The 57671-nt window shown below is 43.7% G+C and carries 53 protein-coding genes and 1 pseudogene (1 of these 54 running past the window's edge); 29 read left to right on the plus strand and 25 right to left on the minus strand.

The window, feature by feature from the left end; all coding sequences use genetic code 11:
• Positions 1-101: 101 nt before the first annotated feature.
• Both ACED59_RS17875 and ACED59_RS17880 read right to left on the minus strand, forming a co-directional pair.
• Positions 102-2147, minus strand: a complete 2046-nt coding sequence (locus tag ACED59_RS17875) for an alkaline phosphatase D family protein (protein ID WP_017096753.1) — start codon at positions 2145-2147, stop codon at positions 102-104.
• A gap of 24 nt (positions 2148-2171) precedes the next feature.
• Positions 2172-2642, minus strand: a complete 471-nt coding sequence (locus ACED59_RS17880) for a hypothetical protein (protein ID WP_017096754.1) — start codon at positions 2640-2642, stop codon at positions 2172-2174.
• 81 nt (positions 2643-2723) lie between these two features.
• Between ACED59_RS17880 and ACED59_RS17885 the strand changes: the two genes are divergently transcribed.
• The 3 genes from ACED59_RS17885 to ACED59_RS17895 all read left to right on the plus strand — a co-directional run bounded on the left by ACED59_RS17885 (position 2724) and on the right by ACED59_RS17895 (position 8985).
• Positions 2724-4037, plus strand: a complete 1314-nt coding sequence (locus ACED59_RS17885; protein ID WP_017096755.1) for a MipA/OmpV family protein — start codon at positions 2724-2726, stop codon at positions 4035-4037.
• 227 nt (positions 4038-4264) lie between these two features.
• Positions 4265-8347 (plus strand): ATP-dependent RNA helicase HrpA, encoded by a 4083-nt coding sequence (hrpA, locus tag ACED59_RS17890; RefSeq protein ID WP_017096756.1) that lies wholly within the window; start codon positions 4265-4267, stop codon positions 8345-8347.
• A gap of 143 nt (positions 8348-8490) precedes the next feature.
• Entirely contained in the window at positions 8491-8985 is a 495-nt protein-coding gene (locus tag ACED59_RS17895; RefSeq protein ID WP_009847008.1) for an outer membrane beta-barrel protein, read from the plus strand.
• Positions 8986-9298: 313 nt separating this feature from the next.
• Here the strand turns inward: ACED59_RS17895 and ACED59_RS17900 are convergent, their stop codons facing one another.
• Both ACED59_RS17900 and ACED59_RS17905 read right to left on the minus strand, forming a co-directional pair.
• A complete protein-coding gene (locus ACED59_RS17900; protein WP_009847007.1) occupies positions 9299-10075 on the minus strand; it encodes a hypothetical protein in 777 nt (258 codons plus the stop codon).
• Positions 9996-10799 carry a hypothetical protein gene (locus ACED59_RS17905; RefSeq protein ID WP_371704782.1) on the minus strand — a complete coding sequence of 268 codons (804 nt, stop codon included), beginning with the start codon at positions 10797-10799 and terminating at the stop codon, positions 9996-9998. Before ACED59_RS17905 ends, ACED59_RS17900 begins: the two co-directional genes overlap by 80 nt.
• Positions 10800-11006: 207 nt before the next feature.
• Between ACED59_RS17905 and ACED59_RS17910 the strand changes: the two genes are divergently transcribed.
• The 7 genes from ACED59_RS17910 to pheT all read left to right on the plus strand — a co-directional run bounded on the left by ACED59_RS17910 (position 11007) and on the right by pheT (position 20755).
• Positions 11007-11189 carry a hypothetical protein gene (locus ACED59_RS17910; protein ID WP_069591697.1) on the plus strand — a complete coding sequence of 61 codons (183 nt, stop codon included), beginning with the start codon at positions 11007-11009 and terminating at the stop codon, positions 11187-11189.
• 223 nt (positions 11190-11412) lie between these two features.
• Complete coding sequence (locus ACED59_RS17915; RefSeq protein WP_009847004.1) at positions 11413-12198, plus strand: TetR/AcrR family transcriptional regulator; 786 nt, start codon at positions 11413-11415, stop codon at positions 12196-12198.
• Between the two features lie 120 nt (positions 12199-12318).
• Positions 12319-14835: an RND family transporter gene (locus ACED59_RS17920; RefSeq protein ID WP_029223792.1), complete on the plus strand. Its 2517-nt coding sequence runs from the start codon at positions 12319-12321 to the stop codon at positions 14833-14835.
• Positions 14836-14879: 44 nt separating this feature from the next.
• Entirely contained in the window at positions 14880-15701 is an 822-nt protein-coding gene (locus ACED59_RS17925; protein ID WP_371704783.1) for an outer membrane lipoprotein-sorting protein, read from the plus strand.
• Between the two features lie 9 nt (positions 15702-15710).
• Complete coding sequence (locus ACED59_RS17930; protein WP_017096761.1) at positions 15711-16943, plus strand: hypothetical protein; 1233 nt, start codon at positions 15711-15713, stop codon at positions 16941-16943.
• 389 nt (positions 16944-17332) lie between these two features.
• A complete protein-coding gene (gene pheS, locus ACED59_RS17935; protein WP_004734764.1) occupies positions 17333-18316 on the plus strand; it encodes a phenylalanine--tRNA ligase subunit alpha in 984 nt (327 codons plus the stop codon).
• 18 nt (positions 18317-18334) lie between these two features.
• Entirely contained in the window at positions 18335-20755 is a 2421-nt protein-coding gene (pheT, locus tag ACED59_RS17940; protein WP_017096762.1) for a phenylalanine--tRNA ligase subunit beta, read from the plus strand.
• Between the two features lie 81 nt (positions 20756-20836).
• On the opposite strand, the gene ACED59_RS17945 is transcribed toward pheT, so the two are convergent.
• From ACED59_RS17945 to ACED59_RS17955, 3 genes are read right to left on the minus strand one after another with little or no spacing between them, the layout of a single operon-like run.
• Positions 20837-21484 carry a retron system putative HNH endonuclease gene (locus ACED59_RS17945; RefSeq protein WP_102503410.1) on the minus strand — a complete coding sequence of 216 codons (648 nt, stop codon included), beginning with the start codon at positions 21482-21484 and terminating at the stop codon, positions 20837-20839.
• Between the two features lie 5 nt (positions 21485-21489).
• Positions 21490-23118, minus strand: a complete 1629-nt coding sequence (locus ACED59_RS17950; RefSeq protein ID WP_102503411.1) for an AAA family ATPase — start codon at positions 23116-23118, stop codon at positions 21490-21492.
• On the minus strand, positions 23108-24067 hold the full coding sequence (locus ACED59_RS17955) for a retron St85 family RNA-directed DNA polymerase (protein WP_102503412.1): 960 nt from the start codon (positions 24065-24067) through the stop codon (positions 23108-23110). The genes ACED59_RS17950 and ACED59_RS17955 overlap by 11 nt, the downstream gene beginning before the upstream one ends.
• A gap of 505 nt (positions 24068-24572) precedes the next feature.
• On the opposite strand from ACED59_RS17955, the pseudogene ACED59_RS17960 reads away from it, so the two are divergent.
• Both ACED59_RS17960 and ACED59_RS17965 read left to right on the plus strand, forming a co-directional pair.
• Positions 24573-24770: pseudogene (locus tag ACED59_RS17960) on the plus strand (alpha/beta hydrolase); the annotation flags it as partial.
• A 635-nt stretch (positions 24771-25405) separates the two neighbouring features.
• Complete coding sequence (locus ACED59_RS17965) at positions 25406-26332, plus strand: hypothetical protein (RefSeq protein ID WP_371704784.1); 927 nt, start codon at positions 25406-25408, stop codon at positions 26330-26332.
• Between the two features lie 114 nt (positions 26333-26446).
• On the opposite strand, the gene ACED59_RS17970 is transcribed toward ACED59_RS17965, so the two are convergent.
• On the minus strand, positions 26447-27955 hold the full coding sequence (locus ACED59_RS17970) for a DUF3360 domain-containing protein (RefSeq protein WP_012604176.1): 1509 nt from the start codon (positions 27953-27955) through the stop codon (positions 26447-26449).
• 410 nt (positions 27956-28365) lie between these two features.
• Between ACED59_RS17970 and ACED59_RS17975 the strand changes: the two genes are divergently transcribed.
• The 3 genes from ACED59_RS17975 to ACED59_RS17985 all read left to right on the plus strand — a co-directional run bounded on the left by ACED59_RS17975 (position 28366) and on the right by ACED59_RS17985 (position 30511).
• Entirely contained in the window at positions 28366-28920 is a 555-nt protein-coding gene (locus ACED59_RS17975; protein ID WP_009846993.1) for a hypothetical protein, read from the plus strand.
• A gap of 334 nt (positions 28921-29254) precedes the next feature.
• Positions 29255-30127: a patatin-like phospholipase family protein gene (locus tag ACED59_RS17980; RefSeq protein ID WP_029223741.1), complete on the plus strand. Its 873-nt coding sequence runs from the start codon at positions 29255-29257 to the stop codon at positions 30125-30127.
• Between the two features lie 15 nt (positions 30128-30142).
• Positions 30143-30511 carry a hypothetical protein gene (locus ACED59_RS17985; RefSeq protein WP_017096431.1) on the plus strand — a complete coding sequence of 123 codons (369 nt, stop codon included), beginning with the start codon at positions 30143-30145 and terminating at the stop codon, positions 30509-30511.
• Between the two features lie 88 nt (positions 30512-30599).
• Here ACED59_RS17985 and folM read toward each other — a convergent pair whose 3' ends face one another.
• From folM to folK, 4 genes are all read right to left on the minus strand, one after another.
• Entirely contained in the window at positions 30600-31316 is a 717-nt protein-coding gene (gene folM, locus ACED59_RS17990) for a dihydromonapterin reductase (RefSeq protein ID WP_017096430.1), read from the minus strand.
• Complete coding sequence (gene folE / locus ACED59_RS17995; RefSeq protein WP_009846989.1) at positions 31313-31951, minus strand: GTP cyclohydrolase I FolE; 639 nt, start codon at positions 31949-31951, stop codon at positions 31313-31315. The genes folM and folE overlap by 4 nt, the downstream gene beginning before the upstream one ends.
• A 10-nt stretch (positions 31952-31961) precedes the next feature.
• Positions 31962-32339, minus strand: coding sequence for a dihydroneopterin triphosphate 2'-epimerase (folX, locus tag ACED59_RS18000; protein WP_017096429.1), 378 nt, complete (start codon positions 32337-32339; stop codon positions 31962-31964).
• Between the two features lie 157 nt (positions 32340-32496).
• Positions 32497-32994: a 2-amino-4-hydroxy-6-hydroxymethyldihydropteridine diphosphokinase gene (gene folK / locus ACED59_RS18005; protein ID WP_371704785.1), complete on the minus strand. Its 498-nt coding sequence runs from the start codon at positions 32992-32994 to the stop codon at positions 32497-32499.
• 169 nt (positions 32995-33163) lie between these two features.
• Here folK and ACED59_RS18010 point away from each other — a divergent pair, with 169 nt between their 5' ends.
• The 4 genes from ACED59_RS18010 (at position 33164) to ACED59_RS18025 (ending at position 36759) form a co-directional block, all read left to right on the plus strand.
• Positions 33164-33502: a hypothetical protein gene (locus ACED59_RS18010; protein ID WP_017096428.1), complete on the plus strand. Its 339-nt coding sequence runs from the start codon at positions 33164-33166 to the stop codon at positions 33500-33502.
• A 350-nt stretch (positions 33503-33852) separates the two neighbouring features.
• Positions 33853-34452 (plus strand): chromosome partitioning protein ParA, encoded by a 600-nt coding sequence (locus tag ACED59_RS18015; RefSeq protein WP_371704786.1) that lies wholly within the window; start codon positions 33853-33855, stop codon positions 34450-34452.
• Between the two features lie 191 nt (positions 34453-34643).
• Positions 34644-35243 (plus strand): chromosome partitioning protein ParA, encoded by a 600-nt coding sequence (locus tag ACED59_RS18020; protein WP_069595593.1) that lies wholly within the window; start codon positions 34644-34646, stop codon positions 35241-35243.
• Positions 35236-36759, plus strand: coding sequence for a hypothetical protein (locus ACED59_RS18025; protein WP_017096983.1), 1524 nt, complete (start codon positions 35236-35238; stop codon positions 36757-36759). Before ACED59_RS18020 ends, ACED59_RS18025 begins: the two co-directional genes overlap by 8 nt.
• A gap of 237 nt (positions 36760-36996) precedes the next feature.
• Here ACED59_RS18025 and ACED59_RS18030 read toward each other — a convergent pair whose 3' ends face one another.
• The gene (locus ACED59_RS18030) at positions 36997-38004 is read right to left on the minus strand and encodes a tetratricopeptide repeat protein (RefSeq protein WP_012604167.1); all 1008 of its coding nucleotides are present in this window, start codon (positions 38002-38004) and stop codon (positions 36997-36999) included.
• Between the two features lie 286 nt (positions 38005-38290).
• A complete protein-coding gene (locus tag ACED59_RS18035; RefSeq protein ID WP_017096982.1) occupies positions 38291-38746 on the minus strand; it encodes an Lrp/AsnC family transcriptional regulator in 456 nt (151 codons plus the stop codon).
• 142 nt (positions 38747-38888) lie between these two features.
• On the opposite strand from ACED59_RS18035, the gene ACED59_RS18040 reads away from it, so the two are divergent.
• Positions 38889-40700: a PLP-dependent transferase gene (locus ACED59_RS18040; protein ID WP_017096981.1), complete on the plus strand. Its 1812-nt coding sequence runs from the start codon at positions 38889-38891 to the stop codon at positions 40698-40700.
• Between the two features lie 140 nt (positions 40701-40840).
• Here ACED59_RS18040 and ACED59_RS18045 read toward each other — a convergent pair whose 3' ends face one another.
• Positions 40841-41344 (minus strand): YcxB family protein, encoded by a 504-nt coding sequence (locus tag ACED59_RS18045; protein WP_371704787.1) that lies wholly within the window; start codon positions 41342-41344, stop codon positions 40841-40843.
• A gap of 279 nt (positions 41345-41623) precedes the next feature.
• Between ACED59_RS18045 and ACED59_RS18050 the strand changes: the two genes are divergently transcribed.
• Both ACED59_RS18050 and nqrM read left to right on the plus strand, forming a co-directional pair.
• Complete coding sequence (locus ACED59_RS18050; RefSeq protein WP_017096980.1) at positions 41624-42115, plus strand: NifB/NifX family molybdenum-iron cluster-binding protein; 492 nt, start codon at positions 41624-41626, stop codon at positions 42113-42115.
• On the plus strand, positions 42112-42309 hold the full coding sequence (gene nqrM, locus ACED59_RS18055) for a (Na+)-NQR maturation NqrM (protein ID WP_017096979.1): 198 nt from the start codon (positions 42112-42114) through the stop codon (positions 42307-42309). Before ACED59_RS18050 ends, nqrM begins: the two co-directional genes overlap by 4 nt.
• A 64-nt stretch (positions 42310-42373) precedes the next feature.
• On the opposite strand, the gene ACED59_RS18060 is transcribed toward nqrM, so the two are convergent.
• Positions 42374-42652: a DUF134 domain-containing protein gene (locus ACED59_RS18060; RefSeq protein WP_017096978.1), complete on the minus strand. Its 279-nt coding sequence runs from the start codon at positions 42650-42652 to the stop codon at positions 42374-42376.
• A 44-nt stretch (positions 42653-42696) separates the two neighbouring features.
• On the opposite strand from ACED59_RS18060, the gene ACED59_RS18065 reads away from it, so the two are divergent.
• On the plus strand, positions 42697-43188 hold the full coding sequence (locus ACED59_RS18065) for a PaaI family thioesterase (protein WP_012604161.1): 492 nt from the start codon (positions 42697-42699) through the stop codon (positions 43186-43188).
• Here ACED59_RS18065 and ACED59_RS18070 read toward each other — a convergent pair.
• The 4 genes from ACED59_RS18070 to ACED59_RS18085 all read right to left on the minus strand — a co-directional run bounded on the left by ACED59_RS18070 (position 43169) and on the right by ACED59_RS18085 (position 45223).
• Positions 43169-43372, minus strand: coding sequence for a hypothetical protein (locus ACED59_RS18070; RefSeq protein WP_012604160.1), 204 nt, complete (start codon positions 43370-43372; stop codon positions 43169-43171). The two genes, ACED59_RS18065 and ACED59_RS18070, sit on opposite strands and share 20 nt — an antisense overlap.
• 317 nt (positions 43373-43689) lie before the next feature.
• Positions 43690-43833 carry a hypothetical protein gene (locus tag ACED59_RS18075; protein WP_009846967.1) on the minus strand — a complete coding sequence of 48 codons (144 nt, stop codon included), beginning with the start codon at positions 43831-43833 and terminating at the stop codon, positions 43690-43692.
• A 26-nt stretch (positions 43834-43859) separates the two neighbouring features.
• Complete coding sequence (locus tag ACED59_RS18080; RefSeq protein ID WP_009846966.1) at positions 43860-44135, minus strand: HU family DNA-binding protein; 276 nt, start codon at positions 44133-44135, stop codon at positions 43860-43862.
• Between the two features lie 392 nt (positions 44136-44527).
• Positions 44528-45223 carry a VC0807 family protein gene (locus tag ACED59_RS18085; protein WP_017096977.1) on the minus strand — a complete coding sequence of 232 codons (696 nt, stop codon included), beginning with the start codon at positions 45221-45223 and terminating at the stop codon, positions 44528-44530.
• A 435-nt stretch (positions 45224-45658) separates the two neighbouring features.
• Between ACED59_RS18085 and ACED59_RS18090 the strand changes: the two genes are divergently transcribed.
• The gene (locus ACED59_RS18090) at positions 45659-46375 is read left to right on the plus strand and encodes a DUF1826 domain-containing protein (protein ID WP_029223813.1); all 717 of its coding nucleotides are present in this window, start codon (positions 45659-45661) and stop codon (positions 46373-46375) included.
• An 86-nt stretch (positions 46376-46461) separates the two neighbouring features.
• Here the strand turns inward: ACED59_RS18090 and ACED59_RS18095 are convergent, their stop codons facing one another.
• On the minus strand, positions 46462-47085 hold the full coding sequence (locus ACED59_RS18095) for a cytochrome b/b6 domain-containing protein (RefSeq protein WP_371704788.1): 624 nt from the start codon (positions 47083-47085) through the stop codon (positions 46462-46464).
• Between the two features lie 168 nt (positions 47086-47253).
• Here ACED59_RS18095 and ACED59_RS18100 point away from each other — a divergent pair, with 168 nt between their 5' ends.
• The 3 genes from ACED59_RS18100 to ACED59_RS18110 all read left to right on the plus strand — a co-directional run bounded on the left by ACED59_RS18100 (position 47254) and on the right by ACED59_RS18110 (position 50354).
• On the plus strand, positions 47254-47769 hold the full coding sequence (locus tag ACED59_RS18100) for a cytochrome c (RefSeq protein WP_017096975.1): 516 nt from the start codon (positions 47254-47256) through the stop codon (positions 47767-47769).
• 76 nt (positions 47770-47845) lie between these two features.
• Positions 47846-47989 carry a hypothetical protein gene (locus tag ACED59_RS18105; protein ID WP_017096974.1) on the plus strand — a complete coding sequence of 48 codons (144 nt, stop codon included), beginning with the start codon at positions 47846-47848 and terminating at the stop codon, positions 47987-47989.
• A gap of 478 nt (positions 47990-48467) precedes the next feature.
• Entirely contained in the window at positions 48468-50354 is a 1887-nt protein-coding gene (locus ACED59_RS18110; RefSeq protein WP_029223812.1) for a methyl-accepting chemotaxis protein, read from the plus strand.
• 106 nt (positions 50355-50460) lie between these two features.
• On the opposite strand, the gene ACED59_RS18115 is transcribed toward ACED59_RS18110, so the two are convergent.
• Positions 50461-50862: an ACT domain-containing protein gene (locus tag ACED59_RS18115; protein ID WP_017096972.1), complete on the minus strand. Its 402-nt coding sequence runs from the start codon at positions 50860-50862 to the stop codon at positions 50461-50463.
• 509 nt (positions 50863-51371) lie between these two features.
• Here ACED59_RS18115 and ACED59_RS18120 point away from each other — a divergent pair.
• Positions 51372-52187: a TauD/TfdA family dioxygenase gene (locus ACED59_RS18120; RefSeq protein ID WP_017096971.1), complete on the plus strand. Its 816-nt coding sequence runs from the start codon at positions 51372-51374 to the stop codon at positions 52185-52187.
• Between the two features lie 271 nt (positions 52188-52458).
• Positions 52459-54507, plus strand: a complete 2049-nt coding sequence (locus ACED59_RS18125; RefSeq protein WP_017096970.1) for a response regulator — start codon at positions 52459-52461, stop codon at positions 54505-54507.
• A 153-nt stretch (positions 54508-54660) separates the two neighbouring features.
• Here the strand turns inward: ACED59_RS18125 and cqsA are convergent, their stop codons facing one another.
• The 3 genes from cqsA to ACED59_RS18140 all read right to left on the minus strand — a co-directional run.
• On the minus strand, positions 54661-55842 hold the full coding sequence (gene cqsA, locus ACED59_RS18130) for an alpha-hydroxyketone-type quorum-sensing autoinducer synthase (RefSeq protein WP_012604149.1): 1182 nt from the start codon (positions 55840-55842) through the stop codon (positions 54661-54663).
• Between the two features lie 391 nt (positions 55843-56233).
• Entirely contained in the window at positions 56234-56923 is a 690-nt protein-coding gene (locus tag ACED59_RS18135) for a DUF4376 domain-containing protein (RefSeq protein ID WP_017099315.1), read from the minus strand.
• A gap of 10 nt (positions 56924-56933) precedes the next feature.
• Positions 56934-57671, minus strand: partial view of a hypothetical protein gene (locus ACED59_RS18140; RefSeq protein ID WP_371704789.1) — the 3' portion only. The gene runs 54 nt beyond the window's last position; only the last 738 of its 792 coding nucleotides appear in the window; its start codon lies off the right edge, out of view; it ends in the stop codon at positions 56934-56936.

A 57671-nucleotide genomic window follows, 5' to 3' on the forward strand; every position in this document is an offset into this window, starting at 1 on the left:
GTTATCGGCTTCTCATGTAGGCTAGCTACACATCGAAGCCTCTGCCTTGTATAAATACCCAGCAACTCGCTGCAAAAATTAGCTCGAAAGGTCAACACGCCCTAGTAAGGTTCAGGAAAGCGGGTGGTTTTACCGTCACCACTAAGTGTTGTGATCGACTGTGGTTTACCATCCTCATCTAGCCTTAATTCACCAATCGCACTTCGGTTTGAAAGGCGATAGAAGGTTTGATTGTCTGGGCTTCGCTTCTCGATCTTTAAGCGCTTTCGCTTGGTGAAATAGTTCAAAACTGAGCGAGGACTGTATAACAGGCGGTCCCACACATCACAGAATTTAAGCAGCGGCGCTGGGAATTGATTTTTAATGCCACTACAGGTGATTTGATAAATGTTCGGGCTATTTCGGCGGTATCTAAGCTTGATATCGTAAGCAAAGGAGTAGTGAACATCGCCCGAAAGCACCACGAAATTGGTCGGTGTTTTGGTATGGGTAAAGATACTGATCAGCGTATTGGCACTGCCCGGATGTGCCATCCAGTTTTCAGCGTCAATCACCAATGGCTTACCAATTGTTGTCGCCATTTTTTGTAGTGTTTCAATGAACTTAACGCCGAACATTGGCGCAGCAGAAACAATCACGACTTTATCTTGATGCATCAATTGATGTTGAAATTCAATCAAGGCCTCCCAGTCCATCAAACCTGAAGGTTTATTCATACGAGATTCCGAACGCCAGCGACGGGTTCGGGTATCCAACACAATGACTTTGGGTGAAGTATCTATTGTGTAATGCCACTCCTCAAAGCGACTCAACATCTCAATGAAGGCTCGATGCTTGTTTGGCTCGATGTCGCTAACAGAGTGAGTAGTCGCGGCATCGCCGGTTTCACTGTTCGTTTGTTTAAGGTTGTCCGTTTGTTCAACGTCATGCGTTTGTTTAAGAACGCGCGGTTGATCGACAAAAAGCTGTTTTGCTTGCTCGATGAATGTCTCGTCGAAGCTCTCCGGTTTATTACCCCAGCCCTGACACATCCAGTAAGCCGCAAGGCCGTTACCAATGACTTGAGTTGCGAACTGGTTTTGGTCTACGGCATGTTCCCAACCCACGGTAAGGTTCCAATCATCGGTCACATCGTGATCATCAAAGATCATGTACGTAGGGATATGTGCGAACAGACGTTGTACTTGCGGTAAGCCAGCAATGAAATCATCCATGATGACGCTTTCATCACGCCACTGTTGTTGCTCAGTCGGTGTTAATTGGCGTCCACCTTGAGTGAAGTTATTCTCAATTAAGCGCTCTCGATTGACACACTGCCACAGTGTCGGCGACCAAACTAACAGGTACATCGCGATAAACTCAGACAGCGTGACCAAGTGGTTTTCACAATCGGTAGAGCTAAAAATCGGTACGCCACGATTCGGGAAGAACTTATCGAGCATGGATTCTGAAGTGGTGTGGTGTGGCAAGTACTGATCACGTTGATATAAGTGATATTCGCTCTCAAATAAGGCGTCACTGCTGTTGATTCGGTTAACTTGCGAGTCAGTCGGTAAGCTCTCTCCCACTAGGCCAAGCAATTGAATCACTTGCTGAATAGCATCAAGTGTTGGTCCTGCCACATGGTCAGCGTAGATCTGATCGCCGCTCATCATCAGCATATCGGGTCTTTCAGCGACGGTTTGATCGGCAATCTTGTTATCTGCTGCGACTAGGCTGTCTTTGCTTGGATGATGTGGATTACGGCAAGAGCCATGAAGAATGTAATCAGCCGAGGTAGATATCTTAAACTCAACGCGAGATTTACCGTTGTAAACAAGGTGAGGTGCGAGCTCTTTTAATGAGCCTGACTCTGTGTGAACGTCATACTCTAGAGGTGTATTCGTCGGGAACTCGCCTTGTAAGCGGATGAGCGTTACCCACGCATGTGTACCGATTTGAATCGAATCATGATCTTCAAGCGATGAGGTATAAAACGGCTGGTCTTGTGCTGCTTCAGAATCGTCTATTTCTTGAGTATGAAGTTCGGCTCTGCCTGTCAGAGGCGAGCTGGTGGCTAACCAAAGTACGACTTCAGTTGCAGTCGTTTTTCTTAAAATGGGTCCGGCGAGTAACAGGGGAAGAGATGATGTCGTAGAGGGTTTCAATACGGTACCTAAAATCGTTGGTGGCTAGTCGTCGTGGTGTTGTTTTGTTTCGAGCTTGTTCGTTTCAGGCTCTGTTATGTCAGACTCAGGTGTTTCAGAACCATCTGCTTCAAGGAGTTCGATAACTTCCGAGCTAGAAAGTTCATGACCCATTAGAAATATTGCCAATAGGGCATCGGCTTTGGTCTTGGTATCGGATGTGTCGTCTAACACTTGCTCCAGTTTTTCACGAATCATAGCAATTTCGTGTTCAACAAAACCACGGCCTTCTTCATCCCCTTGATTGTCTTCAGGGGCATTATCGAACTCAAGAAATAGCATGTCGCCGTCTAGGTTGGTATTCACCAAACGCTCGGGCAACCATGCCTCACCAATAACAATATCCGGATCGGAATCTTTGGGTAAGTGATCTATAATGTTTTGTAATTCGGAGACTTTCACAATGCTTTCATTTAACCGAGAATATTCTACATTGTAACGGTCAATGCCGCTCAAACCTAAAATTAGTTAGCCGTTATGGCTAATAAATGTCTATTCAGTAACACAAAATTTATTACAAAGAGTAATTACATAAGAATGAAGCTCAAATATTTACCGACTCTCGCTTCGTCGGGCGTTGTTTTCGTCAGTAGCGTTTTCCTAAGTGCGAATGCGTGGGCCGCTGAAGAGCAAGAGTGGGGCATCGCTGCAATGTTTCGTACGGCAAGTATTCCTTACGACACGTCAGGTGGCGACCAAACGGTTAGCTCTTTTGTTCCAATGCTATTTTTCAAGAACGACTATGTGTTCATTGATGGAACTGAGATGGGTGCTTACCTTTATCAACCCGATGACGAGAAATGGTCTCTTAATGCTATCTCTCGCATGCGCTTTATTGATATCCCTGCTTCTGAGCAGAATGAAATTGAAGGTGATACGGCGGACTTTGGTGCTCAACTGACTTACCAACTTGATGGGCCTTGGTCTGTCGAAACGGAGTTAATGAGCGACAGTGAATTCAATTTTCACGGTAACTTACGTGCGAAAGCTAAGTATGAAACCGGAGACTGGGAGTTCACTCCGCGTGCGACACTGCGCTACAAAAGTGCGGATTTCAACAGCGAGTATTACTCAGCAGCAAATGAAACCATCGGCGCAGGTGTGGACCTGAATGTCGGTGTAGAAGCGCGTTACCATGTGGTTTCGAACTTATACTTATTGGGTTCAACCAGTGTGACTCGACTGGATGACAACGCTTACGATTCGTCGATTGTTGAAGACCGTTATCAAGGCGAACTTTACCTTGGTTTTGGCTTTTTCAATGATAAAACCAAAGCGCCAAAACCTAAGCTGAGCAATGCGCCGTATTTACGTGTTGCACACGGCTGGGCGACGCCATCGAATATTGGCGACATCATGAAATTCAACAGGGAGAAAGACGAATACAACAACCAGTTGACCTCCTTCTTCTATGGCCACCCGTTAACCGATGAGATCTTCGGTTTCCCATTGGACATCTACTTAACACCGGGTATCGCGCATCACTGGAATTCAGAGGTTCAGTCAAGCAGCACTGAATACATTGTCGCTATCAAAGCGTATTACACTTTCGACTGGCCGACACAATGGCGTGTTGGTGTGGCAGAAGGTATGTCTTACATCGATTCGCTGACTTACATCGAAGCGAAAGAGATGAAAGAGAAGGGTTATAACGGGAGCCACTTGCTTAATTATCTCGACTTTTCGGTCGATGTAAACGTAGGCGATTTGGTGGGTAAGAATGACCTGAACAACTTATGGTTCGGCTATTCGTTGCATCACCGTTCTGCTATTTTTGAAAACGCCTCTCAGTTTGGTCGAATCAAAGGCGGCAGTAACTACAACACGGTTTATCTACAGTACGAGTTTTAAGCGCGTTTTTTAGCAGGCAGTTTATAACAGGCGTTTTTAGCGTTTAGTTTTTAACTGTGATTTTTGAAACATTCGGTTTGCGTTCGTCACGCTTCCATCGCTTTTACTAACGTGAGAGTGACTAATCAGCCTGATAGCAAAAGGTTTTCCCTTTGTTGTCAGGCTTTTTTGTTTGAGACTTGTGATATAATCGCGCGAGTTTAATAAGTACAAGAATAGGACACGCTTTGACTTCGTCTCCGGAAAAAGCAGATAACAACAAGAATGCAGCACAGCCAAGTTCTTCACAGAGCAAAGCGAAATCAAATAAGCCTGCATCGAACCGACCTGCTAAACAATTAAATGCTGAACAATCAAATACCAAAAAAGCTGAACAATCAGCGACAAAGACAAAATCATCTCAGAATAGCCCAGTATCTCTTCGTAAAGCGCTCCACGAATGTATGATGCGCGATCGCTTCCGCTTGAGTAAGCGAATTACTGGCGCGAGTAAAATCAAGAACGAACAATCTAAGCACGCTGTCTTCGATGAGATTGCGTTAGATATTGCCAAGTCAATGATGACGGCAACTCAGCGTGCTGCGCAGAAACCAACCATCGAATACCCAGAGATTCTCCCAGTAAGCCAAAAGCGCGATGATATTGCGAAAGCCATTGCTGAAAACCAAGTAGTTATCGTGGCGGGTGAAACGGGGTCGGGTAAAACTACTCAGTTACCCAAGATCTGTTCTGAGCTTGGCCGAGGTCGTTTTGGCCTAATTGGTCATACTCAGCCTCGTCGTCTTGCGGCGCGTTCGGTTGCAAACCGTATTGCGGAAGAGATGGAAACGCAGTTGGGTGAATTCGTTGGTTACAAGGTTCGATTCAACGACCAAATTTCTGAAAACACCCAAATCAAATTGATGACCGACGGTATTCTACTGGCGGAAATTCAACACGACCGTTTCTTAAGCCAGTACGACACCATCATTATCGATGAAGCGCACGAACGTAGCCTGAACATCGACTTCATCATGGGTTACTTGAGAGAGCTTCTACCAAAGCGTCCTGACTTGAAAGTGATTATCACGTCGGCGACTATCGATCCTGAGCGTTTCTCGAAGCACTTTAACAACGCACCGATCATTGAAGTGTCAGGCCGTACTTACCCAGTAGATACGCGTTACCGCCCATTAGGTGGTGATGACAGTGATTCAGACCGCGATCAAATCGAAGGTATCTTTGAAGCCGTTGATGAGCTGTGTGATGAAGGCCAAGGCGATATCTTGATCTTCATGAACGGTGAGCGTGAGATTCGTGATACCGCGGACTCTTTAAGTAAACGTAACTTGCGTGATACCGAAATTGTTCCGCTTTACGCACGCCTTTCTGCGGGTGAACAGAACCGTATCTTCCAGTCTCATACTGGTCGACGCATTGTTCTGGCGACCAACGTGGCAGAAACCTCGTTAACCGTTCCGGGTATTAAGTATGTCATCGACCCGGGTACGGCGCGTATTAGCCGTTACAGCTACCGTACTAAAGTACAACGCCTACCGATTGAGCCAGTGTCTCAAGCGAGTGCTAACCAGCGTAAAGGTCGTTGTGGTCGTGTTGCTGAAGGTATCTGTATTCGCCTGTACTCTGAGGAAGATTTTGAATCACGCCCAGAGTTTACTGACCCTGAGATTCTTCGTACTAACCTAGCATCGGTTATCCTTCAGATGACAGCGTTAGGCCTAGGCGACATTCAAGCATTCCCATTTGTTGAAGCGCCCGATAAGCGCAATATTCAAGATGGTGTAAGGCTACTTGAAGAGTTGGGTGCGATTGCGACAGTTGAACCGTCAGCGAACAAAAACAAGAACCATGGCGACGATAAGAAGAAGCTAACGGCAATTGGTCGTAAGCTCGCTAAGCTGCCGATTGATCCACGTTTAGCGCGTATGGTGATTGAAGCGCCAAGCAACCGCTGTTTGCACGAAGTAATGGTGATTGCCTCTGCATTGTCGATTCAAGACCCGCGTGAGCGTCCATCAGACAAGCAACAATCATCTGACGATAAGCACAAGCGCTTCTTCGATAAAGAGTCAGATTTCATCACGTTTGTGAACCTTTGGGATTACGTTAAGCAGCAACAAAAAGCGCTGTCGAGTAACCAGTTCCGCAAACAGTGTAAGCAAGATTACCTGAACTATTTACGTATCCGTGAATGGCAAGATGTGTACTTCCAAATTCACCAAGCGATGCGTGAATTAGATACCAAGCTGAATACAGAGCCGGGCAGCTACGATGGCATTCACATGTCACTGCTATCAGGTTTGCTTTCGCACATCGGTATGAAAGACCAAGAGAAGAATGAATATCAAGGTGCTCGTAACGCACGCTTCCATATCTTCCCTGCGTCTGGCTTATTTAAGAAACAGCCTAAGTGGATCATGTCTGCTGAGCTTGTGGAGACCTCAAAACTTTGGGGCCGTGTTATCGCCAAAATTCAGCCTGAATGGATTGAGCCATTAGCGAAACACTTGATTAAGCGTAGCTACAGCGAACCACATTGGTCGAAGAAACAAGCGGCGGTAATGGCTCACGAAAAAGTGATGCTTTACGGAATCCCAATCATTCCGAAACGTTTGGTTAATTACGGTGCCATTGATGCCACTGTCAGCCGTGAGTTGTTTGTACGCAGCGCATTGGTAGAGGGAGAGTGGGAAACCAAACATGCCTTCTTCAAACAGAACCGCAAGCTACTGCAAGAAGTAGAAGAGCTAGAACATAAGTCTCGCCGTCGTGACATCTTGATCGACGATGATGAACTGTTCGACTTTTATGACCAGCGTGTGGGTGAAGAGGCAGTTTCAGGCCGTCACTTCGATACATGGTGGAAGAAGACCAGCCAGAAAACACCGGAGCTGCTTAACTTTGAAAAGTCGATGCTGTTCAGAGGTGATGCTAGCCACGTTACTGATTTGGATTATCCGAACTTCTGGCACCAAAACGGTATCAAGCTGAAGCTGAGCTACCAATTTGAGCCGGGCGATGACAACGATGGTGTAACGGTCCACATTCCGCTGCCTATCTTGAACCAAATCGACCAGAACGGTTTTGATTGGCAGATCCCAGGCCTACGTCAGGAACTGGTGATTAGCCTAATTAAGTCGTTACCAAAAACGCTACGCCGTAACTTTGTGCCTGCACCAAACTACGCTGATGCGTTCTTGGCTCGTGTTACGCCGCTTGAAGCTCCATTATTGGATTCGCTTGAGAAAGAGCTGCGCCGCATGACCGGTGTGGAAGTGGTACGTGATGACTGGAAGTTAGACCAGATTCCAGAGCACTTAAAGGTAACATTCCGTGCTGTGGATCATCGCAAGCGCAAACTGAAAGAGCAGAAAGACCTGCATGAGTTGAAAGAGAGCCTGAAAGACAAGGTTCAAGAAACACTTTCTAAAGTGGCAGACGATGACATCGAGCAGCAAAACCTGCATACGTGGAGCTTTGGTGAGTTACCAAAAGTCTACCAACAGAAACGTGGTGGCTATGATGTTAAAGCCTTCCCAGCACTGGTGGACACCAAAGACAGCGTAGAGATCAAATTGTTCGAAACCGAGCAAGAGCAGATCACTGCAATGAAATCGGGTCAGCGTCGTTTAATTCTGTTGAACGTACCATCGCCGATCAAATACTTGCACTCGAATTTACCGAACAAATCTAAGCTCGGTTTGTACTTCAACCCATACGGACAGGTGCTCGATCTTATCGATGACTGTATCGCTTGTGGTATTGATAAGCTGATTGAGCAGAAGGGCGGCATAGTTTGGGAGCCAGAGCAGTTTGAAGCTCTAAAAGAACACGTACGTGCAGAGTTGGATGACACAGTTGTTGAGATTGCTCAACAGGTTGAAACCATCTTAACCACGGCATTCGCCATCAGTAAGAAGCTGAAAGGGCGTGTCGATCTTTCAATGGCATTTGCGCTTTCAGACATTAAAGCTCAAATAGAAGGTTTGATTTTTAAGGGGTTTGCCACAGAATGCGGCTGGAAACGCTTGCCGGATATTCTACGCTATATGAAAGCGATAGAGCGCCGAATGGAAAAACTGCCGATTGATCCGAATAAAGATCGCCTTCATATGATCAAAGTGGACTCTGTAATGAATGATTACAAAGAGCTGCTGAATAAAATTCCAAAAGGGATCGCGGTTCCAGAAAATGTAAAAGAGGTGCGTTGGATGATAGAAGAGCTTCGTGTAAGCTTCTTCGCACAGCAACTCGGTACACCTTACCCAGTATCAGATAAGCGTGTTAAAAACGCGATTGATGCTTGCTAAACGAATAAAGCTAGACGCAGTGGCAAGGTTTGGGTATAAATCTTGCTTATTGCATTACTAATTGAATAGTTATTACATACAGGGCGACTTGGTGGCAATTCATTACCACGCAAGGCCTGCCAACAGGACGAAAAAGGTCGAATATGAAAAAAACGTTATTGGCTCTAGCACTGCTAGGTGCATCTTCAACAGCGATGGCTGATTCTTGGTTGTACGGCGGCGCAATGGGTGGTCAAAACTCATTAGGTAATCAAGAAGAGACAGCGATGGGTATCCACGTGGGTACGGGCATCCTTCCATTTATTGGTGTTGAAGCGGGTTACTGGGATCTAGGTTCTTTCGACAGTGTTAAATACGGCAACCAAACACTGACTAAACTAGACGCAAGCACAACTTACCTAGCAATCAAACCAAGCATCGACTTTGGTCCTCTTCACGTATACGCGAAGGGTGGTCTTCACTCTTACGAGCTTAAAGCGAACGGCTTCAAGCAAGACGAAGTTGATATCATGTACGGTGTAGGCGCAGAATACTTCATCTTTGGCCCACTATCTGTAGGCGCTAGCTACCAAAACTTCAACATGAAAGATGACGACTCAGGCGTTTTCTCTCTAAACGCAACTATCCACCTACTGTAATTAATCAGTAAGGCGATCGTAAATAGCGGTCGGATAATTGTTTGATGGGTTTATAATACCAATCGTAGTAAATAACTGTTCATCCTAGCTAGTTAAAACGCTCGATAACTTCGTTAGAAATTTTGATTGTAGAATAACTACTTATCAAAAATTGCTGCCTTGTTCTCAAGCCTTTTTCCGGCGCTATTTATGATCATTTACTTACTGTGATTGGTATAAAAACTCATAAAAAATGCCAGCTTGATAGCTGGCATTTTTGTATCTATTGACTGGGTAATCTTGACGGTATTTTCTGACCGTAGACCGTAGAAGGCTACTTTTTACTGTTTAGAATTTTCTGAATTCTTGGGTTAATCGCTTTGCCGTGTTGGCTTTCGTACTCTTCACGTTTTAAATCGTTTAGGTTCTTTACGGAGTTAGCAGCAAGGAGGAACTGCGGTAATTCAGTTTCTAGCATGCCTTTCTCATCTAAACGTTTTGCTTCCAAATAGTACTTCTTAAACAGGCCATCAAGCTTGTTTTCAGCGGTGCGTTTCAAGTCGTACAGCTTGTTTTGGATAAGCCACTTTTCAATGTTGTTAACAGCTGTGCGTGACAACACACGAATGCGGCTATCAAGCAGCTCTTCTTCTGTTAATGAATCCTTTAGAATCCAAAGCTCACCCATTTGCGGCGGCCAACTGTTGCCAAGTTGAATACGTTCATGACAGTGCATTAGCACGCGGTTAAGGCCGTCTGAGTCAACAGAGTGGGCAAACTCAAGAAACTTACCGCTTGGTTCACTACCGTATTGGTATTCCCACTGAGTTTCGTACACGCTCAAGAAAGAACCGAACACATGGATACACCAATCGGTCAGCTCCAACTCTGCGGGATCTTGGTCAACAACAGGCACTTGTTGAGACGAACCCGTGCTAGCAGCATTGGGTGTCGCTACTTCAGTGCTCTGTGCTTCAATAACCTCAGGTACTACAGAGCCTGTAGAGTCAGGAACAACAGGTGAAGCTGGCTCAGAAGGTTGGCTTTTTGCCTTTTTGAATGAGCTGCTGCCTGAAGCGTTCAGATGGGCTAAGCTTTTGTCTATACCCATTTCCTTGAGCTTGTCCTGCATTTCCTGAATATTGAGAGGTCTTCTGCTGTTGTTGTCTTTCATTTTGCTTCTCGTTAACTAGCCAGTACTGCAGCTTGGATTCAATCCGAGATAGTGGCATTAATTCATTGGCTTTGGCTTTATACCAGAGGACAAATTTCTTCCATACTAAACTATGGTCACCGGTCAAACCGGAGAATTTAAACGCACGTTCTGCCCATGATGGTATCTCTTCTTCGTTGAGATCATGAGTAGATACGGTGTTGCTGTTCATTGAGCCTCGGCCTTGTGGGCGAGGGGCATGCTGCATGTGTTGCATCGGTGCCGGAGCAGGCTGAAACTTAGGTGCCGGAGCAGGCTGAAACTTAGGTGCAGGTGCAGGTGCAGGTGCAGGTGCCGTAGAGTAGACAGGAATACTGTTGGTCGGTTGAACCTCAACGTGCGCCGTAGCTTGCTCTTGCTCAATGAGCATTTTGAAAACGTGAATCTCTTTTTGATCTCGATAATCTACTTTTACCTTATCGAGAAAACCTTGGTCGACTAAACACTTAAGGCAGTCGGCTAAACCAAACGTAGAGAGAGCACAAAGTTGACCTGCTGTTTGTAAGCACACATTGGTGTAGCCGAATTCGTCAGCACCGTCTGCAAGCATCAATAAAACAAGCTTTTCTGCTGGGCTAGAAGTATTCACTTGCCAAGCTAAATAAGAATATTTGGCGCTCAATATCGTGTTCTCAAAAAAGGTAAGTCGTTGTCACTATTGTAAGTCACCCCTTACCTAATTTATAGCAACTTAGTAGAAAACGGCATTAGTAAGCCAAATATTAACCATAAGGAGAGGTCTGCACCAAAAAGTGAACCTGAACTCACTCATTCTCGTGGTTTACGTACCCCTCCATTCGGCTCGAATAGCTGACTGTCCTAAACCATCATGCTCTATTTAGATGAAGACAGCGTAATGGGCTTGTATTGGTTTCGCCAAACTAAGGCGCTTCTTCCTGTGTTGGTTAGTGATGCCGCGTTGGTTAGTGATGCTGTGTCGGTTATTGATCTTATGTTGGTTACTGATGCTATGCCAGTTAATGACGGCAGGCTGGTGAGTAACGCGATGTGATTATTGATGGTTTTCACATCTATTCATAACGTGAATTTAATTTTATGAAACACCTTGATATGATCAATATTTGCGCTATTATGACGATAAGTCATAAATGACGAAGCGTCACAAAATGGTTAACTACATGAATTTACTATTCGTGTTAATATATTGGATAGGAGCGTTTTAAATACTGGCGAAGCTTAGATGATAGCTAAGCTCAAATACGGACTGAGAAATTATGTTTGGCTTTGGTTGTAAAGGCGATAAACAAGGTATCTTTGGTTGCAAAGGCGTGTTGTCTAAAAAGCAGCAGTCTATAGCAGACCGAGAAGTAGAATTGATGTTGTTAGCAAAAGATCTGGTTCGAGAACAAGGGTTCGGAAACCTCACGATGGATAGGCTAACGGCAGCAAGTTCTTATTCTAAAGGTACGATATACAATCACTTTTGCAGCAAAGAAGACGTGGTTTTAGCCTTGTGTATTCACTCTTTAAAGACCGAGGCATTGATGTTTGCTCGTTCTGGAGAGTTTGAAGGCAACACACGTGAAAAGATTGTCGCACTGCACGTTGCTTACCGAATCTATGCTCGCATGGAACCGGTACTATCAACCTGTGCGATCATGGCGAAAAGCCCGTGGGTACTAGAGAAAGCGTCTAGTGCACGTGTAACCGAGATGAATGAACTGGAAGAGTTGGTGATTGAACAAGCCGATTCAATGGTAAACCGAGCAGTAGAAGCCGGTGACCTTAAGTTCTCTTCTGGTGTGGGTTCAGATGCCATCGTGTTTGCTAACTGGTCAATCGCATTTGGTTCAAATGCCTTGTCACAGAACGCATCAAACAGTCATTGTATTAAGCGGTTACAAGACCCGTATTCAGTATTACACAACGCGAACATGCTACTAGACGGCCTAAATTGGCAGCCCCTTTCTAGCGATTGGGATTACCGCAAAACCTGGCGCCGTGTAGAACAAGAACTGTTCAGTGAAGAAGTCGCTTACCTAGAGTCAGTAGGTCGATAATCTTCCATTAAGCCCACTCGTGTGGGTTTATTAATAACCATTAGTGACGATTCGTCATAAACTTAAGTTTGCCTAGTGTGGTTTTGGTTTTCTTGAGTGTATGACTAAGAATTGTGTCTTTTGTCAGCTCCGGCTGGCTTTTTAAGACACAACTACGACGAATCGTCACAAATGGAGACTGTGATGGAACATGACAGCCAGAAGCCCGCTTTCGATCACCAAAATCGAGATAACCGTAATGTCGATAGCGTAAACGGGGATCTAAATAACAGTTGGCACTCAATACCGACCAAGCGTTCGTTTATCGTTTTGCTGGTGGTGTTTTCAATCATCATGCTTTCTGCATTAGGGGCGAAGAACCTCTACTTTAGAGGGGATTACAACATCTTCTTCGAAGGCACCAACAAACAGTTGATGGCGTTCGACGAAATCCAAACCACCTTTGCAAAAACCGACAACCTTGCGATTGTTGTCGCACCTGAAGATGGCAATGTCTTCACCCCAGAAACTCTTACCCTAATTCAAAACCTCACGGTCGATGCGTGGCAAATCCCGTACTCAAGCCGTGTCGATTCGCTGGCCAATTATCAGCATACCGAAGCGGTTGAAGATGACCTGTTAGTTGAAGACTTGCTGTACGAAGAATATGCGCACACACCAGAGCGAATCGCCAAAGTAAAACAGATCGCGCTCAACGAACCTCTGCTTAAAAACGCATTGGTGTCAGCCTCTGGTGACGTGACCATTGTTAATGTCACCGTGCAATTGCCTGAAGTGGATAAAACCGCCGAAGTGCAAGAAGTGATCGCGGCTATCAATACTATGATCGCCAAGTACCAAGCCGATTACCCGAGCGTCGAGTTCCACAAAGCGGGCATCATTGCCATGAACAACGCCTTTATGATGTCGGCTCAAGAAGACAGCTCAACGCTCGTGCCGTTAATGCTGTTGGTGGTATTGGTGTTCCTGACCTTTATGTTGCGCTCGTTCTTTAGCGTGGTGGCTACCTTAGTTGTGATTATCTCTTCGATTGTTGCGACCATGGGTTTGTCTGGCTGGGCAGGGATGTTCCTCAGCACCGCAACGGTCAACGTTCCAACCTTAGTACTAACCCTTGCCGTTGCTGATTGTGTTCACGTGATTGTGACCATGAGACAAGCCATGCAACGCGGGATGGAGAAAGCACAAGCCATTCAATACAGCATTAAGCTTAATGCGATGCCGATTCTGATCACCTCAGTGACTACTGCGATTGGTTTCTTGATGATGAACATGTCGGACTCTCCAGTACTGCGTGATTTCGGTAACTTGTCGGCATTGGGCGTGATCATCGCGTGTTTCCTCTCTGTGACTATGCTTCCTGCGCTATTAAAACTCTTGCCAGTGAAAACTCTGCCAACAAATGAAGCCGCGGAAAGCAAAGTAACCTTTATGGATAAACTGGGCGATTTTGTGGTGGCTAACCGCAAAGCACTGCTGCCTATTTCTACCTTAGTGATTGTTGGCGCTGCCGCGTTAATTCCACTCAACAAAGTGAATGACGAATCGGTGAAGTATTTCGATACCTCAAGCGAATTCAGACAAGCTGCAGACTTCATGGAACAGACCGTAAGTGGCATGACGACCATTAGTATTGCGGTCAAAACCAATGAGTCTCAAGCGATTGCTGATCCTGTGTTTTTGCAAGCGATTGGTGACTTTACCGAGTGGCTACGTGTTCAACCTGAAACCGACCATGTGGCCACGCTTTCCGATGTCTACATGCGTTTGAACAAGAACATGCACGGTGACGACGATAGCTACTACCAACTGCCACTTAACCGTGAACTTGCCGCGCAATACCTACTGCTTTACGAGATGTCTCTGCCGTACGGCTTGGACTTGAACAACCAAATCAATGTCGATAAGTCATCGATCAAAATGGTGCTCACGGTCGACAACCTAGGCAGCGTGGAATTGGTTGAACTCGAAGAACGTATCTACTCATGGTTTGCAGCCAACGCGCCTCAGTATGAAGTGGTCGCATCGAGTCCGTCACTGATGTTTGCTCACATAGGCGAAACCAACATGGCGAGCATGCTATCAACTCTGCCTATCACCTTAGTGCTTATCTCTGGCCTGATGATCTTCGCATTGCGCTCGGTTCGCTTAGGCATAATCAGCCTAGTGCCAAACATTGCCCCGGCTATTATTGGTTTCGGTTTGTGGGCGCTTATCTCCGGTGAAATCAACTTGGGTTTGTCCGTCGTAGTCACGCTCACACTGGGTATCGTGGTTGATGATGCGGTGCACTTCTTAAGTAAATACCAACGCGCCAGAATGGAAGGAAAATCAGCAGAAGAAGCGGTGCGTTACGCTTTCCACACCGTTGGACGCGCATTGTGGATCACCACTGTCGTGCTTGTGGCAGGTTTCTCTGTACTGGCGATGTCGAGTTTCAGACTCAACTCCGATATGGGCTTGCTCAGCGCGATTGTGATTTTCATTGCGCTAGTAGTCGACTTCATCTTGCTACCTAGCTTGCTGATGATCTTCGACAAACAGACTCACTATGCAGTTAAAACTCAGCACGGATCAAAGCCAGACATCAAGTCGCAGCCTAGCCCAACAGCTGAACTGTCTGCTTCAACCAAATAAGGAATCGTCAGCCTGCTGCGGTGGGCTGACTCAAGGAGAAATTTATGAAAAGCGTTAAACAATCATTCGTTACCACATTATTTACCGTCAGCTCATTAACCGTTGGCTCGTTAACAATCGGCGCGTTTACGGCTTTCCCTGCGTTAGCCGACCCTGCGAAAGGCTTAGAAATCGCCGAGCAACGCAAAGCCGTTGATATGGGGTGGGGCGATTCTGTCGCGACCATGGAAATGCTACTTCGCAACAAACAAGGCGAAAGCAGCTCGCGCCTAATGCGATTGAAGTCGTTAGAAGTGGATGACGATGGTGATAAAGGGCTGACTATTTTTGATGAGCCACGCGACGTAAAAGGCACGGCTTTCTTGAACCATTCACACATCACTAAATCGGATGACCAATGGTTGTATCTGCCTGCATTGAAACGTGTAAAACGCATCTCTTCACGCAACAAATCGGGCCCGTTTATGGGCAGTGAATTTGCTTACGAAGATTTGAGCTCGTTCGAGTTAGGAAAGTACACCTTCAACTACATTGAAGACGCCAAAATGGACGGCGTGGATACCTTTGTATTAGAGCAAGTACCGACCGATAAAAACTCTGGCTACACCATGCAAAAGGTATGGCTAGACCAACAATATTACCGCCCAGTTCAAGTGGAGTTTTACGACCGTAAAGGCGCATTGCTCAAAACCCTGTCGTTCCAAGACTACAAACAATACCTAAACCAATACTGGCGCGCACACACCATGTCGATGCAAAACCACCAAACAGGCAAAAGTACGGTATTAACCACGACAGATTTAGCGTTCCAGACCGGTCTTAAGGACAAAGATTTCCAGAAAAACACACTCAAACGTGCAAAGTAAGGCAAGAATATGAAAAGGATTGTGTTAACAGGAACGCAGTTATCTTTAACCTTGGCAGCGACAGTCGGGCTCATGCAAGTGTCGTTGCCATGTGTGGCGGCTGGATTTAGCTCTGAGTTCGTAGAACAGGTCACCCCGGAGCTAGCAGGGCAGGTTAACCTTGAACACAGGCAGTTCTTTAGCGACGGCTTGCAAGGGCAAGATAAAGGGCAAAGCTCGCTGGTGTTACAACCAGAGTTTTATTGGGAACAACAAGAGGGCAATGGTAGCTTTACCTTCACGCCGTTTTACCGCCTAGACAGCGAAGACGATGAACGAACCCATGGCGACGTTCGTGAAGCTCTGTATCTCACGTATTGGGATGACTACGAACTGCGAGCGGGTGTTGGCAAAGTGTTCTGGGGTGTGACTGAATCGGCGCATTTGGTGGATGTGGTAAACCAAACCGATGCCATAGAGTCGGTCGATGGTGAATCGAAACTGGGTCAGCCAATGGTGCACTTCACCTCGATAAAAGACTGGGGAACCATAGACGCCATGCTACTGCCGTATTTTCGTGAGCGTACCTTCGCTGGGGAAGACGGCAGATTAAGGCCAACGGTACCTGTTTCGGATGATGCGCTTTACGAATCTTCGAGAGAAGAAAAGCACGTCGATGTGGCATTGCGTTATAGCCAAATGTACGGCGATTGGGACGTCGGTTTAAGTTACTTAGGTGGTACAAACCGCGACCCTTATTACCGTGTGCAAGGCAATCAACTCAAGCCATACTACGCACAAATGCAGCACTTCGGGCTCGATGTGCAAGGCATTATCGGTGACTGGTTATGGAAGCTGGAAAGCATTTATCGCGACAGCTACGACAACCACACAGGCGTAGCAACAGGCTTCGAATATACTTGGGTTGGAGCGCTTGAATCCTATTGGGACATCGGCTTTATCGCTGAATACTTGTATGACAGCCGAGGAAACAACGCCCAAACCATTGGCCAAAACGATGTGTTCCTCGGGGCGCGTTTCGCCTTGAATGATGAAGACGGCACCGAAGTGCTTACAGGCATTACTCAAGACTTAGATAACAGCGATGTCTACAGCGCGAAGCTAGAAGCATCAAGCCGCATCAACAATAATCTCAAGTGGCGATTGAACGCTTGGTTGTTTGAGAACGAAACCCCAGAGGATTTGCTGTTCTTCGCTCGCAAGGATGATTTTGTTGAGGTAGCGTTGGAGTATTACTTCTAAAGGCTTGATGTTTTAGCTTCAATTTTTAAGTTTAAATTCAGATTTTCTACGAATAAACCAAAGAGCGGTGGTCTTAAACCTCGCTCCTTGGTTTAAATTCTCAATCTCACTCTTCTACTGATCGTTTCCTAACATCACGCCTCAAACAAGGTTCTGTGAATGTAATCAAACTGTCTCACTTGGTGACGTTTTTGTATCGGTTTCTCTTTGATTTCACCGATTTCAATGAAATTCTGTTTTCTAACGTTAAATTTGCCGTGTTTTTAGTCAATAACTTGTTCTTTTAGCGATTCAATTTGGCATTGGATGCGTGTTTGATTACTATGTGTAGCTATCTAAAAAAACTAATCATCCGATACGGACACTACCAACTGGTAGATGAGGAAATGATGCAACATCTAGAAGAGATCATTGCTAATGCAACGACTGCTATTGATACAGCAGATTCGTTAGTCGCACTTGATGAAGTGCGAGTTCAGTATTTAGGTAAGAAGGGTGAACTAACTCTTCAACTACAAAGCCTAGGTAAACTTCCACCTGAAGAGCGTCGCACTGCTGGTCAAGAGATCAACAAAGCGAAAGGTGCTGTTCAACAAGCGATCGCAGCTCGCAAAGACGCACTACAACGTGCAGAGCTTGAAGCGAAACTAGCTGAAGAAACTATCGATGTGAGCCTACCAGGTCGTCGCATTGAGAACGGTGGTCTTCACCCAGTTACTCGTACAGTTGAGCGTATCGAACAGTTCTTTGGTGAGCTTGGCTTTAGCACTGAGTCTGGCCCTGAGATCGAAGATGCATTCCACAACTTTGATGCACTAAACATCGCAGACGATCACCCAGCTCGTACTGATCACGATACTTTCTTCTTCAACCCTGATCTAATGCTACGTACGCACACTTCTGGTGTTCAAATCCGTACGATGGAAAACGGCAAACCGCCTTTCCGCTTCATTGCTCCGGGTCGTGTTTACCGTAACGACTACGATCAAACTCACACGCCAATGTTCCACCAAGTGGAAGGTATGTTAGTTGATGAGAACGTAAACTTCGCACAACTTAAAGGCATTCTTAACGATTTCCTTTGTAACTTCTTTGAAGAAGAAGTTGAAGTGCGTTTCCGTCCTTCATTCTTCCCGTTCACAGAGCCTTCAGCTGAAGTTGACGTGAAACGTAAAGATGGCAAATGGCTAGAAGTTCTAGGCTGTGGCATGGTTCACCCTAACGTACTTCGCTCTGTTGGCATCGACCCTGAGAAATACTCTGGTTTTGCATTCGGTATGGGTGTAGAGCGTCTAACGATGCTTCGTTACGGCGTAAATGACCTTCGTGCGTTCTTCGAGAACGACCTTCGTTTCCTTAAACAATTCAAGTAATCCGGGGCAGTCAAAACTATGAAATTCAGTGAATCTTGGCTACGCGAGTGGGTTAAACCTGCAATTAACAGCGAAGAGCTAGCTCACCAAATCACTATGGCTGGTTTGGAAGTTGACGATGTAGAACCTGTTGCGGGTGTTTTCACCGGCGTTAAAGTAGGTAAAGTGGTTGAGTGCGGTCAGCACCCAGACGCAGACAAACTACAAGTTACAAAAATTGATATCGGCGCTGTTGATGCAGACGGTAATAAAGAGCTGCTAGATATCGTTTGTGGTGCATCTAACTGTCGTCTTGGCCTAACTGTAGCAGTAGCAACAGTTGGCGCAGTACTTCCTGGTGACTTCAAAATCAAGAAAGCAAAACTACGTGGCGTTCCATCGCACGGCATGCTTTGTTCTTTCTCTGAGCTAGGTATCGACGTAGAGTCAGACGGCATCCTTGAGCTGCCAGAAGGCACAACGCTAGGTATGGACGTACGTGAGCTTCTAGAGCTTAACGACGTAACTATCGACGTAGACCTAACAGCAAACCGCGCAGACTGCTTCAGCATCCGTGGCCTTGCTCGTGAAGTTGGCGTACTAAACCGCGCAGACGTTACAGAGCCAACAGTTGACGCTGTTGCAACAAGCATTGAAGACACAGTATCTGTTGAAATCAAAGCAACTGATGCTTGTCCACGTTACCTTGGCCGTGTGGTTAAGAACGTAAACGTGAAAGCGGAATCACCAATCTGGATGCAAGAAAAACTGCGCCGTTGTGGTATCCGTTCAATCGACCCAGTTGTAGACATCACAAACTACGTGATGCTAGAGCAAGGCCAACCAATGCACGCATTTGATCTAGCTAAGATCGAAGGCGGTATCGTGGTTCGTCTAGCAGAGCAGGGCGAAAAGCTAACACTTCTAGATGGCAACGAAGCTGAACTAAACAGCAACACACTTGTTATCGCTGACCAAAACAAAGCACTAGCAATCGCTGGTATCTTTGGCGGTCAAGATTCAGGTGTTACTACTGAAACGACAGACGTACTTCTTGAAGCGGCATTCTTCGCACCGGATCACATCCGTGGTCGCGCACGTGCTTACGGTCTTCACACTGATTCTTCTCTACGTTTCGAACGTGGTGTTGATTCAACACTTCAAGCAGCAGCAATGGAGCGTGCAACACAGCTTCTAGTTGAAATCTGTGGTGGCGAAGTTGCGCCAGTAAACGGCAGCGAATCTGAAGCTGATCTTCCTAAAGCAAACGTAGTTGCTCTACGTCGCGCTAAGCTAGACAGCCTACTAGGTCACGAAATCCCATCTACAGACGTAGTGGAAATTCTTACTCGCCTAGGTTGTGAAGTTGAAAGCACTGATGCTGGCTGGACGGCAACGTCTCCATCTTGGCGCTTTGATATCGCAATCGAGCAAGACCTAATTGAAGAAGTAGGTCGTATCTACGGTTACGATAACATTCCAAACCAAGCGCCTAAAGCGGCACTTAAAATGAATGACCACAAAGAAGCTAACCAACCGCTTAAGCGCGTTCGTGACCTTCTTGTAGACCGTGGCTACCACGAAGCAATCACATACAGCTTCGTAGAACCAGAACAGCAAAAACTTGTTGTACCTGGTGTTGAGCCGCTAATTCTGCCATTCCCAATCTCTGCGGACATGTCAGCAATGCGTCTTGGCCTAATCCAAGGTCTACTAAACACAGTTGTTCACAACCAGAAGCGTCAACAGTCTCGCGTTCGTCTATTCGAATCAGGCCTACGTTTCATCCCTGAAGCAACAGCTGAAAACGGCATGCGCCAAGAAATGATGCTTGCGGGCGTTATCTCTGGTACTCGTGGCGAAGAGCACTGGGACATTGCAACTAACACTGTAGATTTCTTCGATCTTAAAGGTGACCTAGAAGCCGTTCTTGAGCTTTCTGCAAACGAAATCGCATACAGCTTCAAAGCAGCGAAGCACCCAGCACTTCACCCAGGTCAAACTGCGGCTATCGTAGTAGACGCTGGTTTAGAAACAGAAAGGGAAGTGGGTATCATTGGTACTGTTCACCCAGAACTAGAGCGTAAGTTTGGTCTTAACGGCCGCACTATCGTATTCGAAATCGAATGGGCAGCTATCAACACTCGCGTGCTTCCAGAAGCAGTAGCTGTATCTAAGTTCCCTGCAAACCGTCGTGATATCGCAGTAGTTGTTGACGAAGCAGTTGCTTCTGGCGACATCGTAGACGCGTGTATCGCAGCGGGTGGCGAATTCCTAACAGGCGCTAAACTGTTCGACGTATACGTTGGTCAAGGCGTTGAAGAAGGTAAGAAGAGCCTAGCAATCGCACTTAGCCTACAGTCTGTAGAGCGCACACTTGAAGATGCAGACATCGCTGGTTCAGTAGATGCTATCGTAGCTTCAATCTCAGAGAAATTCGGCGCAGCACTTCGCGACTAATCTCTTCTGAAAGATAGAAAAACTAAAGGCCTCGCATTGCGAGGCCTTTTTGTTTTCGAGTTCTTAATATATCTGGATTTTTTATCTTAATTTCTTTGTTAAATAATCAATAGCGGCACCATAAAAGGGGATATAACTATTTCTTCTATTTTTACTCGATATCTTGGCAAGAAGAAGCTCTATTTTAGCTTTAGATCTTCTATCTCCAGATAAACTGGCTAGCTGTTTTTTAATGTTATCTAATGCAGCACTTCTATTATCTACCATTGTACTTAAATTTAGGTTTAAATTTTTATTAATATGCTCATTAAAATCTAAATCGGTTGAAGATATTTTTCCTGATCTTGAATAAATGATTTTATCATTAATCTTGTGTGACGGATTAGAAGGAGAAAATTTTATTATCTTGTTGGCTTTTTTGGTATCACAAGTATGAACATCTTCTTTATTACCTGGCTTTGTATTTCCTTCACAACATCCGAGTAGGTTTTTATAATTTAATGTCGATGTTTTGTTATCATCTGCCGATTGGGGATACCAGTGTTCAACCTTCATAGAATCAAACTTAATTCTCTGCATACAATATGCACAAGTATTGCCTTGTTCATCTAACAACTGATTTTTTATATCTTCTTTAGCTTTAGATGGTAAGTTAGCATAACTAGCATCATCACCTGAACGGTGCTCAGCCAGAGAATCAGGCTCTCTATCTTTTTTAATAAAGTACATCTTACCTAGTCCCAACCATTAAGATCAATATCAATTTTAGCCGATACTAACTCTGGAAGTGTTCCGTTCACTTCTTTTTCAAGAGCTTCAATTTCATCACTTGCATCATCAAACTTTTCATCATCAATTAATTTATTTATATAATTGATTTTTTCTTCAACATCCTTATTTCTTGTTATATTGGTTTCATCTCCAATTGGCGTCATTATGTACTTTAAAATTTGATTACTTGTTAAACCATAAGATTGAGTAGGATTACTATAAGAGATGTTATTATCATCATCGCTTTCTAAAATAATCACTTGAGCAGGTTTAACCTCCCCAAGCATCTGAGGGGAATGAGTAGTAATGATAAACTGACAGTTCTTAAATGCTTTCGGTAAACCTGAAATTAAAGTTCTCTGCCATGCCGGGTGAATATGCATATCGTATTCGTCAATCAAAATAATACCACTTCCGTCAAGAGGGTTATCTAATGAAGGATTTAATATTATTAATCTTCTTGCTATATCCACAACTAAAGCTAGCAATGACTTTTCACCTTGAGATAACTGAAGAACGTTCAACTTTTCAGAATTTTTTTCAACTGTAATACCTAAATATGGTTCCACTTGTATTTCGAGGTTACCGTAACCTTCCATAAAGTAACCAATTACTTCATTAATTAATTTCTTAATTCTTTCCACATCAAGTAGGATCGCTTCATCAGTATCATTGTTGTCTGCTTTGTCTGCTTTGTCTGCTTTTTCTTTGTTAATCAAACTTTCCAGAAGCGCCCTAGCAGTCTCATCGTGTTCTGCTATCAATTCCAATTTTGCTTTAAAATCAGCGTCTTTATTTAATTCTGATTTTTTATTTTTTCTACGACTAGAAATATCATCTAATCTTTTATACCAACGGAAAAATGATTGAAAATCAGCCTTGCCGTTTAATGAATTATGATAACCCTCAAATTTATCTAATTCAGATATATCTGATGTTTCATCATATGCACCCACATCTTTGCGAGATACTGCATTCGAACGGTCTACGGTGTAATAAGCCAAAAGAGGAAAGTTAAACTTATTATAAATTTCATTAGATTTTTTATAGAAACTACCTATTTTTGTTACATCTGCAATGATGTTATTTTTTTTAGCCCCAGAACCTTTAACTGGTATTGCTAGTTCCATATCAAATGACACAGATTTATTTAACTTAAACTTAGAGACAATTGATGAATATGCTGCATTAACACCTAATTTAACATCAAGATTATCGATTAGATCTCCATTGCCACCATTTTTAGTAATTCGATTATGCAACCAGCTCATACTCATAGCAATGGAGTCTAAAATTGTCGTTTTACCAGCGCCATTATTACCAATAATAACGGTCAGGTTTTCATTTGGTAGATTTAACTTAAAGTCACCAAAGGCTCTGAAGTTATCAAGAGTAACTTCGTTTATTCTGATATTTTGGTCGATAAATAAGTTAAATGCAATTTTCTCATACCGTTGGTATTCTTTTTCATTAGCTTCAATAAACTTACCATCAGAATAGTAATTAATGAGTTTAAGAGCTGAATCAAAGTCCCCAGATTTTGCACTTCGTATGTCTCTTTGCAATTCTGATTTTTTCTTACTACTTGTCATTTTCAACCCTTAATTTCAATATTGTATTAATTACTTCAAACCCATACTTGTTGCTCATTTTTACCCTAAAATCGGGTTCAACATGTATAGCAAATGAAAGTAAACCTTGTAAATATACGGTATCATCTATATCTATACTTCCAATGGTGTACTTATGAATTAGTGTCGAGATCAGTCTTTTTCTTTCCCTACCAACAGATAATTTATTATTATTTGTAATTGTTATTCCAGTCACATGTCGATTATGTGCTTTTGAAGAAAATACAGTTTTAATATTATTAACTGTAATTTTATTTGAATAATGGTCACTAAGAATATCTTTTACAACTCTTGTTACTTGAAATAAATGATTTTTCTTATTTGTCGAGAAAGTAATGTCATCGGCATATCGACTATAATTTATTTCATTTTGACTACAGTAGTCTGACATCAGAGTATCAAATTTATACATCACAAAATTAGAGACTAGCGGTGACGTTGGAGCTCCAACACTCAGAACTAAGTTTTGGCTTCCTCGGATAGTCTTAGTCTTATTCCAAAATAATAGACTTTCTAATAGCTTTAACTCTGCAGATGACACTTTAATCCCATTTTCATCACAAGCTAAAGCTAATAAATCAACAGTTATACTATTAAAAAAATCACTAAAGTCCATTTTTAATAAATATTTAGTGCCAAGATGCATACGCGCATTATCTTTAATGCCTACACCTTTTTTGTATGCAAATGAGTTCGAATGAGAAACAAAAAAATCAGACAAAAATGCAACTAAAAATTTTTGCTTTTCTTTGAGTGATTTTGATGGGTGTGCGATTACACGATAACCTGAACTTCGCTTAGGTATCGTATAGACTTTATATTTTTTGGGGGCAGTCTTGGCAAAAGTAGTTAATCTGGCTCTAGTGATACCAAAATCTTCTTCAAAGGCTCTATATAACCGTATAGTCAAACTAAATTCCTATAACGAATTTAAAGCATAAAGCACGATTAGTTTTACACTAATCGTGCTTTAAATCCTTTACTTAAGGCAGCGGTGTAGATTTTATCCGCGACCGAGAAACGAGGAACTCGTTGAGCGAACGCGGATAAAATTTACACCGCAATCGCAGAACTCCCCAATAAATTAGAGTCTGGCTTATCGCCCGACTAGACTGAATGTCTAAACACTAAAGGATAGTTTTATTCTACGTCAGCTTTTAACCTCCATCAACCTAAAGATGGTGATGATGCTGATACAACAGGTGGGTATGGTTGTTGATCTATAAATTATTGATTTTTGGTCATTGCATCATCTGTGTCTAAACAACAAAGTTGACCTTGCGTCTCCAGAGTCAACCTCGATTTCATTTTTTAAGAGCAATCATTGACCTGTCTATAACTTCACACTTTATTGTGTCTATATTGATTGAGAGGGGCGCTTTCTGTGTTCCCTCTAAAGTAAGTAGAGAGACCCTATGAAACGTTTAATCCTAAACATCACACTCTTGGTATTCATGGTACTTAGTAGCATGAGTGCCATGGCTCAGGATTCAACGGTTAAGTACGGTATTGCGAGATCTCACGATGGCGAACAAATCGCGTATGGCAAAAGTGGGAGCGGGGATACAGTACTGATCTGCATTCACGGCTGGAGCTTAGACAGCAGGCTTTGGTAAACCAAGTGGGTGAGGGCTTTCTTATGTGCTGTACAGCTTCCGAAACGACTAGGGCAGATGCACGTGACAATAGGCTAACAATCCCCTCCTAACCTCCCCTTGGTTTACATCTCCAATCTCTTGTTGGTAATGGGAAAGGGGAGGAACTGAATACCGATCGCTACATGTGCAGCTGTATGTTCAGCGACAAAGAATGTTCTCCCCCTCGTACTTTAACCTAAAGAGATCGTTTCACTTCATCCGAGGGGGAGCTAGAGGGGGAGCTAGAGGGGGAGGTTTTGGTCTACTAGACCCATTCCACAATGTTGATGAAAGCGGTGGAGTCAGTGAAGTAGGGCGCTGTAGTTATTAAAGGGTAGTTAGCCGTTAGATAGGTAAAACTAAGGCCTCGCGATTGCGGGGCTTTTTTGTTGGTCGGAGGTTTTGCTAGCTACATTCATTTCAATTTGCGAGTAATGATCGCATCGTTCATTCGTTTATGGTCCTTAAACTTGTGCCTCATAGTTATATAAATGCTCTATCAACCACTCCTAGATACGTAATTAGCACCACTGTGATTAGTAAGGGCTGACCAAATCTAGTGGTGCTTTCTACTGATAATCACTTTAACTATGTGTTTAGGACGTCCTATTATGGCTAAGAAAATAATATTCATTCATGGTCGCGCTCAAAAGCCCGATAAAGATTCCCTTCAAGCACTCTGGTACGAGGCTATAGAGCATGGCTTGCAGCGAGATTGTGGAGACTCAAGTTCATTACAAGCTTTTAAAGATGTCGATAAACGGTTTGTCTATTACGGAGAACTATCAAACACATTGTTAGATAAACCAACGGAAGACCCTGCAAGTCGACAACAAGCGCTGTCTGAACTCAAAAAGTACAAGACAAGCCAGTTCAATAAAACAACGTATAACAAGGTATCTAAAGTTGGTTTTCTAAAAGAGGCGTTAGCAGATACTTTTTCATCGCTGTTTGGAAAGCTGGGTGTGGCTGAGACACTCATAACGAAGGTTGCGCCGGATATGGCGCATTATTGGTATGAAGATACTTATTATGGAAGCGATGTTAGGCATAGGCTGATGGTTGAACTGAAGGAAGCGCTTGATAATCAAGATGATGTGATGATTGTATCGCACAGTCTCGGGTCGATGATCAGTTATGACGTGTTATGGAAGCTGTCTCATTACGGAGAGTATAGACACGACTATGGCGCGGATAAGAAGGTCAACTTATTGCTTACGCTCGGGTCACCGTTAGGCGATGAAAACGTAAAAGATAGGCTAAAAGGGAGCCGCTTGAAAGATGAGAAGAAGTACCCTTTAAACATTCAGCAATGGATAAACATATCGGCAGAAGATGATTTTATCTCTCATGACAGCAAAATTAAAAATGACTTCAAAGATATGCTCAAACTGGATCTGATACCCGGTGGAATGAAAGATATCCACCCAATTTATAATCTCAATATTCGTAACGAAAAAAGCAATCCGCACGCTTCCATCGGTTATCTCATCAACCCCCAATTCATCGCAATATTGGATGAATGGCTCTCTAGTTGATTTGGTTTGCCATCGTCAATTGTTAGCTGCTTGTTCGTTGGAACGCAGATAAAACAAGACCTCGCGTGTGCGAGGCCTTTTTGTGTTCCAGCTAAAACTAAATATTAATCGAGCTTAACGAAAGCTTGGGATAATCGCTGGAATTCCCGGTAGAAGACCAACCAACGCCATTACACCACTTAGTACAATAAACATAATACCAGGCAACACCCAACGGCTCATTTTACTCAGTTCACTACTGCGTTCTTTACAACCGACTAAGCCTAAGTTATCCAACAGCATGGTGAGGGCCCAACCAAATGCAGGGTTAACGAGCGCTGAAGAAAATACAACAATCGCTGCTGATTGTGTGGTTTTCCCTTCACGCGTCATTTCCATTCCAGCTTCTAGCAATGGCACAAATACCCCAACAATCAGTGCTACACACAATACAGGTTGCCAGATAGCTAAATCCATTGGGTAACCCCAAACTGCGGCGATGATACAGAACAGAGCTGTGAGCAATGCGCCGGCAGGAATAGGGCGTTTAGCAATCGCCGCCGGTACGATATAAGTACCCCATGAAGACGTAAAGTTAGTACCGCCGAGCAGAGAGCCGAACGTTTGACGAATTGAAGCAGTGGTCATCGTGTCATCAATATTCATGTGTACTTTTTCGGTACGCTCTGGATAGCTGATCTTTTGAAATACTTGATGGCCTAAGAAATCTGGCGACCACATCGCCACGGCTAGAATTGCAAACGGCAATACCACCATGAAATGTTCAATCGTTGGTAGGCCAAGCATCCAGCCTGTATCTTCTCCCCACCAATACATAGGGTTCATGTTAGGTAAGCCTGGCTCAGTGTGGAAAGCGAATGGGGCACCCATGGCAAATGCAATCGTACCACCCAGTAAACAACTAAGAGGTACGGCTAACCAACGTTTGCGGAAGTGTTCCAATAACGCGTACAAGATAATGGTGCAAAAGATGACGACAAACGCGATGTGGCTCATGCCAATTCCTTCAGCCCAAGCGAACAGCTTTTTCACTTGAGAAGCGGTTCCAACAAAGCCAAGGTAGAGCAATAATCCGCCACATACGCCTTTACTGGTGAGGTTGGCCAACATACTGCCACCTTTACTGATGGCTAAGATTAGGCCAAAAGCGCCAATCAGCAATCCAAACGCCATAGGGTGTCCGCCTGCTGCAACCACAATCGGAATTAAAGGAATGAGTGGGCCGTGTGTACCTGCGAGGTTCGCGGTCGGCAACAGGAAGCCAGAGAAAATAATAATGAAAACAGAGGCGATGAGGAGTTCATAACGAACGTTTTCTAGAATGAAGTCTTCATTTAATCCGAGAGCCCCAGCAAAGGTGGCTGCAATAGCGCCCACCATAACCACTTTACCAATGGTCGCCGCCATCGCTGGGATGGCGTCTTCTATCTCAAATCGATAATCTTTAAACGGCAAATTTGGACGCCAGCGCTTAGGCGACATGATTTGCAATTCGTGTTCTAGATACTGTTCTCGGGAATCAAATTCCGATCTTGGTTTATGTTGTTGTTCATAGGTGAGTTCATCCTCATGGACTTGAGGCTTCTCTGTTTGTATATGTGCGGACTCTAAAGTAGTGCTCATTTTGATTCCTTTCGTTCACACTCTGAGGTGTGTTATTCCAACAAACGTTGTTGACTCACGGCATGAAGTGAAAACAATGCGTCAACTTATCATTAAAAATTCATTAACATTTAGTTGTTAGTACCTTATACCAAACCAAAAAAAACAAATAGACTCAGTCGGTTAGACATTAGTCGTAGAGTCGGACGACTAGTATTAGACCCTGTAGATAGCATGTGTCTGTTTATTGGTAGGCGATGAATTTATGGGTCATAAACGAATATCTAACAAGAAATGCTTGGCGTTAAAGCATCAGATAACGTCCATCGATGAGTGCTTTCTGGGGTAACGTTTTTGGTTAAAGCTATTGATAATAATTCTCATTACGATATTTTATGGGCTCAAACACACTCATTGTTGCGGAGACCAACATGGAACACTCGGATATTACTCAACTGCTTATTCCAAAAAGCGATTGGGCATCGCCTGATCTCTTTCTCTATGAAGGGGAAGACAAACTTCATCTGAGCTTAGAAGGCGCTATTCAATACAGTGGATTGAACAGCATTGGTGGCGTGGTTCTGGGCTTTAGGATGATCCAACATGCGGTGCAACTCGCGGCGGGTGAGCAGTCTTTGCAACGTGATGGCATCAGTGTTTATACCGCGTTCCCTGGACGTGGTGCTCAAGATGCTTTTGAGTACACATGCCGCGCACTGCGTGATAGGCGCTATTGCTGTGATACCACATTGCATCACCCTGCAGCGCAAACCGGACAACGTGGTCAGTTCTTGTTTACGCTTCGCTTGAATGAACAGTCTATGGTGATGACGCCAGCAGACGGGCTTCCAAGAAAAAGCTATTTTGAGGCCGACAGACACGCACAAGAAGGTCGAGAGGCAGCATTGAGATGGCGTGATGAGAAGATTAACTTCGCCAATACGCTCTTGAGCTTGTCGCCAGAAGAGTGCTTACGCGTGTTGTAATTCTTTGTTCTCACTTACAGAATGAGCTCAAAAACACAATGAACAACAAGAGGTCGCTCGCTTTCAAGTGGGCGACTTTTTTGTATCAAGCGCTAACGGAAAGCAGATTCCTAGTCGCGCTTAGGCTTGCTGGAATGACTCACTTTTAGTTTAGTGCGGTAGTCTAAAGTCTATGAGTTTCAGCAATCAACTTAAGCTGCCCGATCTCAATCCGCGACACATTTAGGCACGCAGGTGGTGCAGTTTTCAAAGCATTACACAGCTTACACTGACACGAAGTGATATAATTTTTGCCCAAAGCTTTGAAGAGCTAATGAATTAAAGGATGAGTACGATGGAAAAAACGATCTCGTTGGTACTTGGCAGTGGTGGCGCAAGAGGCTTGGTTCACGTTGGAATCATCCGTTGGTTAATTGAGCATGGCTACCAGATAAAATCCATCTCTGGTTGTTCAATTGGCGCACTTATCGGTGGTGTCTATGCGGCGGGTAAGTTGGATGAATTTGAAGAGTGGGTCACCAGTATCGACCAATCGGATATGGCGATGATGTTGGACTTTTCATGGCAATCGAGCGGTATCTTCAAAGGGGACAAGATCATCGAAACGCTGCGTGGGCTGATCGGTGAGATTTCAATTGAAGAACTGCCTATCCCTTATACCGCGGTTGCCGCTAACGTCGCCGATGAAAAAGAGGTTTGGCTGCAATCCGGTTCTCTGTTTGACGCCATTCGCGCCTCTATCTCTTTACCACTGTTCTTCACGCCTCATGTGATTAATGGCGAAGTGCTGATTGATGGCGGAGTGCTCAATCCCGTACCGATTGCGCCTACCTTTAGTGATAAGACAGACTTTACTCTGGCTGTGAACTTAGGTGGTGAACCTGAGATGCTTCAACAGGAAGTGATACCGGTTTCCCTACCTACCAAAGAGAGCAATTTGCATGAGAAGGTTGTTCACTTTATCGATAATCTAGGTAGCAGTGTAAAAAGTAAAATGAGCTTTAACTTTGCAGCCTACGACATTGCCAACCAAGCGTTTGATGCGATGCAATCGACCATCGCTCGCCAAAAATTGGCCGCTTATCCCGCCGATATTACGCTTGAGATCCCACGCAATGCTTGTGGCACCTTAGAGTTTGATCGTTCACAAGAGATGATAGATAGAGGCTACCATTTGGCACAGGCTAAATTGGGCAATCGACTTTAATGTATTTGCTGCTGAATGAGAGTATTTATGGAAACTGAACTAAAAGAGCTTGAACTCCACGAGCTTATGGCAACAAAAGATGTCATCGTGATTACCAGCTCAGAAGTGGCTGCCGTATCTTGGCTGATAGAGTGCTATCAAGAGAACGCTGATATTCAGATTATCGAGAGCGCACATCAGCTAGATACTGAAGCGGTTTTGGCGCAATGCCGAGACAGCCTGAGTCAAAATAAAAAGGTCATCCTCACCGCGCAGTTTCGTAGCCAGCTTCCTATTATCAATATCGCTTCACTGTGTAATGAGAAGCGCAAGTCATTGATCAATATTGAGTTGTTAGGCTGGGATGAAGAGACTCGCCTTCCTCAGTCTTATAGCAGTTTCTAGGTTATAAGAATTTCTAGCTTATAACGGTTTCTAGTTAACCGCATTCGCTATATAGCAGCAGTTTTAGGTAGCAGACAATGTAAGCGCATTACTTCAAATGTCTGCCGCCATCAAGGTGCAAAGTTCTTCCTGTCATGTAGTGACTGGCCAACACAAACTTGATGCCATCGATTATTTCCTCAAAGCCCGCTTCTGTGGGAATCAGAGCTTTCTTCAGCGCTTTGGTTTTGTATGCCTCATCGTCATGCTCATTAAACTTAATCATGGCTGGAGAGAGGGTATTTACTTTCACCTTGGGAGCCAGCATCGCAGAAAACGACAAAGTCAGGTTATTGAGCGCCGCTTTACTGGCCGCGTAAGCGATGTGTTTTTTACTGCCTTTTTCTGCAACGTAGTCACTGATGTGGATGATGTCTGAGGTTTTATCGCCAGACATCAATTGGTCTTTGAGTGTTAAGTTGAACAGATAAGGCACGGTAGCGTGAATCGTCATCATCTGGTGCATGATTTGGGATGCATTGTCACTGGGGTTTGTCTTGTTCTCAGGTTTCCAGTCTGAAGCGTTATGTATGACGGCTCGAAGTGTCTTATATTCTTGACCAACATAATCAAGAAAGCCCTCTAAGCTGCTTTGTTGATAAAAGTCTACTTGCTGCAAGTCGGCTCCACTGTCGCGCAACAGTTGCAGTTGAGGATAGTCGCTGCGGTAAGTGCCAACCACTTCGTATCCATCCGCTATAAGTTGCTGCGCCAATGCGAATCCGAGTCGCTTTCCCACGCCGGTTATCAATATCGTTTCACTCATCGTAAAAACTCAGCTCTGGTTTGAGGGTTAGTTTTGAAAATACCACCGAGAGCGGTTGTTGAGGTTTCAGAGTTTGCATCCATGACGCCTCTGGATTTAACGCAATAGTGCGTGGCTTTAATCGTCACGGCCACGTTTTCTGTCTCTACTAGAGTCTGTATCGCGACTAGGATTTGCTGAGTAAGGCGTTCTTGTACCTGAGGACGCTGAGCAAAGAATCGAACGATACGGTTTATTTTAGACAGCCCAAGAATCTTGTTTTCAGGTATATAAGCCACTTCCGCTAAACCATCGATGGTAATGAAGTGGTGTTCGCACGTCGACGTTAAATCGATATCCGATACCTTGACCATTTCATCAACCGACATTTTGTTTTCTATAACACTGATTTTCGGGAAGTTATCGTAATCGAGCCCTGAAAATATCTCATGGACGTACATCTTTGCAATGCGATGAGGTGTTTCAGCAAGGCTGTCATCGGTTAAATCCAGTCCAAGCGTACTGACCACTTCCGTCAACAGTCCTTTGATGCGGTTGTACTTCTGGTTGGGGTTCATTTCGCTCTCTGTCATTGGAGTTTCAAGTCCTCTTGCGAGCAAAGCTTCTCTTACTTTTTCGGCTTCTGTATTCAGCATGACGCACTCCTTATGAATTATTGTCGTTGTCTGCTTCATAGCTCAGAGTGAGCGAAACAGAGTCAGCAAAACGTAGCGCATGAGGTTTGTCGATTCTCACTTGAGCGTATTTGACCCATGGATGGTCGATACAAATGCCGAGAACGTCACTGGTTAGCTTTTCCAAAAGCAGAAACCTTCCGGATTCGACATGTTGAATGATCTTCTTGCAGATGTTTTTGTAGTTAAGTGCGTTCTCCACATCATCTGAGAGACAAAGGTTGTTAGCGGGGTAGTGGATTTCTGCGTTGATAACGATGTCTTGCTGCTTAGACTTTTCTTCTTCGTTGAAGCCGATGAAGGTTCTTAGTCTCAGGTTTGTAATGGTGATAATGGCGTTGTGATTCATAACAGTGTCCAATCCTTAGATAGTGAAGTCAGTTACGTGCTTGTTTTGAGAAAAGATCAGTAAACCTCAGGTGATTAAGAGTTCAGTTGTTCCTTTCACAATTGTTACTTTCGCAATTGTTCCTGTTGCAGTCGTTCTTTTTTCAGTCATGGAAAGGCTAAGTGAAACTGAGCTCGAACGGGATGGGTTCGGTTTTCTGACTTAACTGATCGAAGCTTTCCCAGAGCTGCTGATATGAGATGTCTAGAGTGGGGTGACGTTCTCGTGCGGCAACATCAACTAACGGCCTGAGCACAAATGCGTACTCGGTGATTTCGCCTCTAGGCAGCTCTACGCCATCAATAATGCCGACTTGATTACCATAAAGAAGGATGTCGATATCCATCGTGCGTGAAGCATAGGCTTTGGTCTGACGCTTGCGATCATTCTTTGCTTCGATTTGATGTAGAACCTGAACCAGTTCGGCGACAGGGAGGTTACATTCAAACCCAACGACTAGGTTTAGGAAGTTGTCCCCCTCGAAACCGACAGGCTCGCAATCGTAGAAATTAGAAATGTGCAGCGGTGCAAAGCGGTCATTCAATGCTTTGAGAGACTCTGTGACGTGGTGTTCGCGGTTAATGTTGCTTCCGATGCTGACGTAGACGTTGGCCATAGTTTTCCTTCCTTTTAAGGAGCCTATACGTCAAACTCGCGAGGAAGATCAGCTATGTATCCTCTTAGAGACAGGAAGATAAAAGAAAATACGGTTCTGCCACAAATCGCGTCTGATAGTGATAGAATCCCCGCATCAGAATTATCGAGAATCTAGGTATTTATAAACAATGTTTATCCATCACGTTAACGGCATCGACTGGCTGGTGATTACAGCTTTTGAAGAACTGAAAACTATGTTTATCGAAGATGCAGGCCCAATCCCATCTTACTTCTCGACCGCCAGCGAATTGAGCCTGATTGAGCAAGCCAAGCGCAGCTATGGATTTTTACCTACACTCCGCGGTGTGATCACCGATACCGGCACCTATCAAAGTAAAGATCTTGAAGAAGATTTGAACCCACAGCTTGCGTGTATCGTTGAAGGGCGAGGTCGAGTGTTTATTTATCACGGCGACTATGTGGCTTTTGTCGATGACGAACAAACCTTCATTACCCGAATGGACTGAATATAATTCAGTTGGTTTGGAGCGGTTGATTAGCTAATAGGTTAATTAGTTATGGATAAATTGCTCTGTACATAAAACTAAGGCCTCGCGTGTGCGAGGCCTTTTTTATGTGTTGTTTAGCGAGCGAAATAACTTGGCCAGAAGCTCGTGATAATATACTGCCAACCCCCGTTCAAATATCCCCCTTAATTGATATTTTTCCCCTCTTTTGAAACACAGAAAAGATTGAGGGTAACAACATCTAATTTCCTATTTTTGTTTGTTATGCCCCTATGCAAACTCTTTATTATTCAGTGAGTTAATTTGTCCGTATTCTCTGGTAACTATTTGAAATACTAGGGGATACAGAAATGAAAAATGGGTTAGTCTGCGCATTAGCCGTGATGTTAATTGCGGGGTGCAAAGAATCGAATGAGCCAAACGTAACTGTAGTGGAACAACCGAGTGTCATCTCTCACATAGAGAAAACACCGGAACTAATTGCAGAATTAAAGGCACAGCCGACCATTGATGATCAACTTAGGCTTCTATATGAGCGTTTTGAATCCATGCTTGACCGCAGCGACTCTCTCACTGGTACTGATGAAAACAATGATGGTATCCGCGATGACATTGAGGCGTTTATTGATGCGTTAGAAGTGACCGAGCCAGTCCGAAAAGCCTTAAAGCAAAATGCCCATTACACACAAGAAAACCTCTATCACGATTTTTCACAAAAGACCGACGCTAATATCAAAAAAGCTCTATATATTTCAGATAAATACGGCAAAGTCATTGCTTGTAAGGAATTTGTTGGTATTGATGTGGATGACAGGATAAACACCTCCAACACAATTACAGCTCTAACCTATAACATCAAAGCTCGTACTATGGCGTACTTAGCTTATAATCATTTACAAGATGGATCTGTAAGTACACTCCTTCCTGTTGAGGCAAAATATTGTGAATAAGCTAGTCACCCCGTTCAAATCTCCCCCTTAATTGATATTTTAACCCTCTTTTGAAACACAGAAAAGGCGGAGGGTAACAACATCTAATTTCCTATTTTTGTTTGTTATGCCCCTATGCAAACTCTTTATTATTCAGTGAGTTAATTTGTCCGTATTCTCTGGTGTCTATTTGAAATACTAGGGAAACAAAAATGAAAAATTTGTTAGTTTGCACTTTATCGGTGATGTTAATTGTAGGATGTAAAGGATCTAATAAGGCAATTGAAAATGGAGTGGAACAACCGATTGTCATATCAAACATAGAGAAAACACCTGAACTAACCGCAGAGTTAAAGGCACAAGAGACAATTGATGACCAGTTTAGGCTGCTATATGAGCGTTTTGAACCCATGCTCGACCGCAGCGATTCTCTTACTGGTACTGATGCAAACAATGATGGTATCCGCGACGACATTGAGGCGTTTATCGATGCGCTAGAAGTGACCGAGCCAGTCCGAAAAGCCTTAAAACAAAACGCCCGTTACACACAAGAAAATCTCTATCACGATTTTTCACAGAAGACCCATGCTAACATCAAAAAAGCCCTCGAAATTTCATACAAGTACGACGAAGTCCTCGCCTGTGAAGAGTTTGTAGGAATTGATATTGATGACGGCATAAACACCTCCAACACAATCACATCTCTCACCTACAACACCAAAGCTCGTACTATGGCGTACTTAGCTTATAATCATTTACAAGATGGATCTGTAAGTACACTCCTTCCTGCTGAGGAAAAATATTGTGAATAGGCAAACAATATTACTCATATTAGTGGTTTTACTGCCATTCAATGCAATCGCTAACTCATGCAAAATAGAAGGTTACACTATCGCCTTTTTTAATGGGGTAGCAACAACCAAAGAACAAGCTAAAAGGGGACAAAAGAAGATCAAAGCCACTCTAGGTATCAGCCAATACAAAAGTGAGTCTGTCGAATACCAGCTTTTCTATAACGATTCTTATATTGAAGGAAGTGGCCTTAACGTACTGGCTGATTTTGCTGAAACCTTTGACCAAAGAACTTCCGAGTTAGAGCAGAAACAATTCGACCGGTGGGAGGCCTTTTGGGACATCGTAAGCGGTAGGCAAAACAGCGCTATCATCCAAAAAATCAGCGCTACTTTTGTTTGGTTTGCTGGGTTTGTTCTCGACTTCACAAACCAAACCATCAATGCAACTATCACGACATTTTTAAAAGAATTAGCTTCACTTGTTGATGCCCCCGAAACTAGCCAGACTAGAATGCAGCATCATCTTTTAAATGACTCTCTTACGTGGAAAGGAAAAAAGCTCATTTACATCGCTCATTCACAAGGGAACTTATGGGTAAACGAATCATATAAGCATGTTACGTCCCAATACGGTTACAGTGCCGATAACATTCACGTTGTTCACATCGCTCCCGCTTCCCCAACCCTTAGCCCAGACAGTGACTATATTTTATCGGCCTCAGACCTTGTGATTAATTTGCTTAACTTTACAGGGATAGGCAGTGTTCCGCCTCCCAACACCACGATAGCACCGAGTAAATTAGACATTACTGGACACGGACTCATTCCTATTTACCTCACTCAACCCAAATCCATTGAGAAAATCAAAGCGTCGGTCGATAAAGCTTTCACGTCTCTTACTAAACCCGAGATGGAAGATTTTTTGTTTAAAATTGAGTTCGATTATAGTGCGAGCTATGACTCACTTCATGATAATCCTGTTTATGAAATTGTTGACGCAAGTAAAACTGACGAATTTGGGTCTTACCTAAAGTCTCCTTCTTTCTATCTCAGCCCAGAGGGTGATTCTTGGTTCAAAAGGAACGTGGATTCTTATATACAAGATGAAGATAGATTGCCATTTAGAGTTGAGAACAATTCTGTGGTTTTGTTTGATACTTGTAAAAGCCCGAACGAGGCAATGAATGACATTCCATCGATTCCCTCGCAAGACACTTATATGTTCGTACAATGGCGAAATTTAAAACGCTTTGAGCTAGGTACATTTAAAGATATTTGGAGGTCAAGAAAGATGACCGATAGATATGGATTGGTAGATGAAACCCCAATAGCATTTCGAGATATGGACGACGACTATTTCATTTGTGCTGGGGATGGAGATGCTATTGAACTAGAAGCAACACAACACTTTTATAATGAGGAGCAACGTCAGTATTTAGTCACTCAGCATTTGTCTGGACGCTATGATGTGTCGGCACGTTATGCAGTACCTTTTCAAAGTTTTCATCCTACTAATCTCTGTCAAGGCCATTGATTACTAGCTACGTTGAAGGTTCAGGCTATGTCCATATGCTAGAGCAACCAAAGCAGTTTAATGAAAAGTTGATGAAAGCGGCTAAGTTGGTGGAGTCGGGGGACAACCTTTCGATAGATAAAACTAAGGCCTCGTGTGTGTGAGGCCTTAGTTTTGAGGCTGTTACAATAAACCGATCTCTAACGGGTAATTGGATAGAAGTGTTCTAGTCCATGACAATTAGAGTCGTTACTATCCTTACCAGATATCTTCGATTAAAGAGTCTTTAAGCTGCGCAGCTGCGGCAATGTTTTCTTTCGACATGTACTGTTTCACGTCGATTATCTCTTTCTCTGCATCCGAGTTTCCGTATTCCTGCGCGACTTCAAACCATGCTAGCGCTTTAACAAAATCGCTCCATGTACCGTGACCATTACGGTAGGCGTAACCAACGGAATATTGACCATAATCGTTGCCCTGCATTGCGGCGTGAGTGTAATACTCTAATGCTTTTTTTGCGTCTGTAGTTTTGAAACCACACGGTTTTTTGTAACGCGTAGAAGAGTAAATATCACCCATCTTCACATAAGAAAGTGTATGTTCATCTTCTTCAATGGCTTTGCTAAATAATTGCATCGCTTTAGAGCAACTCTTTTCAACGCCTTGTCCATTTAGGTAAGAAATCCCCAAATTGTACATAGCACTTGCATCGCCTAAGTTAGCCGATTGCTCAAACCAATACGCAGATTTGGAGAAGTCTTGAGTGACGCCTTGACCTTCATCGTATGAAAATGCGAGTTGATACATAGCGTCAGAATACCCCGCTTTTGCAGAAGCTAGGTAATAATCGTTGCCTTTCTTTAGGTCGATAGGTGTACCTTCACCATCAAAATACATTACGCCTAATGAGTAGAGCACATAAGGGTCTTTGCTGGTTTCAGCTTTGTGGTACCAAGCCAGTGCTTTTTCGTATTGCTCTTCGTAGTAATAATTATCTGCCAAGGTAATCATCGCTTTTACCTCACCAGATTCAGCTACTTGATTCATGTACTCATATCCGCGTTGTAAGTTCTCTTCATACATTGAATCTTCAATTAAAAGGTTAGCAGCCTGCATTAGCAATTCGTTATCGCTAGACGTTTCTGCGTTCTTTAAAAGTGCGAGTTCTTCGCCTTCAAAAGCTTCTATCTCAAGATCGTATGCAAAAGTGCTAGCGGATAGCAGCAGCGACAGTGACGTTAAAAAAGTACAACTTTGTTTTATCATTTAAGCCATTTCTTATATTAGTAATGTTTCACATGAATATAACAAAACAGCTTTGAAAATAAAGGAAATTTCGGGATATCGAAAACCGAATTCACGACAATGAGACCTAGGGCATCTCAATATACTGGAAGCAACCAAGACTGGTTAATAAACGTTGACCCAAGCGATTAACTCAATGGCTTAGGCGCGGAAATTAGGTGGCACTGAGTCAGTAGCAATGGACAGAGCTCTATATGTGCCGATAATGATCTAGAGGTCTTTAAACCCAAATTATCGCGACACTCATTTACCTGACTGGCAGCTTGGTCTTTGTTTTTACCTGACCGAAGGCGAAGCTGGATTCAATCGAAGCAATATTGGGCAGGCGGGTTAATTGCTTGCGGATAAACTGCTCGTAGCTTTTTAGCGACTCGCTGACTACATGCAATAGGTAGTCGTGATTGCCTGTCATTAAAAAGCACTCTAACACTTCATCAATCACTTCGATGTGCTGTTCAAAGTCTCGCATGTTCTCTTCTGTCGGCTTTTCAAGTTTCACCAACACAAACACATTGACTGGCAGGCCACACGCTTCTTGGTCAACACTGGCGTGATAGCCGCGAATAATCCCTTGTTTCTCTAACGCTCGAACTCGGCGTAAGCAAGGAGAGGGCGACAGTGCCACGCGATCGGCTAACTCTTGATTAGTCAGGCGGGCGTTGCTTTGCAGTTCAGCCAGTAATTTCTTATCGATCTCATCCATTGGCATATTCCATCAATATTGAACTTAGTTTGGCAATATTATTGCTCAAAGTGTATGTCTTACTTCGTAAATAGCAATTTTTAGCATCTGCACAAAACTAAAATTAAAGGAGGCACAACCAGCATGGAATGACTTAGGAACTATGAATACTTCAACTCAACTTAGCCCGCTGCGTAAAACTACCAAACACGAACAAGCAGAAGCCCTTGCCATTGAGCAAGCCAAGCATTTTGGTATCGACCCAAACAGTGATTACGGCGTCACGCTTATCGAACTGGCGACGACACTGTACAAAGCCAATACCAAGACACACGATCTTTGGGCATTGACGGTTGATGGCCTTTCAGAGCTCGATAAGAGCGACCGAATCGCTTGGTTTAACGCCAAACGTTTTTTGTCATTCCAGATCGCTAAGATCCTCGACAATCTGCAAAACCCAATGCGCGCCACTTACCAGTCTATTGCCACCAATAATGGTAATTTTGCATCCAAAGGTGCGTATCCTATCTTCGATAATGTCGCTGCTATTTTCTCTGCGAGCCCTGTGATTACACGTACCGCGACCTATTTGTTTGCGTGTACAGAATGGATTGAAGATGCGTTTAATGGTAAGGAGCCGCTGCACGATATTTACTCTCGACTGCTTAACCCAACATCGATTTCACTGGCTAACCACATGGTTGATATTGAGGCAGGCTCTAGAGCCAATGAGTACCTCGCATGGAACTTTAACTCGGGGATGGCCGCTATTGATGGGTTGTTGAGCCATCTACTTGGGTATGAAGACATTGTCTTAGCTTCACGCAATATCTACGGCGGTTCTTACCAACTGTTGGAAGATTGGTTTGGCAAGCCTTCGAACCTGAATGTCGCGGTAGAGTGGGTGGATGGTTACTCCGGGGATGAGTTTGCGACGCGACTTGATGAGGTTGCCGATAAATACGCGGATCGAATCGCTGCGGGTAAGAAAATCTACGTCTACCTAGAGTCACCGTGTAACCCGCATGGATACGTGTTAGATGTTGCTAGTATCAGTAAAGCAGGTCACTCTCGTGGTTGGGATGTGATTGTTGACTCGACAGTGGGCACGCCTTTATTACACCCAGTACTGAAACGTGATGATGTGATGGAAAGACCCGATTATGTTATTCACTCTTACACCAAAGAACTGGCGGGTTCTGGCACCACAACTGCTGGAGTTGTGATTGGCCGCAACGAGACCATGTTTATTCCAAAAGGAGAGGAGGTCACTTTCACCAAGCCCAACGGTGATGAGGCCAAAATCCCATGGAACGAAACGCTGTTTTGGAATGTGTACTACATTAAGGGCGCATTCCTAGATGCAGACAAAGCGTTTGAAGTGCTTAACGGCATGAAAACGTATGAGATGCGAGTGGTGCAGAAAACGATTAATACACTGACTCTGGCAAAGATCTTTGATGCTCACCCAGACATCAATGTCTCATGTCCAGCTCTGCCAGACAACGATAACTATGAACACTGCCAGAACAACATGTACTTGGGACTGCCAGCGGCGCTTTTCACTATCGATATGGAAGGTAACGGCGATCGTCCGCCAATCAATCGAGATGGATTCAAACAGTTCTTCGACATGCTTGAGCCAGCAATCGGCATGCAAGTAAGTTTAGGGCAAACCAATACCGTGGCTTTGTGTCCGGCACTGACCACACATTCAGAACTCAGTGATGAAGCGCTCAATGAAGCCGATATCAAACCGACCACAATGCGTATCTCTATCGGCTTGGAAGATCCGCGAATGTTCATCGCTCATATTGTCGAAGCCGCCAAATTGTCGGTTGACCGTAAACATCTCGACTTCTCATCTAGTTTCCCCTGTGGTGACAGTATCGATGAAATTTATATGCAAACCTACATGGATGTGCATCAGATGTTTGTGAAGAGTTTACCGAAGTTTGAGCAACTTACTCAGTAAGCTGAGTTATTAAGGAAAGGTGACAATCACTTATTTGGTATACGGTGGCCATTGTTGTAGTCCAGTCATGACACTTAGGGTGATGTAAAAATGCCCACCAAGTTGGCAGGCATTAATTGATGCTAATTTGCATAGAAAGCTTAGGAAGCTTTGGATGTTTTGGAAACTTCGTGTTGTTCAATCATGAAGGCAATGGCTTCATCGCTTAAACAAGATTTACTCACATATTGGCGCTGCTTTCCAATATGAAGGATAAAGCCGAGATCGGTCTGTTCAAGTTGGTCGATGTCACGCCAAGCGATAGTATTGGTGGCTTTACGGTTTTTATAACTCACACCATCAGTATCCCCTGAAAAGACCACTTTGCTTCCAGCACCTGAGCTGATTTTTTGTCGCCATAACCACCAGGTTCTCTTGCAATATACACTGAACGCTTCAATCACACTCAAAACGATAAAAAACCAGCCTACGTAGCCACTAGGTAACAGTTCAAACTCCAATAGAACCCAACCAAAAATAAGAAACAAAAATGCCTTTAAATAGGCTTTTGGAAATTGCGTCGGAAGGCTCGTTTGATCATAACACTCTGCGAAAAACGTTTTGTCGAGGATGTATTCTGTGGTGAAACCGGGATCTTTAGGCATGTGTGGCTACTTTGTAGTTCTTTGTTGAGGCGCATTATATCGCTTCACGCTGGTTTGTCTTAGCGGTTTCATTCCCTTTTGTAAATCAATAATACTGAATGCGCTTGTTCATGCCAGAGTCAGTTGTTATTTCAATTGGTGTTAAATGATGTTGTTGAGGATTTACTTCTTAACTTAAGTATCCATTCTGTAAATCTTATTTCTCATACGATAGTTATTGGCATATGCCAGTAATGGGGCGTATTCTGAATTCCTGATTATCAATAACAGGAAGTTACTATGTTATACGCAATACCTTGTCGTGACCTTCATGTCGGCAACCATTTTGCCCGTTCTCCACAGATCGCGATTGTCGATGAGCAACAACAAATAAAGCAGATTGTTCCTTTGGTTGATTCCGACACCGCTTGCAATAAAAAGAAGCAATGGATCTCTGTCCTCCGTTCTTACGATGTGAAATCTGTAGTCGTCCGTCACATAGGGAAGAAGATGCTAGCGCACTTGTTCAACCACGATATTAGAGTCTTGGCATCAACAGGTAAGGCAGAAATCGGGACTTTGGATTTCGACAATCTACGGGAAGTGACCGATTTAGATTACGGTCGGGAGCCTCGCAACGTTTGTCACAGTAAAAAAGGGCACAGTCAGAGAGGGTGCAGCAATAAAGGGAGTAGTAAGAAAGGGTGCGGTGAGGAAGGGTGCAAGAAAGACGCCGCGATTCTGATGGCACAGCCGAATCACTTAGGGAGTATTCGAGGGTTCCGAAGATGACCTTCTTGTTGACGCTATTGGGGTTTGTCGGAATTGTCGCGTTGATGGCGATAGGTGTAATTTTTTCTCGCAAGCCAATCAAAGGCAGCTGTGGAGGGCTTGCGCAGTTAGATATTGAGCGCGAATGCAATTGCAAGGATGTGTGTGAAGGGCAAAGTCGAAAGTTGTATCAGATTACTGAGCCATCAAGCTAAGTATCAAGTTAAGTATCAAGAGTTCTCGCTCGCTGAGTTAAATAACTTCTGGCTAACACGTGAATTAACTGCCTTGAATCACCAACGCATGGCCGTTGACGATGCACTTGGCGACTTTGGTACGTGCTCGCTTAATGATGTTGCCGAACGTTTGGCGAGACACCTGCATCTGCTCGGCGGCTTCAAGCTGGCTCAATCCTTCTTGATCAGCCAAGCGTAAGGCTTCTAACTCTTCTAATAGCAATTCTTCTTTATGAAGCTCGTCCATAGGAACGCCATTAGGCTTAAAGCATGAGTAAGCCGCACGGGTACATAATTGACGATGTTTTTTTGGTCGAGCCATATCAATCTCTAGGAATCTAAGGGTACACAGGAATAAGGGTAAGTATGAAGGTTTTCATTCCTCACAACCATCGGCGTTGCCAAGTGTGCAGCCAAGGTTTTTTCGCAGACAGTCCCATTTGTTTTGAAGCTATTGGCGAAGGTGAGACTTTGGCTCAGTACGAAACGCTAGCTAAGCATGAAACGCCAGTTAAGCATGAAAATTTAGCTAAGTATGAAGCTATAGCCAAGATTGTACCAACAGATAAAGCTGAGGGCTACGACGGTATTATGCAGGGGGGTATTGTTACTGCGTTACACGACAGCGCGATGTTGTATTGCTTGTTCCATAACAATATCAATGCGATGACGGTGAGTTTAACTTCTCGCTTTCACCATCCAATCGCCATTGGTCAGGAACTCGAAATTCGCGCTCAATGGGTGAAAAGCAGACGTAATCTTTATTTCCTCGAAAGCCAAATTACGCAGTGCGGGAAGTTATGTTCGTCGGCAAAGAGTCAGTTCATGTCAGCACCGCCTAGATTTGATCTGAACTAGAAGCTTTGTTCTTTTTGAAGTATTTGAACGCTGTCCAGACGGCATAAGCCGAAACACCTACGATCAACGCTGAGCGAAGTAGAATAGGTGCATCATGCTCAAGTTGACTAACATGCGGCACAATACTAGCGAACAATCGACTGGTAAAAAGCAGCCCCATTACTAACATAACAATTTTATTCATGTGACCTGCCGTTCAATAGGGTACGTTGCACAGAAACAATTATGGGGTGGGTTACACGGCCAAAAAACTATTCTGCTCGAAATAAAATCATGCGCTTCTCAAGCTTGGTCGTCAACGCGATATCAGCTTAAAGCCAGTAAGCTAAAGTTTCGTTTTTGAAAGCGAGGGGGATTAAAAGTGAAGAGGGGATTGAAAGGGGGAAGAAGAGTGATGCGCTAGGGCTTGTTCTTCAAACTAAAATGCCACCGCAAATCTGCAGTGGCATTTGAATGACAACAAACCATCATGTAAATCTTTAATTACAGCTCGAATACAAACTAAAGCTCTAACAGTTTGGCTAATTCACGCTCTTCGAGAAGCTCTTCAATGCGTTGACGAGCCTTAGGCCCTTCAGCTTGTGCTTTGGTTGACTTGCCGGCTTTTTTACTGCGGCTCGTTTTTGTTTTTTCCTTAGTTGTCATCGGTAACCTTCCTTGTATTTTCTATCTTACAGGTTGCATGTCTCTTTTAGTGCTTTACCTGCTTTAAATGCTGGTGTTTTTGACGCTGAGATTTGAATCTCTTCTCCAGTTCTTGGATTGCGACCAGTGCGAGCAGCGCGGCTATTCACTTTAAAGCTACCAAATCCAAGGATAGATACATCGTCGCCATTAGCAAGCGTAGTCGAGATGCCTTCAACGAGTGCATTGAGTGCTGTGCCTGCTTGCTCTTTTGAGATGTCAGCAGAAGTTGCGATGTGTTCAACTAATTGAGATTTGTTCATGTTTTAAATTCCTTGTCGAGTTCGTCTGGCGTTTGGTTTTTGCAAACTATTGGTTAAATATGACCAATATGAACTGAAGTTATGTCATTGCTAGGATTGAACTTTGTAAAGTAACAAACGAAGTTGATTATAAAAACATATCACGCCTCATTCAATGCAAATCATTGACTATTACTTGTTTTCGGCCAGTTATGGACAGTGAGTCATGAAAATGAACATCGTTTTGTTTAAATTAATTCATGATATCAATTGAAAGTTAATATTTTGCTGTATGTAGAACAGACAAAAAAGCCCAGCGTGTGTGCTGGGCTCATGCTTTTTTGAAGCAATCTGTTTTTTAAAGCAATCGAGTATTTGAAGCGGTTTTGTACTCGGAGCTAACGCAACGAAAATTATTTAGTAATAAAGATCTGTTCCGTTTTTAGCGAAGTCATCGAGCGAACTTGGCGCCAAATGTAGTAGAAGATACCTAACATCATCAACATACTTGGTATAGCGATGGCCGGGTAGCTGTAAAGTGTCAACTTACCCAATTCTTCATTAAAAGCTGCAGTACCTGCTGGGCTAGTCACAATCCAAGTCGCTAGAAAGTAGTTCATCGCAGAAGAAAATGCGAAGGTACTAGCGAATAGGTAGTTTGACTTCATTAGGCAACGATTAAACTCTGCTTGGTTACCAAACTCTCTTAAACGCTCTTCGATTAGAGATATGTTTAACAGTGCAGGCGTGAAGATAACTTTTTGGATAAACGGGTAGCGAGTGAAGGTTGAGCCAAGAACCGCTAAACCAATTAGGCCGGGTATTAATGCTTCTTTTAATGCTAACCAACGAGTATCAAGTTCGAAGAAGCCGATACCGCCGGTTAATAATACGCTGACAAAGCCAAGTGCCGCGATGAAGTTAAACTTCTTGTTGCGGACTAACTCCATACCACCGTAAGCAATAGGGAAGGCAAGCGCGACAAGTAGTGCTAAGCCAGTTCCTAGGTGTTCCTCTCCACTGAACTTCATTAAGATGAATGAAGGAAGAAAGACGTTAAATACGACTTCGAAAAGAGGACTCGATTTTTTGTTTTCTGTGCTGCTCATAATTTCTAAATACATTATGTTATGGATTTATTCTCAGGGATTGTTGTTTACCTCGCTCAAGATGTAAAGCCTTAAGACGTCATGCTGTGTAACGACATGTGACATCAACGACATCTCTGAACTTATAGAACGCGTAATTCAACACTTTCGTGTCTGAGTTCTCGATTAACTTGGGGCTTATGGTGTGAAAGCCGTTGCTTGCTGAGTCAATTTATATGAACGCCATAGCTAAGCTTTCGCGTTTTTCTGCAGTGATCCACATTCATCAAGTTACCTAAGGCTGCAAACGCATATCCATATAATTGGAAACATGTATGCCAAGTTGCTTGTGATATCTTGGTTATGTTATAACATAACCAAAATATCACTCTTACTGAGAATAACGTTCGTATCGGTAAGAGGAAAACAACAAGCATGTATCAAGGAGATGACGTAATGAATGCCGTGTTAACGAAACCTGTGACAACCGATAATAATCAGCCACTTAACATTGGTTCTGCTGCAAGTATCAAGGTTCATGCGAATCATGCTCCATGCTATAGCGCTTCTGAGCAGCCAACGGTGCTGGCAGACATCTATCAAAGCAATGTCAATATTGCGATTTGGCAGCGTACATTTGATGAAGATTTAACAATGGCAATCAGTGAATTTATCGCCTTGAATCCAAACTTCAGTAAATCTATGAGCCTGTCTCCAGACAACGCCTATGAGAAATTGGAGTTTGCTACCGACGAAACCGCATCTAAAGCACTACTAGAAAACATGGTAGAGCTGGTGGATATGTTCTGTTGTTTGTTTGATCTTGAAGAAGTAGGGCTCCGTTTAGCGGTTCTGAATAAAGCGATGTGTCCACGCTTCCATGTTGACCAAGTCCCTTGCCGTTTAGTGACTACCTATCATGGTGTTGCCACTCAATGGCTGCCAAACGACTTGGTCGACCGTACGAAGCTAGGAAGAGGGAGTAACGGAAAGCCAGATTCAGAGTCAGGCTTGTACAGTCATGAGTCGGATATCGAGCAACTTTCGAGTGGTGATGTGGCATTGCTTAAAGGGGAGCGATGGAGTGGCAACGAAAACGCGGGTCTGGTGCATTGCTCACCCGTAACTTCATCTAACGAGACGCGATTGTTGCTGACGTTAGATTTTGGTTAGTCGCGCTCTATTCGCGAGACGATTTTTAGAAGTCGTCGGCTTACCCCTTTTGTACATCCGGTTTTATACTCGTCAAACCTATTAATTTACGCCAACACTGTCAGCATAATGATGAGCAGCGCCGCTAAAGCTAGTACGCCTAACGCACGCCATTGAGAAACAAACGCAACACTGCCATTAAGTTCGATTTTTCTTTGGAAGCCAGTGACCATTGCCCAAGTTAATGGTTTTGAGCGTAATTTATAGAACAAAACGGCAAGGACGTGTACCGCAATCAGAGTTGGAAGTACTTTTATCATAGTGAGGTGAATGTTTTCTAATGATGAAAATACGGAGTCATTCAACCAGATATTTGCATAGGGTAAGTGATCAAGAAGCCCTGCTAAGGCTAAACCAGAAACACACTGAATAGTTAAAGCTGATAACAGTGTAACAACCATCCAACCGCCAGCAGGATTATGGCCTGGCTTTTCTTTTTCTTTTCCTAATAAATAACGAACTACTGATTTAGGTGATCGTAAAAACTGTCTGAACCGGCTCGTTTCGCTACCCACCCAACCCCAGACCAATCGCCAAACGATTAATGTCATAAGTGCTAGCCCAAGTTGAACGTGGGGTCCATTACCTGAAATGCCCGATGCCATTAACCCCATGAAAAGCGCCGCTTGCGTCCAATGGTATAGGCGAGTTGATAGATCCCAAATCTTCATAGTTTCACTCTCTCTTTTGTTTATTTAATCTCTGTTCGCTTTACAGTAATTCACACAGCAATAGTTGCAATTGCAACTATTGCTGTGTAAATTGACTTTATCAAGGAAACACAGGCGTCAAAGAAACACAGACATCAGAGCAAAACGGAACACCGAAACGAATCATCGATGTCTGTATCGAAACCAGACAACAAAAGCTATATGAAGCGAGGAGAGATCAATATGAACAAGAGAATGATTCACAAGAGATTGGTGAGCCTACTGTGCACTACAACCGTTTTACTTAGTACCCACGCTTGGGCATCACAAGATCATTCGAACCAAATTGAACAGCGCCAATACGCATTTACACAAGTTGAAACCTTGATTGAGCAAGCCAAAGACTTATTAGATGGCAACGATACGAGTTGGCAGGTATTAGAAGAAACGAGTTTAGAGTTAACAGCTCATAGCGAATTGTTACTGACGTCATTTCCGGTGGGCAGCCAAGAGGGAAGTAAAGCTAAAGAGAGTGTGTGGAGTGAGCCTGAAAAATTCGAACGACTACTAAGTCAAATGAATCAAGGGTTCCAAGAACTCTATCAAGGTAGCCAACAAGGTGATGTATCACTGGTAGAATCAGGATTAAAAGCAGCGCAGGCGACTTGCAAAAGCTGCCATCGTTCATATCGCTCACGTTGGTAATAACATTCAGTTCGCTCAATTAACTAACTAACCCCATTTAACCAGTTAAAACTATTTAGCCAAAAAGGAACAAAATATGAAAATGAGTGTGTTTATAACACTAGCCGTTTCAATCATGTTTTCTGCTTTCACAAACGCAGCAGACTATGCCGTTGCTCTAGGCTACGCTGATGTGAATGTTCAACATTTGGGCTACAAACTTTCTGTGACGAACAACTAGTAGTCGTTGGTTGTTGAGTTAGTATTGGGTAAGTGAAAATACAATAACTGACAAAACTAATAGTTAGTAAAGTAATTAAAGCGATTATTAACTAACCCCAACTTCGGTGAAATCTAAGTAATCGAATATAAATATTGATCTGATGGAAATAAGAATGCCGTTGGGTTTAAATGACGAGAAATAAAGGGCTGAACGTTATGTGTTGGGTCCTTTTCTATTTTTTCGTCTAGGTAACAACGCTATGTTGAGCGTATTTAACTTAATTATCCTCCAACAGGCCGTTCGGTATAATTTCTCATGCAATCAATAATTTACTTGGTGAATGTCTCGCTATGCGTGCCCCTACTCACATATATTGCTGATATTAACCTTGGATGGTTTATTAATTTATTTTAAAGCGTAAAATAAATGGTGCTTGCAAACTGTGTTGGTGACAAATTTGTCACCGCGGTTTTTACTTCCAAATTATAGGTTTCCTATGTTCAAGAAACTCTCGCTTAAAAATAAGCTGGCGATCTCTGCTAGCATGGCCATTATCCTGGGGGGGATTTTGGTCGAGGTATTGTCTTTTCGTGCTTCATTGCAACGGTTGGATATTGAAGTTGAACAGCGCTTAGAAGGTGCGTCAGCTTCTTACAATCAATATGTATCGGATTGGATCTTATCCAAAGAGCGTGCGCTTACTTCACTTTCGAAGGAGTCACAACAAGAAAGCTTGGTCACTCACCTGAAGCAGGTTCGTGATTCAGGCTCGTTTGATAATGTGTTCTTAGCGTTCCCTGATGGCTCGCAAAAAAATGCGAATGGCGTAGTGTTGCCACCGGGCAATGATGATCCACGCGTATGGGGTTGGTACACCAATGCGGTTGCGAACCCAAGTAAGGTGTTCATGGATAACCCAACGGTTGCCGCGGCAACTGGGGCGAACGTTGTGTCGTTGGGTACTGCAATGCAACTGCATGGCCAGCAGGTCGTTTTAGGTGCTGATGTAGAAATTACCGACATTCTAAACAGCCTTGAAAAAGTGATTCTTCCAGGCGAAGGCTACATGTTTATCGCGACCAACAAAGGCACGGTTTACACGCACGCTGATACAAAGTTGCTGAATGAGAACATTAGCTCGCTAGGGCTAGATTTTTCTGATGTACAGAAGGCACTGACTAGCGGTAAAGACACGGCTATCGAGTTAAATGGCAGCGACTATGTTCTGTACGCACGTGCGATTGATGGTACAAGCCTGATTACTATCAGTGTTGTTAATCATGACTCTTTGGTTGCACCGTTATTTGATGCGGTGATCGGTCAAGTGTTGGTGACACTGTTGGTTGTGATTGTATGTACCATATTGTTTAACCTGCTGTGTACTATTCTGTTCCGTCCGTTGAACCATGTGTCTCAAGCATTGGCGCAGATCGCTAATGGTAGTGGTGATTTAACTCAGCGTATTCATGTTGAGAACCAAGACGAAGTAGGAGAACTAGCACAGAACTTCAACACTTTTGTAGGAAGTTTACAGCAGTTGATTGGTCATATTCGTGGGCAATCAGAGCAGCTTAACAGCCAGTCAGAGAAAAGTACTCAGCGAGCGAATCGTTCGGTGGACGAGCTTAATCATCAACAGCAAGAGATCACCATGGTGGCGACGGCTGTAACGGAAATGGCGAGTGCAACGCAAGAAATTGCATCGCATGCTGAGCAAACCGCAAAAGCGGCACAAGACTCTGCGACAAGCACTAATAGCGGTCACGCCCTGGTTGTCGATACTAAAGGTTCTATCAATAACCTCGCCAATGAAGTGAACGAGGCGGGCAACGTGATCAGCGAGCTAAACAAGCATGCTCAAGAGATTTCGACGGTACTTGCTACGATTCAAGGTATTGCAGAGCAAACTAACTTGCTTGCTTTGAATGCTGCTATTGAAGCGGCGCGTGCTGGTGAACAAGGTCGTGGTTTTGCTGTAGTTGCAGATGAAGTACGTGTGCTTTCTCAACGAACTCACTCTTCAACAGAAGAGATAAAGTCAACGATTGATGTTTTACAACGCACAACGGCTCAAGCGGTTGATCTTATGGAGAGCAGCTCGAAACTGGCAATACATTCCGTCGAAGATGCCGACCGAGCTTCACATGCGCTAGAAGAGATCAACACAGCGGTGGCTTTGATTAGTGATATGGCGACTCAAATTGCTACCGCAGCAGAAGAGCAAACGCACGTGACGGGTGAAATTACTCAGAACATTACGACCATTAAAGATGTTACGGACCACTTAGTTGTGGGCGCACAGGACAGCTTAACTGAGTCGAACGAACTTAAGAGCCAAGCCGCTGGTTTAAGTGACAAAGTGGCGACTTTTAAGCTTGCTTAACTGTGTCACTCACTGATGCCTGATCAGTGAGTGATTGTTAAGCAATAAGCCAAAGCGACGTAGATTACGTCGCTTTTTTTGCGTCTGTGAACAATAGAATTCTTTACTAATCTACTTCTGAAAATTCTCTTAGCGCACTCATTGCGGCTTCAGCTTTGTCTTTCTGAACGAAGATATGGTCGTGATAGTAGCCTGCAACAACGTTAGCGCTAATGCCGTATGAGCCAAGCTTTGTCGCAAAAGCAGCCGTCAATCCAACCGCTTCAAGGCTCGAATGTACCGATAAAGTGATCAGGCTAAACACAGCGTCGAAGTTTAGCTGAGCTTTGGTCGCAACGTCTTCTTCCAGAACCAGTGTTAAACCTTCTTTTTCACGAAAAGTCGAGATTGGATTGAGCTGAACATAGTCTGCTAGCGCTCCGTCGACAGTGCAAAAAACATAGTTACCGTCGATTAATTCTGGTGACATGGATTTCAGTAGAAGGTCTAGATCGGTAATGGCAGTCATAGTCAGTTTCCCAGCGTTAATAAGTTTATTGAAGATGCATGCAGTCACGATAGAAGTAACTGGCAGTTAAGTAAAATTAATGATTTTAATTCAGCATCAGTTTTACTAATGGCAAGTTTTCCTCTTTATTGATGGCATCGAACAAGTGCTGAGTGGTGAGATGCAGTGGGACTAAACTCATTATCTCTGTTGTGTTTTAGAAAATCCTGGAGATTGTGTTACATTTAAGTTGATACACAACTGGAGATATCGATGATCTGGCTTTCAGTGAAAGTACTACAGATTGGACTTGTCTATGGATACAGGAAGTATCAAAAAACGAAAAGAGCGCCTATTTAGGGGCTCTTTTTTTAGATGGCCTTGTTCTTATTAAAGTGAGACTTTCTTTTGGAACGTACAGTGTTGAAAGAAATGTTGTATTTGTCCGGTTTAATAACAGGCTATTCCTCTCAGTCTCAGTCTCAGTCTCAGTCTCCAACTCAACTTAGAGAAAACCAAAAAGAAAAAGTATGTTGAAAATAGAACAAGTTACCCCTCATATCGGTGCGCGAATCCATGGAGTCGATCTCGCCACATGCAGTGTGACTGAGCTCGATGAGGTTTATCAGGCGCTGATTACCCATCAAGTCATCTTCCTAGGTGATCAAGTACTCTCACCAGAACAACACTTGATGATTGCAGAGCGATTTGGACAGCTCGAGCTTGCGCATCCCTTCTTTCCTCGCGTCGAAAGCGCACCTCAGGTGAGTGTCATCGAAACAACCCGTGGTAATGCACCCATGGAAAGCTATTGGCATACGGATCTAACCTGGCGCAACGTGCCATCGAAAGCTTCTTTGTTGCATGCTCAACATATTCCAAGCACCGGTGGGGATACGATTTGGTGTTCGATGACTGCGGTTTTCGAGTCATTAGATGAAGACATGAAAGCAAAATTGAGAGGGTTGTCTGCGACTCATTCGCTGGTGGCTTTCGAGGGAGTTGAGCCAGATCAGATAGAGCTTGATTGGCACAAATCACTACTTAAAACCGCGCAGCAAAATCCACCTGTAATTCATCCTGTTGTTCAGAGCCATCCGGAAACCGGTAAAGAAACACTTTATATCAATGAGCAGTTTACCCGTTATATCAACGAACTTGACCGACAAGAGAGTGATATTTTACTTAACCAACTGTTTGAAATTGCACGACGCCCTGAGTTTCAAGTCCGTTTCAAATGGGACAGGGAATCAATGGCTATTTGGGACAATAGGGTAACGCAACATTACGCGGTGATTGATTACGGCGATACTCCAAGAAAGATGCATCGCGTTACAGTGACATAATGCAAACGAAGAGGCGCAGCACTTGCTAAGGCGCGTTATTGGTGTAGGCGTGAGCGTATAAATCTGAATCACTTAGGGATGTTGTCTGAGTTAAAGTATGAAACCGAGACTTTATTCATCTAAGTCATAATAAAATCAAAAGCGTTGATACATATTTGATTGAAAGCTCACTGCTCTGAGGTGATGTGTAATATACTCAGCGGAAAACATAAGAACCAACATCAAATTTTAGACTTTGTAAACGTTAGGGCTTAGTAAATAAAGTATTTGTATGAACGCGATTCGTAAAGTTTATCAGTACGCAGAACCTAACCTAACCCTTGTGGGTTGGATGGGCTTTGTCGGTTTCCCTGCTTACTACATTGTATGGGAATTCTTGTTTCCGCAACCCTATGAAAATTTAGCCGTGCGTCTGTTTTGCTCGGTATTGTTCCTTGGGATTGTTGTTCGTAATCGTATTCCATTTGATTGGCGAAAGTACCTTCCGGCTTATTATCAAGTCGCTATTACCCTCTGCTTACCGTGTTTTTTCTTTTACATGCTGCTGATGAATAACTGGTCCAACGTATGGGTTATGTCTTTCATGTCGGCTATTTTCCTCCATATTCTATTAGTTCACGTCACCCGAGTGATGTTTGCACAAACCTTCGCCGGGATAGGGATTGCTACCTTGTGTGCATGGGTGGCACAAGGCTTCTACTTAGAGCTCACTATGGATTGGACGCATGTGCCAATCTTCTTATTTATCTATTTGTTCGGTAACTTATTTTACTTCCGTAATCAGGTGGAACATGAGAATAAGGTGTCATTGGCGAAATCTTTTGGGGCCGGTATCGCGCATGAGATGAGAAACCCACTAAGTGGTTTACTGACTTCTATTGATGTTATGCAGTCCATATTGCCGAATCCGAAAAGTGGTGGCCACCAAGGGCAATACGCTTTGAGCAATGAAGAAGTTATACAGTTACGTGAAGTGGGTGATGAAGCGATGGAGATTATTCACTCAGGTAACGAGACGATTGATCTTCTATTGACTTCAATTGATGAAAACCGAGTATCTCGTTCTACGTTCAAGAAACATTCAGCTCAAGCGGTGGTTGAAGGGGCTATAGATAGCTTTAACTATAAGCGCTCAGCTGATAAATCAGCGATCTCTTTAGATGTACAAAGCAACTTTGATTTCTTGGGCAGTGATACCTTGTTGAAGTACGTGATGTATAACTTGTTCAAGAACGCATTCCATCATCGCAGCCCTGAAGATTTTCATATTCATGTCACCATGTGCAGTGATGACGTGACCAATCAAATTATGGTTACCGATAACGGAGCTGGTATTTCAAACGATGTCATTCGACGTATTTTCCAGGATTTTTACACCACCGGCCAATCAGGTAACTACGGCTTAGGTTTGCCATTTTGTCAGAAAGTAATGCGGTCGTTTGGTGGAGAGATTAAGTGTAAGTCTGAGGTGGAACAGTGGACGCAGTTCACGATGACTTTTCCATCTTTGACTTCTCACTCTGTGAACGAAATTAAGAGTGAGCTCACTAAGCTAAAGACAGTGTTGATGGTGAGTGACCAGAAAGTACTCTCTGATAAAATTACTGAGACATCACGTTCTATGGGGTTTGACCTCACCGTATTAGACGTTGTATCAGCACTTAAAAATAAGGAATATCAATTTGAGTTCGACTTGATTTTCGTTGATATGGAGAGCTTAGATTTAAGAGCCAATTACCTCGATAGAATTGAATCTTTGCTATCGTTCACTGAAGCGAGAATCATCTATTTGTATGAGCATCATCCCATTAAGCGTGTTCGTAACGTTGCTTTTGAACCGATTTGGGTGGAAACACAAGTTTGGCTACTGAATACCAAAGCCACCATCGAGCGCTTACTTTTCGATTCTAATTACGTGTTGCCATCGGTTGCTGTGAAACCACTAGATGCGACTAATAAACGTACGATAATGGTGGTGGATGACAACGAATCTTTGCGCCGTTTTACCGCAATGTTATTGGAAAAACAGGGCTTTGACGTTGTACAGAAAGAAGATGGCCAACAAGCGTTAGATGCTTTGGATACCGAGGATGTTGATTTGATTCTGATGGATATCGAGATGCCAATTATGGATGGTATTGAAGCTTCTCGTCGAATCCGTAGTGCTGCCAAAGAATACTCTACAGTGCCGATTATTGCTCACACAGGCGACAGTTCCCCAGTGACATTGGAAAAAATGGAATCGTCAGGCATGTCAGATTTTATTGTGAAGCCAGCAGATAAAACCCGACTGTTCGATAAAATTGCACACTGGATTTGATTTGTTGTACCGTCCGGTTATCCAGCTGAACTAGATGAATAGATGAACACAAGAAAGAGCTCAGCAATTCGCTGGGCTCTTTTTGTATCGCGACATGATAGCGTCTATTCAGTCCTGCCGTTTGTGTTAGTTATAGAATTGGTGTGTACAGTGTTATACGAACTCTAACTCTGGGTGATGGTACGCTTCGTGACAAACGGTGAGCACATGGTCAATGTCTCGTGGTGTCATATCGGCATTCACTGAAAATCGGATGATGTTCTTGTTCTTGCCCGTAGCGGGGCGGCAGAACACCGCACCGAACACATTCCGTTCTTCGAGGAAATCGCGAACACGTTCAGTGTTTCTTTCACTACCACATTCTAATGCCACAATTTGAGACTCGCTGCGGATATTAAAGCCAATTCGTTTTAGACCCGTAGTCAACGATTTAGCACGCTGGAACAGAGCCTGTCGTTTATCATCTGCACTTTTGATTACCTCTAATGTTTTCTCTAAACGGACCACCTCTTGTGGTAACACGGTCGAGCTGAAAATCGCGGGATAAGCAACAAACGGTAAGGTTTCTGAAAGTAGTTTTGGTCCAAGGATCGCGCCTGCACGATAAGCAAAGGTTTTAGCCAAACTTACGGTGATGAAGTCGACTTGCTTTGTAAGGCCCAATGCGTGAACTATGCCGGCACCATTTTCCCCATGCGTGCCCAATGAATGCGATTCATCAACGACGACGGCACAATCAAACTCTTGCGCCATTTCGTAGATGTCGCGTAGTGGGGCGATGGTCCCAATGGTACTGTAAACCGAATCGACCACAATAACGCCTGAGCCGTGGCGCTCTAACTGTTTACGCAGGTGATTCATATTGTTATGCATAAACGGGTGGGCGATGCCGCCAGCGGCACGAATGCCTTCCCATAGCGACATATGGGCAAAAAAGTCGATATACACCGATGTGTCCGGCGGGCAGATGGTTTGTAATAGTCCAATATTGGCCGCCCAACCTGACTGAGAAAGCAAACAGCTCTCCATTCCGACATAGTTCGCGAGCTCGGTTTCAAACGCAGGTTTAGACTCTTCATCTTGTAAAAAAATTGCAGACATCACTACGTTGTCATCGTGTTCAATAATCGCTGCTTGATGGGCGTCTTGGATCGGTTTGTTGTGTGACAGTGCTAAGTAATCATTGCTCTGCATCACGACGGCATTGCGCTGAGGTCGTTTACCCAATACCAAGTGCTTTTGGCTTTGGTTCTGGGTAATGAGGTCTTGAATATAGAAATTCAAGCGTTCTTCGATAAAGGAAGGTAGTGGTTTGTTTTTTGTTGTATCACTCATAATTATTCTCTTCAAATACGGGAAAACGCCAGCGCCGGCGGTTGTATATTGAAGTTAAAAAGTGATGTGTCATTAGTCAGTTTGCATAATTTTGTATGTGCTAGCAAACTCAGTATTTAAAGGTATCGAAGCGAGTCATTTTCCTTACGGTGCGGGGCTTTAACCTAGATCAGATAGGAATGATAGCCTTCTTTTTTATGATAAAAGGCTATTAAAATTCGGTGTTCTAATGACCATGAAAAAGTCGATTCTGAAAAGCTTTGATGTCCTAGCTGCGTATTATGAACTGGCACGTTGTAGCGCGCCTCGCGATATGAACAACAAAGCCTAGCAAATTGCGCACAAATGTAAATGCTCAAAATACTAGGCTTAAATAGCGTTTAAAGAATGTTTAACTTTGTGGCCAGCCAACTGGGTAGTTAAGAATTTCATCGAAGTCTGTTAGTGCTTCCACTTCTTTCTTCATAGTGCGTTGTCTATCGTGGATAGCAAAACCAAGCTCACTGATAGCAATCTTCACCTGCTTCAACTCTTCAAGTGTCATACCTTCATGATCTACATTGTTAGCATCTGTCCAGTATGGCGGCATCACAGCTGTCAGTAGCGTTGAATCGATGCGTAAACGAGCACTAGGCCCTGCATCCCACTCACCATCAATGGCTACAACAGTTTGAGTCTCTTGACCTTCTAAAGCAGCGCGCCAATTGTTTATTTCTGCTCGCTTTGCGTTCAACGCCTTCTCTTTGTTAGGAACCCAATCACTACCAACAAAGTCATGGTAAGGCGTTGGTGGCTTCTTGATCGTGTATTCATCAGTTACCAAAGACTTGTCATCAAACTCTTTATGAATCTGAGTTTGCTTATGGTAAGCCGTAACTTCTTTGAACTTGTCTAACACCTGCCATTCGCAGTCTTTTACATTAGCTTTTAAATCTTGAGTGCTAGGGTCATATGACGGAAGGGGAGCTAGCAAAGCACACTGCGGTACAAGAGGAGTTTTATATCCTGCTGGCACGCTAAGTGCAGTAGAGTGTGTGTATAGTAATGTGCTTGGATTATAGTGATGCGCTACTTCGTTCATTGATTAACCTCTATGCTGGGATTTTTCCACGTTCGATACATATATTTATATGACCAGATTTGGGGCGATTTTCGCTTGCCGTAGGGACTAATCTTGAAGCATCAAAATCATAAGAAGAAAGATACATCGAACTACCCGATAAAGCAGCGGATACGCCCTGAACCACCTTCGGTATCGATGACATCGCACCGTTAAATATGGGGGTGGTGGGGTTCCCAAGGAGCTGAGCATGAACTGTTTGTGTTGCTCCCGTAATGTTTCGTATCGCATCACCCTGAGTTTCACCCAAAGCCACACCAGAAGGATTACCACGAGCAAAATGACCCAAGTACCAGTTAGGAAGGCTGAACGTAGTCGAACCATCTCCGTCACCGTAATACATCGCGTACTGCTCTGGATTAGCGTCTTTAGTCGATTGAGCAATAACAAGTCCACTGGTGGCTGCATGAGCCCACAGCACATCATCTACTGTTCTCGAAACAATGGAACCATCAGCTTTCAACAACCAATCTGGAATTTGCGCAGAGTGAATTTCGGCCTTTTGACCAACGCGATATTGAAGTGAATTAACCGCCGAAGCTTCAAGTAGTTTCTGAAGGTGATCGAATTTGTCTGGATCATATGCTACGCCTTTAGCCGTTAACGCGGTCTGAAACTCACGAATCACCGCATTAAACCAATCTTGCCCTGGGTAGCTTGGTGCGCCATTGTCATTGCTTTCACTGAAGTACCCACGTGTACCGACTCT

Origin of the sequence: Vibrio sp. FF266, from assembly GCF_041439695.1 — a bacterium.
Taxonomy (GTDB): domain Bacteria; phylum Pseudomonadota; class Gammaproteobacteria; order Enterobacterales; family Vibrionaceae; genus Vibrio; species Vibrio tasmaniensis_A.

Coding starts and splice junctions, on each gene's coding strand:
- ACED59_RS17885 (WP_017096755.1), top strand. CDS start 2,724: ATGAAGCTCAAATATTTACCGACTCTCGCTTCGTCGGGCGTTGTTTTC.
- ACED59_RS17895 (WP_009847008.1), top strand. CDS start 8,491: ATGAAAAAAACGTTATTGGCTCTAGCACTGCTAGGTGCATCTTCAACA.
- ACED59_RS17900 (WP_009847007.1), bottom strand. CDS start 10,075: ATGGGTATAGACAAAAGCTTAGCCCATCTGAACGCTTCAGGCAGCAGC.
- ACED59_RS17910 (WP_069591697.1), top strand. CDS start 11,007: ATGCTCTATTTAGATGAAGACAGCGTAATGGGCTTGTATTGGTTTCGC.
- ACED59_RS17915 (WP_009847004.1), top strand. CDS start 11,413: ATGTTTGGCTTTGGTTGTAAAGGCGATAAACAAGGTATCTTTGGTTGC.
- ACED59_RS17925 (WP_371704783.1), top strand. CDS start 14,880: ATGAAAAGCGTTAAACAATCATTCGTTACCACATTATTTACCGTCAGC.
- ACED59_RS17930 (WP_017096761.1), top strand. CDS start 15,711: ATGAAAAGGATTGTGTTAACAGGAACGCAGTTATCTTTAACCTTGGCA.
- pheS (WP_004734764.1), top strand. CDS start 17,333: ATGCAACATCTAGAAGAGATCATTGCTAATGCAACGACTGCTATTGAT.
- pheT (WP_017096762.1), top strand. CDS start 18,335: ATGAAATTCAGTGAATCTTGGCTACGCGAGTGGGTTAAACCTGCAATT.
- ACED59_RS17945 (WP_102503410.1), bottom strand. CDS start 21,484: ATGTACTTTATTAAAAAAGATAGAGAGCCTGATTCTCTGGCTGAGCAC.
- ACED59_RS17950 (WP_102503411.1), bottom strand. CDS start 23,118: ATGACAAGTAGTAAGAAAAAATCAGAATTGCAAAGAGACATACGAAGT.
- ACED59_RS17965 (WP_371704784.1), top strand. CDS start 25,406: ATGGCTAAGAAAATAATATTCATTCATGGTCGCGCTCAAAAGCCCGAT.
- ACED59_RS17970 (WP_012604176.1), bottom strand. CDS start 27,955: ATGAGCACTACTTTAGAGTCCGCACATATACAAACAGAGAAGCCTCAA.
- ACED59_RS17975 (WP_009846993.1), top strand. CDS start 28,366: ATGGAACACTCGGATATTACTCAACTGCTTATTCCAAAAAGCGATTGG.
- ACED59_RS17980 (WP_029223741.1), top strand. CDS start 29,255: ATGGAAAAAACGATCTCGTTGGTACTTGGCAGTGGTGGCGCAAGAGGC.
- ACED59_RS17985 (WP_017096431.1), top strand. CDS start 30,143: ATGAGAGTATTTATGGAAACTGAACTAAAAGAGCTTGAACTCCACGAG.
- folM (WP_017096430.1), bottom strand. CDS start 31,316: ATGAGTGAAACGATATTGATAACCGGCGTGGGAAAGCGACTCGGATTC.
- folE (WP_009846989.1), bottom strand. CDS start 31,951: ATGCTGAATACAGAAGCCGAAAAAGTAAGAGAAGCTTTGCTCGCAAGA.
- folX (WP_017096429.1), bottom strand. CDS start 32,339: ATGAATCACAACGCCATTATCACCATTACAAACCTGAGACTAAGAACC.
- folK (WP_371704785.1), bottom strand. CDS start 32,994: ATGGCCAACGTCTACGTCAGCATCGGAAGCAACATTAACCGCGAACAC.
- ACED59_RS18010 (WP_017096428.1), top strand. CDS start 33,164: ATGTTTATCCATCACGTTAACGGCATCGACTGGCTGGTGATTACAGCT.
- ACED59_RS18015 (WP_371704786.1), top strand. CDS start 33,853: ATGAAAAATGGGTTAGTCTGCGCATTAGCCGTGATGTTAATTGCGGGG.
- ACED59_RS18020 (WP_069595593.1), top strand. CDS start 34,644: ATGAAAAATTTGTTAGTTTGCACTTTATCGGTGATGTTAATTGTAGGA.
- ACED59_RS18030 (WP_012604167.1), bottom strand. CDS start 38,004: ATGATAAAACAAAGTTGTACTTTTTTAACGTCACTGTCGCTGCTGCTA.
- ACED59_RS18035 (WP_017096982.1), bottom strand. CDS start 38,746: ATGGATGAGATCGATAAGAAATTACTGGCTGAACTGCAAAGCAACGCC.
- ACED59_RS18040 (WP_017096981.1), top strand. CDS start 38,889: ATGAATACTTCAACTCAACTTAGCCCGCTGCGTAAAACTACCAAACAC.
- ACED59_RS18045 (WP_371704787.1), bottom strand. CDS start 41,344: ATGCCTAAAGATCCCGGTTTCACCACAGAATACATCCTCGACAAAACG.
- ACED59_RS18050 (WP_017096980.1), top strand. CDS start 41,624: ATGTTATACGCAATACCTTGTCGTGACCTTCATGTCGGCAACCATTTT.
- nqrM (WP_017096979.1), top strand. CDS start 42,112: ATGACCTTCTTGTTGACGCTATTGGGGTTTGTCGGAATTGTCGCGTTG.
- ACED59_RS18060 (WP_017096978.1), bottom strand. CDS start 42,652: ATGGCTCGACCAAAAAAACATCGTCAATTATGTACCCGTGCGGCTTAC.
- ACED59_RS18065 (WP_012604161.1), top strand. CDS start 42,697: ATGAAGGTTTTCATTCCTCACAACCATCGGCGTTGCCAAGTGTGCAGC.
- ACED59_RS18070 (WP_012604160.1), bottom strand. CDS start 43,372: ATGAATAAAATTGTTATGTTAGTAATGGGGCTGCTTTTTACCAGTCGA.
- ACED59_RS18075 (WP_009846967.1), bottom strand. CDS start 43,833: ATGACAACTAAGGAAAAAACAAAAACGAGCCGCAGTAAAAAAGCCGGC.
- ACED59_RS18080 (WP_009846966.1), bottom strand. CDS start 44,135: ATGAACAAATCTCAATTAGTTGAACACATCGCAACTTCTGCTGACATC.
- ACED59_RS18085 (WP_017096977.1), bottom strand. CDS start 45,223: ATGAGCAGCACAGAAAACAAAAAATCGAGTCCTCTTTTCGAAGTCGTA.
- ACED59_RS18090 (WP_029223813.1), top strand. CDS start 45,659: ATGAATGCCGTGTTAACGAAACCTGTGACAACCGATAATAATCAGCCA.
- ACED59_RS18095 (WP_371704788.1), bottom strand. CDS start 47,085: ATGAAGATTTGGGATCTATCAACTCGCCTATACCATTGGACGCAAGCG.
- ACED59_RS18100 (WP_017096975.1), top strand. CDS start 47,254: ATGTCTGTATCGAAACCAGACAACAAAAGCTATATGAAGCGAGGAGAG.
- ACED59_RS18105 (WP_017096974.1), top strand. CDS start 47,846: ATGAAAATGAGTGTGTTTATAACACTAGCCGTTTCAATCATGTTTTCT.
- ACED59_RS18110 (WP_029223812.1), top strand. CDS start 48,468: ATGTTCAAGAAACTCTCGCTTAAAAATAAGCTGGCGATCTCTGCTAGC.
- ACED59_RS18115 (WP_017096972.1), bottom strand. CDS start 50,862: ATGACTGCCATTACCGATCTAGACCTTCTACTGAAATCCATGTCACCA.
- ACED59_RS18120 (WP_017096971.1), top strand. CDS start 51,372: ATGTTGAAAATAGAACAAGTTACCCCTCATATCGGTGCGCGAATCCAT.
- ACED59_RS18125 (WP_017096970.1), top strand. CDS start 52,459: ATGAACGCGATTCGTAAAGTTTATCAGTACGCAGAACCTAACCTAACC.
- cqsA (WP_012604149.1), bottom strand. CDS start 55,842: ATGAGTGATACAACAAAAAACAAACCACTACCTTCCTTTATCGAAGAA.
- ACED59_RS18135 (WP_017099315.1), bottom strand. CDS start 56,923: ATGAACGAAGTAGCGCATCACTATAATCCAAGCACATTACTATACACA.